The organism is Pseudomonas sp. LTGT-11-2Z, assembly GCF_003691445.1.
Taxonomy (GTDB): Bacteria; Pseudomonadota; Gammaproteobacteria; order Pseudomonadales; family Pseudomonadaceae; genus Aquipseudomonas; species Aquipseudomonas monteilii.
In genome coordinates this window covers 4057416-4113866 of record NZ_CP033104.1, presented here as the reverse complement: position 1 = coordinate 4113866, position 56451 = coordinate 4057416, and the positions used below count along the sequence as shown (strand labels likewise).

Genomic DNA, 56451 nt, shown 5'->3' with positions numbered 1-56451 from the left:
CTGTTGGACATCCACGGCAAGGTCGGCCTGATCACCCTCAGCCGCCCGCAGGCGCTCAATGCGCTGAACGCACAGATTGTCGGCGAAATCAACCAGGCCCTGGACCAGCTAGAGCGTGACCCGAACATCGGCTGCGTGGTGCTGACAGGTTCGGCCAAGGCCTTTGCCGCTGGCGCCGACATCAAGGAAATGGCCGAGCTGCAATACCCGCAGATCTACGTTGACGACCTGTTCAGCGATGCCGATCGCATTGCCAACCGCCGCAAGCCGATCATTGCTGCGGTGTCTGGCTTTGCCTTGGGCGGTGGCTGCGAGCTGGCGATGATGTGTGATTTTATCCTGGCCGCCGACAACGCCAAATTCGGCCAGCCGGAAATCAACCTCGGCGTGTTGCCAGGCATGGGTGGTACCCAGCGCCTGACCCGTGCGGTGGGCAAGGCCAAGGCCATGGAACTGTGCCTGACTGGCCGCCTGATGGGCGCCGAAGAGGCCGAGCGGGCTGGCCTGGTGGCGCGGATTGTGCCTCAGGCGGAGTTGGTGGAAGAGGCGCTGAAGGTGGCGGCGACCATTGCCAGCAAATCGATCCCGGTGAGCATGATGGTCAAGGAAAGCGTCAACCGCGCGTTTGAAGTTACCCTTAGCGAGGGCGTGCGCTTTGAACGTCGAGTGTTCCATGCGGCGTTTTCCACCGAAGACCAGAAAGAAGGCATGGCCGCGTTCATCGCCAAGCGCGAGGCGCAGTTCAAGGACCGTTGATGCTGGCAGGGGATTTTAGCCGGGCCTCCAGGTGCATACCTCGAGACGCCCGGCGCCAGCCCAGCCCGGACGTCCCCAATGCTACCTCCCTGGCACCGACCAGCGGATTGTAAGCACCTGAAGCAAATTCAGCCCCATTTGCAGTTGCTCCACGCGACGTGGCGCCTTAGACTGCCGCCCCCTGTAAAAGAGTGCCGGTTGGCGCTTGAAGAATTCCGCTGCCGATGCCAAGGCATCGGCGGCACATGAATCGCCCAAATGCACATTTTTTCATAGAGAAATCGATGACCAAGGAACAGTTGCTGGCCATGTCGGCCGATGACTACATGAACGCCGACCAGCTGGCCTTCTTCACTGAGCTGCTGCAGGCGATGAAAGTCGAAACCCATGAGCGCATCGAGCTCAGCCGCACCACCATCGAAGGCCTGGACACTCCGTCGGACCCTGCCGACGTGGCTTCGGTCGAAGAAGAGCGTAGCTGGCTGGTCAATGCCATCGACCGCGACCAGCGCCTGCTGCCACAGCTGGAAATGGCCCTGGACCGTATTGCCGACGAAAGCTTCGGCTGGTGCGATGACAGCGGTGAGCCGATTGGCCTGAAGCGCCTGCTGATCAGCCCGACCACCAAGTACTGCATCGAAGCCCAGGAGCGCCACGAGCAGCTCGACCGCCACCAGCGCCAGGTATAACCCCGCGCGCGGTGCCAAGCCCCACGGAGCAATCCCTGGGGCTTTTTGCGTTTCTCGCTGGCGCCGTTTTTTGTTGCCCCGTGCGCAACACTGCTGTACCGGCATGCGCTGTTTCCTCGCCACCAGCAGGCGTATCATGGCTATATCGTTAGGGTGCTAATTAAGTTCCGGAGGGAATGATGAATAGCCGAGTCGATGTAGCTGTGATGATTGGTTCGGGGGTGCCGGCCACCCTGCAAGCGCTGGGCAAACGCATCTGCTGGGTGGTGCTGGTCAATGGCGAGCGCCGTGGCACTGCATTTGCCACCCGTGAGGAGGCGTTGGAATGCCAGGCCGCCTGGCAGCAACAACTGAAGAAAGGGCTGGCAGCCTGAAAATGTTTATTGCCTCTCGACGTGTTTCGGTGTTTTCGGGCATATTTGTCCTACAGTAATGCGCTTTGGGATGCCAGGCCTTGTGTTCTTGCAGGCCCGCTTCCTTGGTTGCGCTTTCTGGCGAGTGATCTCAGGCATCACGCTTCCCACGCCGGGAATGAGCCAAACGCCTTCGGTTGAGGGCGAATCTGGCAAACCATAGTAAAGATTCCTGCACGCTGCATCGTCAGCGGGCACAGACATTTCGTATATCGCTTTATTACTCTTTTCGCCTATCGATAAGAAATGGCCGTGCCTCCCCGAGCTTGGGTGAGGGCGGGTTGTAACCGGTTGAGGATTACTTCATTGGCAGTCAGCACTCTTGATACCCATGCATTGTTCGCCCTGGGCGACTTGCGCGGTAAATTGGCCCAACTGTTCCAGGGCCGCTTCATCTATGTCACCGAACAGAATCCAGAAGGCCTGTACATGGCCGAAATCGACACCGAAAGTGCACTGGTGGTCGATGACAAACAACGCCTGGAGCTAAAAGTAGGCGATCATTTTCGCGCCGCCGTGTTGCCCAGCCGTGAAGGTGGCAAGCTGGAAATGCGCTTTCGCGAAATCAAGTTGAATGTGTATGGCGTGGGCGATTACGCCTTCGTTTCGGTGCCGGAAGGCGAGGGCATCGTGTTCCGTGAGGGCCAGGCCGTGATGCTGGTGTTTGCCGCACAGCAGCAAGTGCAGGAAGGCCTTGGCAAGTTGCTCAAGGCGGTGACTGGCAAGGTTGCCAAATGGCGCAAGGGTGAACTGACCACCTTCAAGGCCAGTGAGTGACCGGCGCTGACGATGCACCTGCCTCGCGAGCCGAATTTCATCGGCAGCATCAGGCGGATGCTGTGGCCGAGGCCGAACGTTTGCTGGCCAGGCGTGAAGAACTGCAAAGCACCTGGCTGAGCTGGGTGGCGGGTGAGCTCTACCGGCTCGGCCCACCGCCTTATGTCGCCATGGTCCGGCGGGAGCTGCAGCGCCTCAGCCAAAGGTGAGGCGCAACCTTCAGTTACCGCGGTCGCGACCGCTGCTAACCTCTTCGGGCACCGGCTCTTTCGACATGCGCTTACGGAACAGCGCCGCCCGCGCCAGCAAGAGCGTGGTTACCGGCACTGTGATCGACAGCAGGATCGGAATTAGCCAGGCGTGCAGCACAGGCGCGTCCTTGAGCCAGGAAAAGTAGATGATCGACGCCAGCGCCACGCACCAGGCGCCAATGGTCGAGGCCAGTGCCGGTGGGTGCATCCGCTGGAAGTAGTCTTTCAGGCGTACCAGGCCTATAGCACCCACCAGGGCGAACAGGCTGCCGGTCAGCAGTAGCACGGCAGTGACCACCTCCAGCCAGAAGGGCAGTACCAAGGTTTCGGTCATTCGATCACCTCTCCGCGCAGCAGGAACTTGGCCAAGGCAAACGAGCCGACGAAGCCGAACAGCGCAATCAGCAGGGCACCTTCGAAGTAGGTGTCACTGGCGTAACGGATCCCCAGCACCAGCATGGTCAGCATGGCCAGGATATACAGGTAGTCCAGCGCCAGCACACGGTCCTGGGCGGACGGGCCACGGAACAGCCGGATCAGCGCCAGGCCCATGGACAGGGCGAAGATGAACAGGCTGGCGAGGACAGCATTGGCGAGCAGGCCTGTCATTGGAAGATCTCCATCAGCGGGCGTTCGTAGGTGTCCTTGAAGTGCTGGATGAAGGCCGCTTCATCGTCCAGGTCGAACACATGCAGCAGCAAGACGCTGCGGTCCAGCGCCAGTTCGGACCAGACTGTGCCGGGCACCACCGTGGTGATCATCGAAAGTGCCGCCAGGCCGTGCGCGTCGCGCAATGCCAGCGGTATGTGCACGAACGCCGAGCGTGGTGGCTGCTTGCCGGCACGCAGTACGCCGCGAGCCACCAGCAGGTTGGAGACGATCACATCGATGCCGACCCGGCCGATCAGCCGGGCAATGACCAGCGGCCGACGCACATGGGCATGCTGCGGACGCAACGGTGCCATCAGCAGCGGGGCCAGTACACCCAGTGCGGCGCCCAGCAGCAGATTGCCGGGGCTGACCGAGAGGTTCAGCAACAGCCAGAGGCCGAACAGCGAAACCGATAGTAGCGGGGCGGGGAACAGTCGGTTCATGGCTGCACCTGTACGTCGAGCGAGGTCGGGCCAGGAATCGGCCGGGCGGCCATCACGGCTTCGATGTAGGCGTCCGGCGCCTGCAGGCTGGCGGCGGTGTCCTGGGTGTAGCGCAGCAACGGCTCGGCCTTGAGGCTGAGGACCATGCACAGGCCGAGCAGGATGACGATGGGCAGGCACTCATAGCGGCGTAGCACGGGTGACGGGCGCTCTTCGGGCTTCCAGAAGCGCTGTATGCCCACGCGGCCAAAGGCGATCAGCGACGCCATGCCGGACAGGATCAGCAGTGCCACCAGGCCCCAGCCTGCCGGGCTCAACGGTTGTTCGGCCGGCATGCCCAGGCCCTGCGGGTTGAACAGCGCGCTGATGAGGTTGAGCTTGCCGACAAAGCCCGACAGTGGCGGCATGCCGATGATGAGCAGCGCGCAGGCGATGAAGCTCAGGCCCAGGAAGGCCATGGTCCACGGGATGATCTGGCCGATCACCACCTTTTGCTCGTCGTCGAGGTTGATACCCTTGGGCGGGTGCAGCGACTCCAGCGGGGGCGGCATCACGTCTTCTTCTTCGTCCAGGGGCGCCTCATTGGCCGAGCGTGAGCGTTCGACCAGTTCGGCGAGCAGGAACAGCGCGCACAGGGCCAGGGTGGAGTTGACCAGGTAGAACAACGCCGCGCCGGTCAGCGCCGCCTGGGCAAAGCCAACCGCGCCGAGCAGGGTACCAGCCGAGACCAGGATACTGAGGGCTGCCATGCGCTCCAGGCGCTGTGCAGCCAGGATCGATACCGCAGCCACCGCCAGGGTGGCCAGGCCGCCGTATACCAGCCATTCGCCGCCGAAATGCGCCGAGGCCCCCGCCTGCCCGGAGAACAGCAGAGTCCACAGGCGCAGCACGGCATACAGGCCGACTTTGGTCATGATGGCGAACAACGCAGCCACGGGTGCGCTGGCCGAAGCGTAGGCTGGCACCAGCCAGAAGTTCAGCGGCCAGATACCGGCCTTGACCAGGAAGGCCATGGCCAGGATCGCCGCACCCGCATGCAACAGGCCACGGTCGGCCTCAGGCACCAGGGGAATCTTCAGGGCCAGGTCGGCCATGTTCAGGGTGCCGGTCACGCCATACAGCATGGCGGCGCCAATCAGGAACAGCGACGAGGCGAACAGGTTGATGGCGATGTAGTGCAGGCCGGCGCGCACCCGGGCGCGACCCGAGCCATGCAGCAGCAGGCCATACGACGCGGCCAGCAGCACCTCGAAGAACACGAACAGGTTGAACAGGTCGGCGGTGAGGAAGGCACCGTACAGGCCCATCAGCTGGATCTGGAACAGCGCATGGAAACTGGCCCCGGCACCGTCCCACCGGGCACGGGCAAACAGCAACGCACTGAAGCCGATGACCCCGGTCAGGGTCAGCAGCAGGGCCGACAAGTGGTCCACGACCAGCACGATGCCGAACGGTGCCGGCCAGTTGCCCGGCAGGTAAACGCCGATCGACGCTGCCTGCCCCTGGGTGCGCACCCATAGCAGCAGGCTGACGGCGATTGCCAGGCCGGCGAAGGTCGACAGCAGGTTCAGGCGGGCCTTGATCTGCCGGTGCTTTTCACCCAGCAGCAACATGACTGCGGCAGTGACCAGTGGCAGCAGGATGGGCGCAACGATCAATTGACTCATTCCATTCATTCGTCACGCTCCCGGCCATCCACGTGGTCGGTACCGGTCAGGCCGCGTGAGGCCAGCAACACCACCAGAAACAGCGCGGTCATGGCAAAGCTGATGACGATGGCGGTAAGCACCAGCGCCTGCGGCAGCGGGTCGGTGTAGTGCAGCAGGTCCTGTGTGACGCCGTCCTTGATGATTGGCTCTTTGCCGATGAAGAGGCTGCCCATGCTGAAAATGAACAGGTTGACCCCGTACGACAGCAGGCACAGGCCCATGATGACCTGATAGGTACGGGGGCGCAGGATCAGCCACACCCCCGAGGCGGCGAGCACGCCGATGGCGACTGCAATCACTTCTTCCATCAGGCGGCTCCTGCTTGGCTGGTTTTCGCCGGGTTGCCCGGGCGGTAAGCGCGCACCGACTGGTGCGCCAGGGCCGTGAGGATCAGCAGGGTCGAGCCGACCACCACGGTGTATACGCCGACATCGAAGAACAGCGCACTGGCCACATGCACATCACCCAGCAGTGGCAGGTGCAGGTGGGCAGTATGGGTAGTGAGGAACGGATAGCCCAGCAGCATGGCGCCGACCCCGGTCAGGGTCGCGCACAGCAGCCCGGTGCCCATCCAGCGCAGCGGGCGCAGGCTCATCTGCGCTTCGACCCACTGGGTACCGGCCACCATGTACTGCAGGATGAACGCCACCGACATCACCAGGCCGGCGACAAAGCCGCCGCCCGGTTGGTTGTGACCACGCATGAACAGGTACATCGAGACCAGCAGCGCGATTGGCAGCAGCAGGCGCACCAGCACTGCCGGCACCATCATGAAGCCCAGGGCGGTGTCGGTGGCATGCCGTGGGTTGATCAGGTCGGTGACCACATCGGGTGCCAGCTGGCGCTGCTGCGCCGGCAGTTGCATGCTCTCTTTGGGTGGGCGGAAGCGGCGCAGTAGGGCGAACACGGTCAGCGCTACGGCCACCAGCACGGTGATTTCACCGAGGGTATCGAAGCCGCGGAAGTCCACCAGCATCACGTTGACCACGTTGGTGCCGCCGCCCTGCGGCAGCGCACGGCTGAGGTAGAACGACGAGATGTCGTTGGGCGTTGGCCGGGTCAGCATGGCGTAGGACAGCACGGCCATGCCGCCACCCACCAGCACGGCCAGCAGCAGGTCGCGCAGGCGGCGCATGCGCGCACGCTCCAGGCTACCCGGTAGTGGCGACACGCCTTCGATACGCCGTGGCAGCCAGCGCAGACCCAGCAGGATCAGCACAGTCGTGACCACTTCCACCACCAGCTGGGTCAGGGCCAGGTCAGGCGCGGAGAACCAGACAAACGTGATACAGGTCATCAGGCCGCAGACACTGACCATGATCAGTGCCGCCAGGCGGTGGTACTTCGCCTGGTAGGCGGCGCCGATGGCGCAGGCAATGGCGATCAGCCACAGTGCGACGAACACGCCTGAACCCGGAATTTTCGGCCGGTCGCCCCAGCTCAGCCCGCCGTAGAGCATGGGCGTGAGGCCTGCGAGAAAGGCGGCGACCACCAGCATGAACAGCTGCGATTGCAGGCGGCGAGAGGTGAACAGGCGCTCGACCCGACGCGCCAGCACCATCAGGTGAACCTGCCCGTGCTCGAACAGGCGCTTGCCGTTGAAGCGTTCGATCACCGGCGGGTAGGGGAAGCGGCCCAGGCGCAGCTGCTTGCGCAGCAACAGGTACAGCACGATACCGCCGCTCATGGCCACCAGGCTCATGATCAGCGGTGCGTTCCAGCCATGCCAGATCGCCAGGCTGTACTCCGGCAGGGTGCCGCCTACCACCGGTAGCGCCGCAGCGGCCAGCAGCGGGCCGACCGACTGGGCAGGGAAGATCCCCACCACCAGGCAGGTGAGCACCAGCAGTTCGACCGGCGCACGCATCCAGCGTGGCGGCTCGTGCGGGGTGTGGGGCAGGTCCTGGGCGGTCGGCCCGAAGAACACATCGACGGTAAAGCGCAGGGCATAGGCCACGCTGAAGGTACCGGCCAGTGTGGCGATCACGGGCAGGGTGGCCTCGACCCACGCGGTGGAGCTGATGAATACGGTTTCGGCGAAGAACATTTCCTTGGACAGGAAGCCGTTCATCAGTGGCACGCCAGCCATCGAGGCGCTGGCCACCATGGCCAGGGTCGCGGTGTAGGGCACCAGGCGGATCAGGCCGCTGAGGCGACGGATGTCGCGCGTACCGCTTTCATGGTCGATGATGCCGGCTGCCATAAACAGCGAGGCCTTGAACGTGGCATGGTTGAGGATGTGGAATACCGCTGCAACGGCAGCCAGTGGGCTGTTCAGGCCCAGCAGCAGGGTAATCAGGCCCAGGTGGCTGATGGTCGAATAGGCCAGCAGGCCCTTGAGGTCGTTCTGGAACATGGCGGCGAACGCGCCGAGCAGCAGGGTGAGGGCACCGGCACCGCCGACGATCCAGAACCACTCTTCGCTGCCGGAAAGCACCGGCCACAGCCGCGCCAGCAGGAACACCCCGGCCTTGACCATGGTGGCAGAGTGCAAATAGGCCGATACCGGGGTGGGCGCTGCCATGGCGTGGGGCAGCCAGAATTGGAAGGGGAACTGTGCGCTCTTGCTCAGGGCACCGATGAGAATCAGGGGCAGCAGCACCGGGTACAGCGCATGCTGGCGGATGGTATCGCCGGCAGCCAGGACCTTGTCCAGGTCGTAGCTGCCGACCACATGGCCGAGCAGCAGGGCCCCGACCAGCAGGCACAAGCCGCCTGCACCGGTCACCATCAGCGCCATGTAGGCACCACGGCGGGCGTCGGCGCGGTGGTGCCAGTAACCGATCAGCAGGAAGGAGAACAGGCTGGTGAGTTCCCAGAAGAACACCAGCTGAATCAGGTTGCCGGAAATCACCAGGCCAAGCATGGCGCCCATGAAGGCCAGAAAGAAGGCGAAGAAACGCGGTACCGGGTCTTGCGGTGACATGTAGTAGCGCGCGTACAGCGACACCAGCGTGCCGATGCCCAGTACCAGCAGCGAGAACAGCCAGGCGAAGCCGTCCATGCGCAGTACCAGATTGAGCCCCAGACTGGGCAGCCACAGGAACTCTTCGCGAATCACACCGCCATGGGCAACCTGGGGGTACAGCAGTGCTACCTGGACGGTACCGACCAGGGCTACGAGCCCGGCAAGAATGGACTCGGCGTTACGTGCGTTGTGCGGCAGCACGGCTGCCAAGCAACTGCCCACGAACGGCAGAAGCAATAGCACTATCAATGACATAGCGGCCTATTCTGGAGAAGTTTGCAAAGATCATACGTGCCGAGGGGGTGATCACCAACACGCAAGCTGTCGCAGAATCCTACAAACAGGCTGTGACAAGCTGTTTTTTTATAACATTTGTTTACAAAGCATAGCTGCTGTTAGCGACTTCAAAGCTCTGCCTGGCGTTCGCCTTCATTCTGTACATCGCGTGCCTCGATGGCTTCGCGCGGGCGACGCACTTTGAGCTCGCTCACCACCACCGCGATGACGATCAGCAGGCCTCCGAGCAGTGCCACGCCCGGCAGGCGTTCGCCCGCCAGGCGCCCGACGATCCCGGCCCACACTGGCTCACCGGCGTAGATGAGCGTGGCCCGGGTAGGCGAAACCGACTTCTGTGCCCAGTTCATCGCCACCTGGATAACTGCGCTCATGGCGCCCAGGCCTACGGCGCTGCCCAGCAGCAGCCAGGAGAAGTCGGGGATACGCTCCTGGGTTGGCACGATCATCAGAAACGCCAGCAACGATGCGGTCGCCAGTTGCACCACGGTAACCCGGCGTACGTCGACCTGGCCGGCGTAGCGGCTGATCAAGATGATTTCGCCGGCGATGGCGACGGCGCTGACCAAGGTGACCACCTCGCCCTCGCTGAAATGCAGGCTGCCGCCTTCCGGCCCGGCCAACAGCATCAGGCCGATGAATGCCAGGCAAATGCCGATGCTGGGCATCAGGCCAGGCCGTCGGCCCAGCACCAGCCACTGCAACAGCGGCACGAACGGCACGTACAGCGCAGTGATGAACGCCGATTGGCTGCTGCTGATGGTTTGCAGGCCCATGGTTTGTAAGCCATAGCCGAGCATGATCGATACACCGATCAGCATGCCGGCCTTGAGCTCGGTGAAGGTCAGTCCGGGCAATGCCCGCGCCGAGACCACGCCCACGAACAGTGCGGCTGCAGCAAAGCGCAAACCGACGAAGAACATCGGGCCGCTGACGGTCATCACGTTGTGCACCAGCAGGAAGGTGCCGCCCCACAACATGGTGATGAAGACCAGCACCAGTTCAGCCTTGCTCAGGCGAAAGGTAACGTTGGGGGTCGGTTTGTTGCTGGCCTGGCTCATGGTCTTGCGCACTCGGAGGGGGCGGCGCACAATCGCCGCAAAGTGGGCAGTATACTGCGCAATCTCGACCAGTGAGCAATATAGTGCACAAAGATTCCGCGCACCGCGCATCGGTGCTTCAACATGTCAGCCTCAATGTGCGCAGCCTGCGCAACGCGGCTGGCATGAGCCAGGCGACGTTGGCCGAGCGCTCCGGGGTTAGCCGGCGCATGCTGGTGGCGATCGAGGCGGGGGAAAAGAACGTCAGCCTGACCACGCTGGACTTGATCGCCGAAGCCTTGGGGGTGGCATTCAGTACCTTGATCCAGGCGCCTGATCGGCGTGATCCCGGGCGCATCGAAGAGCTGGCCTGGGCGGGTGAACATCCGCAGAGCCGGGCAGTGTTGCTTGGCACCAGCCCGGCGCGGCGTGAGGTGGAGCTGTGGGAGTGGACCCTGGCGCCGGGTGAGTGCTATTCCAGCGAGGCCGATGCCGAAGGCTGGAGCGAGCAGATTTATGTGGCTGAAGGGCAGCTGACGTTGATCATCGAAGGGGGCGAGCATCGTCTGCTGGTGGGGCAGTTCCATGTGTTTCCCAGCAACTGCCGGTATGCATACCGTAATGATGGGGCGGTGGCGGTGCGGTTCGTGCGTAATGTGGTGATTTGAGCCTGCAAGCTTTGGGGCTGATGCATAGCCCCAAAGCTTTCGAGCCGATCAGCCTTCAAGCAACTCATCAGTCCTCACGACGTTGGCATAGGCAAATGCCAGCGCCGCCATCGCCGAATCATGAACCTGCGCCGCCGCTACCTGCCTGCCGTCGAACGTCAGCGGCAGGGTCGCACAGGCATCGTGCGCCACGGTCACCTCGTAACCCAGGTCGGCCGCAGCACGGGTGGCGGCATCGATGCACATATGGCTCATGCTGCCGACGATGGTCAGGGCCTCGACGCCATGCCGGTCCAGCGTGTGCTCAAGGTCGGTACCGAGGAAGGCGTTGACCTTGTGCTTGAGCACCACCGGTTCGCCTGCTGCCGGTTCGACCTTGGAATGGATCGCCGAACCCTGCGAGCCCGGTGCAAAGAAGGGGGCATCGGCGCTGTCGAACTCATGGCGCACATGCACCACCAGGTCGCCGCGCTGGCGTGCGGCTGCCAGCAACCGTGCAGCGTTGTCGGCCGCCTGGTCGGCGCCATCGAGGGTCCATTTGCCGCCCGGGAAGTAGTCGTTCTGGATGTCGATGATGATCAGCGCCTGCTTGCTCATGCTGCCTCCTGTGGCAGTAGTCGTTGGTAGGCGTTAGTTATAGGCTGTGTGCACGAACCTGAGGATTGGCGCGAACGACACTATGCGGGCAAAAACTGACATCCCCGCCAGCTTGGACATCGGCCTGCTGCTGTACCCCGGCGTGCAGCGCGCGGCCGTATATGGCCTGGCCGACCTGTTCCTGGTGGCCAACCGGGTTGCGGCCGAACTGGGGGCTGTCGAACTGCCGCACATTCGCGTCAGCTTCTGGCAGGCCGACGAGGCAGGGCAGTTGCTGCCAGCCCCGGATAGCTCCGCGACTGCTGCACCGGGCCTGAGTGTATTGATCATTCCACCCAGCCTGGAGTCGGCCCCGCAAGCCGAACTGCTTGACCGTCACCGCACGTCGCTGTGCCAGTTGCACGGGCGCGGTACGGTGCTGGCGTCGGTTTGCATAGGGGTGTTTTTCATTGCCGCCAGTGGGCTACTCGACGGGCGCCCGGCCTGCACCCACTGGAACTACGTGCATGCCCTTGCCCAGCGCTTCCCCAAGGTGCGGGTAGAGGCCCGGCAGCCGTTGCTGGACGACGGCGATATCGTGACCTCGGCAGGGTTAATGGCCTGGACTGACCTGGGCTTGCGCCTGCTGGAGCGATTTCTTGGGGCGACGGTGGCGCGAGAGACCGCTCGCTACCTGGCCGTTGAGCCGACTACAGCGCCCTTGCCTGGGGCTCTGTTCAGTCCGCGCCTGGACCACGGCGACGAGGCCGTGTTGAAGGTGCAACATTGGTTGCAGGGCAATGGCGGGCAGGAGGCTGACCTTGCGGCGATGGCTGCGTGCGCGGGGCTGGAAGCGCGCACCTTCCTGCGGCGCTTTCGTGCCGCCACCGGGCTGCGGCCGACCGAGTATTGCCAGCAGGTGAGGGTAGGGCGAGCCTGCCGTTTGCTGGAGTTCACCCGGCGCAACGTCGAACAGATTGCCTGGGGTGTCGGTTACCAGGACCCGGGTGCGTTTCGCAAGGTGTTTCAGCGCATTACCGGCCTGACCCCAAGTGACTATCGACGGCGTTTTGCGGTATCAGGCCAGGGTGCTCAAAAACCACTTGACCTTGACTTTGCTTGAGGTTTTACCCTGCCGGGAATCGCGCTGCATGCGTCCGTTACCAGGAGACCGCCGATGTCGGCAAACCCTCATGCCCTTTGGTTCACCCAGATGATCGAATACGAAGTGCCCAGCATGTGCCAACAAGCATTGGCTCAGGCCTTGGTGGCGCGAAGCGAAGACCTTGCTGCGCGCTGTGAGGGGCTGCAGGGTGTCAGTGTCCAGGCCAGTGACGATGGCAGCCGGGTGCTGCAGTACCTGCAATGGCAGTCACGCCAGGCCTGGTCGGCGGCGGCCGTGTACTTCGTTGAGGAGCCCTTCCTTGAGCTGCTGGGGCAGCATCAGGCGCGCGGGGTGAACTTTGCAGCCTACCAGACGCTGCGCAGTTTGGTGCGCGGCGCCGATGGCGGCCTGCATTGTCAGGTGGGCGAGCTTCAGGCATACCAAGGCGCGTAATGCGGGTAGCGGTCCAGTCGGGCACCGATGACCATTTCGCTGATCCAGGCTGCCAGGATCGAGCTGTAGGCTTTCTGGCTCTCTTCGCTGGACAGCGCGTGATCGGCCCCGTCGACGATGCGATGGGTGAGCGAATGGGCGCTGATGAATGCCGAGCGGTAGCTCATCAGCGTGCTGTGCGGTACATAGTCGTCTTGTTCGGACTCCACCAGCAAGACATCCCCGCTGAACTCGGCGCACGCTGCCAGTGCGCGGTTGTCAGCCGGGCCAAGCGATTGCTGCCGGTAGGCGTTCAGGCGTTGGCGGTCGAGGGTTTGCTTGGGGGTGTTCCACTCGTCGTCCCAATACATGGCGGGTACCCGCAGGGCCAGCCATTTGACGGGCCGTTCGCGGGTCAGTAGCGTTGCCAGGTAGCCGCCATAACTGCTGCCGATGAGGGCGATGGCGCTACTGTCCACGGCTGGATGGCTCAGCAGCCGGTCGTAGGCCACCATCAGGTCATGCAGGTTTTGTTCACGCGTGACTGTCAGGCGTTGGCTTTCGGTCTTTTCGTGCCCGCGAAGGTCGAAGGTCATGCACACGCAGCCCAGTCCGGTGATGTGCCGGGCCCGGGCCAGATCACGCTGCTGGCTTCCGCCCCAACCGTGCACGAAAAGGATGCCCGGCATCTTGCTGCCGGGGCTGACCAGGGTGCCAACAATGCTGTCGTTGTCGACTTGCAGTTCAACGGTTTCACTCTGAACGGCCATGTTCGCGAATCCGTGCAAATTTGCTGAATTGTCCGAGTTCACTGTCGTTTCCTTGGTAGAAGAGGGTGGCATCAGCGGGCAGGTCGGGCGTGCCGAACACTTCGTGGGTGGAGGCACGGACCTGCTGCAATGCCGGGTCATCGGCAAATGCCTGCAGGGCCAGCAGCTCGGCACTGCTGGCGCCGCCCAAGCGCCAGGATTGCTCGAGCACACCACTACGCAGGTGGCCCTGAGGGCTCAGGCCGCGAGCGATGTCGTAGTTGCGCCGTGAGGCGATGAAACCAGGGAAGTGCTGCTCGGCAGCCTGCTCGTAAGTGATAGCCTGGTTGATCGCCAGACGCAGGTGGTCTTCCAGGGGGAGTTGCAGCAGCGCCTGATAGTCGCCACGTACCACCACAAGGTCGGATCCGCCATACACCTCGATGCCCTGGTGGTCATGGGTCAGCTGTTGGGTACCGTGATAGCTGCATGTCAGCCCCGCGACGCGCACTTGGCCGACGCTGAAGGTTTTTACGTCATTGAGGTCTTCTTCGAGTACCAGCCCCCACACTGCCAGCGCCTGTTCGTCCATATCGGCCAGCAGGGGTTCCAGTGCGTCCGCAGTGCTGATGACCGCTTGTCCGCGGCCTGCGGTAGCCAGCACCGGCTTGACCCGTAGCGGGCCGTCGAGCAGCAGCAACTGTGCGGCAGTGCGCGCATCGGCTTTGCTGAACACGGTGTAGCCGCGCAGCAGGGCGTCACTCGCCTGTTGGGCGAAGGCGTCAGTCCAGCCCGGTGGGAGGCTGGCCTTGGCCGGCAACGGGTGGGAGATTGCCTTGGTCGCCATGTGGGGGTAGGACACCAGGCCGCCAAACAGGTCCTGTTCGCCAAGAATACCCAGGGCGGCATAGCGCCTGGGGTCGATCAGGGTCTCGGTGGGTACGAAGTAGTAGCCATCGTTGGCGTTGGCCTGCTGCCTGGGCACATGTGGACAACCCAGCAGGCGGGCGAGACCGTCGGCAAGCTTGAGGTGCACGGCATGCTCATGCTCGGGCGTATGTTCGCGGGTGTCGAGCAACACCACGCCGGTTTTCGAATGCCAGGCACTGGGCATGGTCATTTGCCTGTGGGCAGTGAGTGTACTGTGTGTGAAGCCGGCACTTTGCGGAAGTTCAGCGGGACTTGATCGGTGGTCCTGAGCGCGTTGTAGGAAGTGTCTGATTGGCGCAAGGCGTGGCGGGCAATCCATGCCGTGTCTTGGTCGTCGCGATTGCAGGGTTCTGGCGGCTGTTCCATTATCGGCACATTGGATCAACCGTGATGTAGCCGCAGGAGAGCGCATGAACGTCCAGACCACCCTTGAGCAAAGCGTGCCACAGCGCCTGGCACGCCTGCGCCAGGCCATGGCGGCAGAGGGCATCGATGCCTTGCTGGTACCTTCGGCCGACCCCCACCTTTCCGAATACCTGCCCGGTTACTGGCAGGGGCGTCAGTGGCTCTCGGGTTTCCACGGCTCGGTCGGCACATTGGTGGTCACCCCCGGGTTCGCCGGGCTGTGGGTCGACAGCCGCTACTGGGAGCAGGCCGAGCATGAACTGGCAGGCAGCGGCATTGAGCTGATGAAACTGTTGCCGGGCAAACCCGGGGCGTTGGAGTGGCTGGGCGATAATGTAGCGCCCGACGGTAGCGTCGCGGTGGATGGTGCGGTCCTGGCGTTGGCCTCGGCGCGCCAACTGGGTGAGCGGCTGAAGACTCGCGGCGCTCGGCTGGTCACCGACAAGGATCTGTTGGGGCAAGTCTGGGATGGGCGCCCGGCGCTGCCGGGTAACCCGGTGTACCAGCATTTACCGCCGCATGCGACGGTGAGCCGGGCGGAAAAACTCGCGCAGTTGCGTCAGGGCATGCTGGCCAAGGGCGCCGACTGGCATTTCATTGCCACCCTTGATGACATCGCATGGCTGTTCAACCTGCGCGGCAGTGATGTCTCCTACAACCCGGTGTTTCTGGCCTTTGCGTTGATCAATGAGAAGCAGGCCATTCTGTTCGTGGGGCAGGACAAGGTGGACGCGCATTTGCGCCAAGTGCTGGCAGTCGATGGCATCGAGGTGCGCGACTACAGCGAGGCCGGTAAGGCTTTAGGTGCCGTACCGGCCGGCAGCAGGTTGCTAGTGGACCCGGCACGGGTCACCTGTGGCCTGCTGGAAAACCGTTCGGCAGGGGTCGTGCTGATCGAGGGGATCAACCCCACCACCCTGAGCAAGTCATGCAAAGGTGATGAAGACCTGGTTCACATCCGTCAGGTCATGGAGCAGGACGGTGCTGCCTTGTGCGAATTCTTCGCCTGGTTCGAGGCCAGCCTGGGCAATGAGAAAATCACCGAGCTGACGATTGACGAGCAACTGAGCGCAGCGCGCGCCCGGCGCCCGGGTTTCGTATCGCTGAGTTTCTCGACCATTGCTGCCTTCAATGGCAACGGCGCCATGCCGCATTACCGCGCTACCGAGCAGTCGCACGCGGTCATCGAGGGCGACGGGCTTTTGCTAATCGATTCGGGCGGGCAGTACCTGGGCGGCACCACCGACATCACACGCATGGTGCCGGTGGGCAACCCCAGCCACCAGCAGAAACAGGATTGCACCCGGGTACTCAAGGGCATGATTGCCCTATCGCGTGCCACCTTTCCGCGTGGGGTGCTGTCGCCGTTGCTCGACGCCATTGCTCGTGCACCGATCTGGGCAGACCAGGTGGATTACGGCCACGGTACCGGGCATGGGGTAGGCTACTTCATGAATGTGCATGAAGGGCCGCAGGTAATTGCCTACCAGGCGGCACCTGCACCGCAGACGGCGATGCAGGCGGGCATGATCAGCTCGATCGAGCCAGGTACGTATCGCCCGGGGCAATGGGGTGTACGCATCGAGAACCTGGTGGTCAATCGTGAAGCCGGCAAGAGTGCATTTGGCGATTTCCTGAACTTCGAGACGTTGACATTGTGCCCGATCGACACCCGGTGCCTGCTAGCCGAACAGCTGTCAAAAGAAGAGGTGGAATGGTTGAACCGCTATCACGCCACAGTGCGTGAGCGCCTGGCGCCGTTGCTCAAGGGTGACGCCTTGGCCTGGCTAGAGACGCGTACCGCGTCGCTGTAACGGAAAATTAAAAGGGCAGCTTATGAGCTGCCCTTTTTTCTACTTGCAGATGACGATCATGCTGCGGCTGGTGTAACCCGCCGGGTTGATGCCAAACAAGTAGTCGCCGGCTTCTTCATCGCTGTCGCCCGAGCGTGCGATGACCCGATAGCCGCGCGTGCTGCAAGAGCTCGCGGCTTTGCTGTAGCAGTTGTCCCACGAAGAGGAAAGGCCGGAGCAGTTGATATGCAGGCCCTTCTTGCCCCTCTTGACCTCAGTCTTGGCCGTGGCGGCACATCCAGCAATAGCCAAGATGGCCAGGATGAGAAAAATACGTTTCATTCCTGTCCTTAAATGCAGGGCCGATCAGCTGTCGTCTGGCCCTGTCGTTATCGCTTCGGTTCTTCCTGAAATTTCCCCAGCGTCCCTGTTCGGTCCAGTAGATAGCGTAAAGATGATGATTCTGTGACAGCTTAATCAGCGAGACGGGTCGCTACAATCTTTAATCCTGTCTCAAATGAAAATATTTCTCATATCAGTCTGCTGCGACGGCTGGGGCGGGCTCCTTGCGCATGGACAGCGTGGTGCCGACAGAGGCCGTAATGATTGCCAGAATCGCCAGCCATTGGGTAACCGTCAGCACTTCGCCCAGGAAAAGCAGGCCGGACAACGCCCCGAACGCCGGTTCGATGCTCATCAGGGTGCCGAAGGTGCGAGCCGGAATGCGCGTGAGGGCAACCATCTCCAGGCTGTAGGGCAGTGCTGTGGACAGTATCGCCACGCCCAGCGCCATGGGGATGACCGCGGGCGTGAGCAGCGCACTGCCCGCGTGGACAATGCCGATGGGGGCGACGAACAGTGCAGCGACCACCACGCCGAGCGCGGCGCTCTGGATGCCGTGTTCGGCCCCGGCACGTTGCCCGAACAGAATATACAGGGCCCAGCACACGCCAGCACCCAGCGCGTAAGCAGCGCCGGCCGGGTCGAGTGCCTGGCCACTTTGCCCTGCAGGCAGCAACAACAGCAAGCCGGCGATGGCCAGGGCAATCCACAGGAAGTCGATTGGCCGGCGTGAAGAGAAGATCGCCACGGCGAGCGGCCCGGTGAACTCCAGTGCAACGGCAATGCCGATGGGCACCGTTTGCAGCGCCATATAAAAGAGGAAGTTCATGCCACCCAGGGCCATGCCATAGATGACCACGTTACGCAGGGTGTTGGCGGTCATGCGTACCCGCCACGGGCGCAATATAAGCAGCATGATGATGCTGGCGAATATCAGGCGCAGGGCGGTGGTGCCTTGTGCGCCGATAATGGGGAACATGCTTTTGGCCAGGGAGGCACCCGATTGAATCGATGCCATGGCGATAAGCAGCAGCCCAATCGGGAAGAGTGTGGCGGCCAGGCTGCGGGGCTGGGTGTTCATTTCTGTGCGGCGATCCTTGGGCGGGGGAGTGATGAGCAATATAGTGCGCAATTGATGGGGCGCGTGGTAGCCCTGAAGTGCCTTCGGCATAAATATTTCAAAACATTGAAATTAAGGGTTGACCTCCTTGAAGGCGGCCCTATAATGCGCACCACTCCAACGCGGTAGCGAAGCGAAGCTAGCCACCCTGTTGAGTCAAGTGTTTGAAGCTAAACGAGTTTCTCTCAAAAAACTTCAAAATAAACGCTTGACAGGCTCTGAGGAAAGCGTAGAATGCGCGCCTCGGTTGAGACGAAAAGCTCTTAACCAAACGCTCTTTAACAAATCGAATCAAGCAATTCGTGTGGGTGCTTGTGAGTACGGACTGATAGTCAAAAAGATTATCAGCATCACAAGTGGCCATGCGAGAAATCACATAGTCATTTGAGATTGCTGAGCCAAGTTTAGGGTTTCTTAAAAACCCAAGCAGTATTGAACTGAAGAGTTTGATCATGGCTCAGATTGAACGCTGGCGGCAGGCCTAACACATGCAAGTCGAGCGGATGACGGGAGCTTGCTCCTTGATTCAGCGGCGGACGGGTGAGTAATGCCTAGGAATCTGCCTGGTAGTGGGGGACAACGTTTCGAAAGGAACGCTAATACCGCATACGTCCTACGGGAGAAAGCAGGGGACCTTCGGGCCTTGCGCTATCAGATGAGCCTAGGTCGGATTAGCTAGTTGGTGGGGTAATGGCTCACCAAGGCGACGATCCGTAACTGGTCTGAGAGGATGATCAGTCACACTGGAACTGAGACACGGTCCAGACTCCTACGGGAGGCAGCAGTGGGGAATATTGGACAATGGGCGAAAGCCTGATCCAGCCATGCCGCGTGTGTGAAGAAGGTCTTCGGATTGTAAAGCACTTTAAGTTGGGAGGAAGGGCAGTAAGTTAATACCTTGCTGTTTTGACGTTACCGACAGAATAAGCACCGGCTAACTCTGTGCCAGCAGCCGCGGTAATACAGAGGGTGCAAGCGTTAATCGGAATTACTGGGCGTAAAGCGCGCGTAGGTGGTTCGTTAAGTTGGATGTGAAAGCCCCGGGCTCAACCTGGGAACTGCATCCAAAACTGGCGAGCTAGAGTACGGTAGAGGGTGGTGGAATTTCCTGTGTAGCGGTGAAATGCGTAGATATAGGAAGGAACACCAGTGGCGAAGGCGACCACCTGGACTGATACTGACACTGAGGTGCGAAAGCGTGGGGAGCAAACAGGATTAGATACCCTGGTAGTCCACGCCGTAAACGATGTCAACTAGCCGTTGGAATCCTTGAGATTTTAGTGGCGCAGCTAACGCATTAAGTTGACCGCCTGGGGAGTACGGCCGCAAGGTTAAAACTCAAATGAATTGACGGGGGCCCGCACAAGCGGTGGAGCATGTGGTTTAATTCGAAGCAACGCGAAGAACCTTACCAGGCCTTGACATGCAGAGAACTTTCCAGAGATGGATTGGTGCCTTCGGGAACTCTGACACAGGTGCTGCATGGCTGTCGTCAGCTCGTGTCGTGAGATGTTGGGTTAAGTCCCGTAACGAGCGCAACCCTTGTCCTTAGTTACCAGCACGTAATGGTGGGCACTCTAAGGAGACTGCCGGTGACAAACCGGAGGAAGGTGGGGATGACGTCAAGTCATCATGGCCCTTACGGCCTGGGCTACACACGTGCTACAATGGTCGGTACAGAGGGTTGCCAAGCCGCGAGGTGGAGCTAATCTCACAAAACCGATCGTAGTCCGGATCGCAGTCTGCAACTCGACTGCGTGAAGTCGGAATCGCTAGTAATCGCGAATCAGAATGTCGCGGTGAATACGTTCCCGGGCCTTGTACACACCGCCCGTCACACCATGGGAGTGGGTTGCACCAGAAGTAGCTAGTCTAACCTTCGGGAGGACGGTTACCACGGTGTGATTCATGACTGGGGTGAAGTCGTAACAAGGTAGCCGTAGGGGAACCTGCGGCTGGATCACCTCCTTAATCGACGACATCAGCCTGCTGATGAGCTCCCACACGAATTGCTTGATTCATTTGCTGATCAGAACTCAGAAATGAGCATTCAGTTTGAATGTTGATTTCTGACTTTTGTCAGACCGTTCTTTAAAAATTCGGATATGTGATAGATATAGACTGATGACCAGTTTCACTGCTGGAAATCAGGCTAAGGTAAAATTTGTGAGTTCTGCTCAGCAATGAGCGAAATGCGAATTTTCGGCGAATGTCGTCTTCACAGTATAACCAGATTGCTTGGGGTTATATGGTCAAGTGAAGAAGCGCATACGGTGGATGCCTTGGCAGTCAGAGGCGATGAAAGACGTGGTAGCCTGCGATAAGCTTTGGGGAGTCGGCAAACAGACTGTGATCCAGAGATCTCTGAATGGGGGAACCCACTCAGCATAAGCTGAGTATCTTGTACTGAATACATAGGTGCAAGAGGCGAACCAGGGGAACTGAAACATCTAAGTACCCTGAGGAAAAGAAATCAACCGAGATTCCCTTAGTAGTGGCGAGCGAACGGGGACCAGCCCTTAAGTTGATTTGAGATTAGTGGAACGCTCTGGAAAGTGCGGCCATAGTGGGTGATAGCCCCGTACACGAAAATCTCTTGTCAATGAAATCGAGTAGGACGGAGCACGAGAAACTTTGTCTGAATATGGGGGGACCATCCTCCAAGGCTAAATACTACTGACTGACCGATAGTGAACCAGTACCGTGAGGGAAAGGCGAAAAGAACCCCGGAGAGGGGAGTGAAATAGAACCTGAAACCGTATGCGTACAAGCAGTGGGAGCCTACTTTGTTAGGTGACTGCGTACCTTTTGTATAATGGGTCAGCGACTTATATTCAGTGGCGAGCTTAACCGAATAGGGGAGGCGTAGCGAAAGCGAGTCTTAATAGGGCGTTTAGTCGCTGGGTATAGACCCGAAACCGGGCGATCTATCCATGGGCAGGTTGAAGGTTAGGTAACACTGACTGGAGGACCGAACCGACTACCGTTGAAAAGTTAGCGGATGACCTGTGGATCGGAGTGAAAGGCTAATCAAGCTCGGAGATAGCTGGTTCTCCTCGAAAGCTATTTAGGTAGCGCCTCATGTATCACTGTAGGGGGTAGAGCACTGTTTCGGCTAGGGGGTCATCCCGACTTACCAAACCGATGCAAACTCCGAATACCTACAAGTGCCGAGCATGGGAGACACACGGCGGGTGCTAACGTCCGTCGTGAAAAGGGAAACAACCCAGACCGTCAGCTAAGGTCCCAAAGTCATGGTTAAGTGGGAAACGATGTGGGAAGGCTTAGACAGCTAGGAGGTTGGCTTAGAAGCAGCCACCCTTTAAAGAAAGCGTAATAGCTCACTAGTCGAGTCGGCCTGCGCGGAAGATGTAACGGGGCTCAAACCATGCACCGAAGCTACGGGTATCATCTTATGATGATGCGGTAGAGGAGCGTTCTGTAAGCCTGTGAAGGTGAGTTGAGAAGCTTGCTGGAGGTATCAGAAGTGCGAATGCTGACATGAGTAACGACAATGCGAGTGAAAAACTCGCACGCCGAAAGACCAAGGTTTCCTGCGCAACGTTAATCGACGCAGGGTTAGTCGGTCCCTAAGGCGAGGCTGAAAAGCGTAGTCGATGGAAAACAGGTTAATATTCCTGTACTTCCAGTTATTGCGATGGAGGGACGGAGAAGGTTAGGCCAGCCTGGCGTTGGTTGTCCAGGTTTAAGGTGGTAGGCTGAAATCTTAGGCAAATCCGGGATTTCAAGGCCGAGAGCTGATGACGAGTTGCCTTTAGGCGACGAAGTGGTTGATACCATGCTTCCAAGAAAAGCTCCTAAGCTTCAGATAACTGGGAACCGTACCCCAAACCGACACAGGTGGTTAGGTAGAGAATACCAAGGCGCTTGAGAGAACTCGGGTGAAGGAACTAGGCAAAATGGCACCGTAACTTCGGGAGAAGGTGCGCCGGCGAGGGTGAAGGACTTGCTCCGTAAGCTCATGCCGGTCGAAGATACCAGGCCGCTGCGACTGTTTATTAAAAACACAGCACTCTGCAAACACGAAAGTGGACGTATAGGGTGTGACGCCTGCCCGGTGCCGGAAGGTTAATTGATGGGGTTAGCGCAAGCGAAGCTCTTGATCGAAGCCCCGGTAAACGGCGGCCGTAACTATAACGGTCCTAAGGTAGCGAAATTCCTTGTCGGGTAAGTTCCGACCTGCACGAATGGCGTAACGATGGCGGCGCTGTCTCCACCCGAGACTCAGTGAAATTGAAATCGCTGTGAAGATGCAGTGTATCCGCGGCTAGACGGAAAGACCCCGTGAACCTTTACTATAGCTTTGCACTGGACTTTGAATTTGCTTGTGTAGGATAGGTGGGAGGCTTTGAAGTGGGGACGCCAGTTCTCATGGAGCCATCCTTGAAATACCACCCTGGCAACTTTGAGGTTCTAACTCAGGTCCGTTATCCGGATCGAGGACAGTGTATGGTGGGTAGTTTGACTGGGGCGGTCTCCTCCCAAAGAGTAACGGAGGAGTACGAAGGTGCGCTCAGACCGGTCGGAAATCGGTCGTAGAGTATAAAGGCAAAAGCGCGCTTGACTGCGAGACAAACACGTCGAGCAGGTACGAAAGTAGGTCTTAGTGATCCGGTGGTTCTGTATGGAAGGGCCATCGCTCAACGGATAAAAGGTACTCCGGGGATAACAGGCTGATACCGCCCAAGAGTTCATATCGACGGCGGTGTTTGGCACCTCGATGTCGGCTCATCACATCCTGGGGCTGAAGCCGGTCCCAAGGGTATGGCTGTTCGCCATTTAAAGTGGTACGCGAGCTGGGTTTAGAACGTCGTGAGACAGTTCGGTCCCTATCTGCCGTGGACGTTTGAGATTTGAGAGGGGCTGCTCCTAGTACGAGAGGACCGGAGTGGACGAACCTCTGGTGTTCCGGTTGTCACGCCAGTGGCATTGCCGGGTAGCTATGTTCGGAAGAGATAACCGCTGAAAGCATCTAAGCGGGAAACTTGCCTCAAGATGAGATCTCACTGGGATCTTGAATCCCCTAAAGGGCCGTCGAAGACTACGACGTTGATAGGTTGGGTGTGTAAGCGCTGTGAGGCGTTGAGCTAACCAATACTAATTGCCCGTGAGGCTTGACCATATAACACCCAAGCAATTTGCGCGTAAGCCGAATTGTGGTGGTGAAGACGAAAGACCCGAAAGTTCGCAACATCACAAATATCGCATATCCGAATTGGCCAAGAGTGTTCACGAACATTCTGGCAACAGAATTTCTTGACGACCATAGAGCATTGGAACCACCTGATCCCATCCCGAACTCAGTAGTGAAACGATGCATCGCCGATGGTAGTGTGGGGTTTCCCCATGTGAGAGTAGGTCATCGTCAAGATTCATTTCGCAAAACCCCTATCTGCGCATGCAGGTAGGGGTTTTGTCTTTGTGGCCTGAAAAAGCCAAGCCCACGCAAGTCTCGGCTTTACCCAGATCCCTGTAGGAGCGGCTTTAGCCGCGAACACCGGCAACGCCGGTGCCATCCACCACGTCGCCTGCTTCAAACAACCAAAGCAATCATGAAATGTGCGTCATCTATGCCTGACGAATCGCGGAGCAATGCTACGCTCGCGGAAATACTCAGCACGGATACCCACCATGGAAATGCACTGGCACCAGGCTTTGCAAGAGAGCCTGAGCTGGCTGGCAATCGCCTCGTTCATCACCCTAGTCTGCTTCGCGGCAGCCGCCACACTGGCCGTGCGCTGCACGCGATGGGGCAGTCAGTTCTGGCAGCTTGCCGGGCCCTATTTCAGTTTCAGGCGCAGTTGGCGGCCGCTGTTGGTGTTCGCGTTGCTGCTGGCGTTGACACTGTTCTCTGTACGGCTGAACGTGCTGTTCTCGTTCTGGTACAACGGCTTCTACAGCGCCTTGCAGGGCCTTGATCAAACCGCGTTCTGGTACTTGCTTGGCGTCTTTGCCGTACTGGCTACCATTCATGTGTTGCGCTCGCTGTTCACGTTCTATGTAACCCAGGCATTCAGCATTCATTGGCGGGTCTGGCTCACCGAGCGCCTGACCCACGACTGGATGAAAGGCGATGCCTACTACCGCGGCCAGTTCCTCGCCGAACCGGTGGACAACCCCGACCAGCGTATCGAACTGGATATCAACGCCTTCGTCACCAGCTCGGTGAGCCTGGCGTTGGGCGCGGTTAGTGCGCTGGTTTCGCTCGTGGCATTCACCGGCATTCTCTGGGGGCTGTCGGCGCCGCTGACGGTGGCCGGGGTGGAGATCCCCCGGGCGATGGTGTTTGCCGTTTACCTGTATGTCATCGTCGCCACCTGGGTCGCCTTCCGCCTCGGGCGCCCATTGATCCGCCTGAATTTCCTTAACGAAAAACTCACTGCGAACTTCCGCTATGCGCTGATGCGCTTGCGTGAAAACGCCGAGAACATCGCCTTCTACCAAGGTGCTCAGGTCGAGCGGGGCACCTTGCTGGGCCGCTTTGCTGCCTTGATCGTGAATGCCTGGGCGTTGGTGTTCCGAAACCTCAAGTTCAGTGGTTTCAACCTGGGCGTCAGCCAGGTTGCCGTGGTGTTCCCGTTCATTCTGCAGGCGCCGCGTTTCTTCAGCGGCGCGATCAAGCTGGGCGACGTCATGCAAACGTCCCAGGCATTTGGCCAGGTGCAGGATTCGTTATCGTTCTTCCGTGAGTCGTACGATGCGTTTGCCCAGTACCGGGCGACCCTCGACCGTCTGACCGGTTTTCTCGATGCCAATGAGCAGGCGAGCGCATTGCCACGCGTCCTGACCGAAGACCAGGCGCATGCCCTGCAGATCACCCGCCTGCAGGTGCTGCGTCCGGACGGGCACGCCCTTATTGCCGACCTGGACCTGAGCCTGCACGCGGGTCAGGCGCTCTTGATCAAAGGGCCATCGGGCAGTGGTAAAACCACGCTGCTACGCGCCCTGGCGGGCCTTTGGCCGTATGCCGAAGGTGAGGTCAGGCGGCCAATGGGCCATCAGGCACTGTTCCTGTCGCAGCGCCCGTACCTGCCTCTGGGTGACTTGCGTACTGTCATTGCCTACCCGGCAGCCTGCAAGCCTGAGGATGAGGTGCGGATGCAGCAGGCGTTGCGCCAGGTCAACCTGGCTCACCTGGCCGAGCGCCTGGACGTCAGTTGCGACTGGTCACACATTCTTTCGGTGGGTGAGCAGCAGCGTCTGGCATTCGCCCGGGTACTGTTCAACCGGCCGCAGGTGGTGTTCCTTGACGAGTCCACCTCGGCGATGGATGAGGGCCTCGAACATGCCTTGTATGCGTTGTTGCGCTCGGAAATGCCGGGGGCACTGCTGGTCAGTGTCGGCCACCGCAGCACGCTGGCAGCGTTCCATACCCATCGGCTGGAAGTAGATGGGCATGGCGGTTGGTCATTGCTGGAGCAGGAGGCTGCGCTGGCCTAGTTTGTATCCGGGTGCTGATCACCGTCCAGCATGGCGATCAGCCGGGCTCCTTCCAGGCTCAGCGCAGCAGTGTCAACCCCGCCAGGGTGGCACCAGCGAACCCCGCGCCGACCAGAAAGGTTGCCTGAAATCCTGCACCATCCCACAGCAACCCGGCTACCACGCTGGCGGCCAGCAGTGCCACGCCGGTCAGCAGGTTGAACAGGCCGAAGGCGGTACCACGCAGGTTGGCCGGGGCACTGTCGGCGATCATGGCCGCGAAGACACCTTGGCTGAAGCCCAGGTGCAGGCCCCAGGCCGCAACCCCCAAGGCCAGCCCGCCCCAGCCCGGTAGCAGGGCGAGCAGCAGGTCGGCAGCTATCAGCAAACCCAGCCCGGCCTTCAGCACGCCTCGGCGCCCCACCCGGTCCGACAGTACCCCGGCAGGGTAGGCCGACAGTGAGTAGGCCAGTGCCATCAAGACCAGCACCGCCGGTGCCCACAGCGGTGCCAGGCCCATGTCCTGGGCACGCAGCAGCAGGAACGCTTCGCTGAAGCGGGCGAGGGTAAAAAACGTTGCCAGGCCGATCAGTCGCCAATACGACGACCCGAGGTGCACCATCTCGTGCAGTGCCAATGGTGTGCGTACCGGCCGTGCGGCAGGTGGCGTTTCAGGTTCGCGAACGAAGGCGATGAGAATGTACACCGCTACAAATGCCGGGATCACCGCTACCCAGAACACGGTTTGGAAATGGCTCGTGGTCAGCCACATCAGCAAGATTGCCAACAACGGCCCGAGGAAGGCGCCCACGGTATCGAGCGCCTGGCGCAGGCCGAACGCAGCGCCCCGCAGCTCGGCGGGGGTGACATCGGCCACCAGCGCATCGCGCGGCGCCCCGCGAATACCTTTGCCGACCCGGTCCACGAAACGTGCTGCGGTCAGCCACTCCAGCCCGGAGGCAATGGGGAACACCGGCTTGGTCAGAGCAGCCAGGCCATAGCCGAGCACCGTCAGCAGCTTGCGCTTGCCCAGCCGGTCGCTGAGGGCGCCGGAAAACACCTTGGTGATCGATGCGGTCGCTTCGGCAATGCCTTCGATAACGCCCACCGCTACTACCGACGTGCCGAGCACGGTAACCATGTACAGCGGCAGCAGCGCGTGGATCATCTCCGATGAGATATCCATGAACATCGACACGAAGCCCAGCGCCCAGACGCTGCGAGGGATCTTCGACAGGCTTCTGGTGGTGTGTGCAGAGTGGCTGTCTTCATTACTGCGCATCTGGGTTCTCGACGGAGTTGCTACGTTCGAAACTGTAGGAGCCTCCGTGCAGGATGCAAACCGATGGGTGGTTAACTGCTCTATCCCGGGTTTCAGCAAAGTTCCGTTACAAACATGTAAACTTCGTAAATAAGATTTACTCGCATTTGCATCTCTCTATATTTACCTCCCATGTTGGCCACCAAACTGTGTTTGTGGGGCCGGTGGGCGAGGGCCCCCGGTTTCCGACAGGGATGTGCCTTTTCGCTCATGAATCGCAGGAGATGTACCCATGCAGTGCAGAACTTCACCCAATAGCCTGGCCCTGGCGTTCGTCGCGCTGGCGTCGCCGGCCATGATGGCCACCACGGCTGAAGCCGAGGAGCAGCGTGCGGGTGAGGTGCTGGAAGTACCGGTCGCCGACAACGCGCTGGTGATCCAGGACACCCTGATCACCGCCGAGCGAGAGGCGCGCCAGGCCTTGGGCTCGTCGATCATCACTGCCGAAGATATCAAGCGCCACCCGCCGACCAATGACCTGTCCGACATCATCCGCCGCGAGCCCGGCGTCAACCTGACCGGCAACAGCGCCAGCGGCGCGCGGGGCAACAACCGCCAGATCGATCTGCGCGGTATGGGCCCGGAGAACACCTTGATCCTCATCGACGGCAAACCGTCCAGCGCACGCAACGCCGTGCGTTATGGCTGGAACGGCGACCGCGATACCCGAGGTGAAACCAACTGGGTGCCGGCCGAAGCGGTCGAGCGCATCGAGATTCTGCGCGGCCCGGCTGCCGCACGCTACGGTTCCGGCGCCATGGGCGGGGTGGTCAACATCATCACCAAGCGCCCCACCGACGAACTCAAGGGCAGTGTCAGCCTGTATACACAACTGCCAGAAGACAGCGCCGAAGGCGCCAGCCGCCGCGCCAACTTCAACCTGGGCGGCGGCCTTACCGACAACCTCGGGTTCCGCCTGTATGGCGGCTTGGCCAAGACCGACGCCGACGACTTCGACATCAACGCCAGCCACGCCAACAGCGCATTGGTTGCCGGACGCGAAGGTGTGCGTAACAAAGACATCAATGGCTTGCTGAGCTGGAAGCTCAACGACGAGCACCGCCTTGAAGCCAGCGCAGGCTACAGCCGTCAGGGCAACATCTACGCGGGCGACACCATGAACAGCAACGGCGGCAGCGATGTCGCGTTGATTTCCGCCCTGTATGGCCACGAAACCAACATCATGCAACGCAGCACGTACGACCTGACCCACTTGGGCGACTTTACCTGGGGCACCAGCAAGACCACCCTGGCGTACGAGTACGTGCGTAACTGGCGCCTAAACGAGGGCCTGGCCGGTGGCCCGGAAGGGGCGATCAACGACAGCGGCGCGGCGATGTCGCGGCTGCGCAACACCCGTTTGAGCAGTGAGGTCAACCTGCCGTTCGCCATGGGCAGCACTGAACATGTGCTGACCTTGGGCGGTGAGTACTTGTACGAGTCGCTCAACGACCAGGGTTCGTTCCGCCCGCAAAGCTTCGATCCCAGCGGTTCGGGCAGTGATGCGATCAGCGGCTTCGATCGCAGCGATACGAAGATGACGGCCAGAAGCTATGCGTTGTTCGTCGAGGACAATATCGTCCTGGGTGATACGACCGTGACGCCCGGCCTGCGCTTTGACCATCACGAGATGTTTGGCGACAACTTCAGTCCAAGCCTGAACCTGTCGCACAAACTGACCGAGGCACTGTCGGTCAAGGGTGGCATTGCGCGTGCCTACAAGGTACCGAACCTGTACCAGTCCAACCCCAATTACCTGCTTTACAGCCGTGGCCAGGGCTGCAGCGTGCAGCAGACCAACTCCGGCGGCTGCTACCTGCAAGGTAATGCCGACCTCAAGCCAGAGATCAGCGTCAACAAGGAAGTCGGCCTGCTGTACGACCGTGGTACCTGGCGTACCAGCGCGACCTACTTCCGCAACGACTACAAGAACAAGATCATCGGCGGGACCGATGTGCTCTACGCCATTAACAGCGGTCGCCGCGTGACCCAGTGGGAGAACGCGGGCGAAGCGCGGGTGGAAGGTATCGAAGGCAACTTCTTCATCGAATTGACACCGACCCTGGACTGGAACACCAACCTGACCTGGATGCTCGACAACGACAACCGCGAAACCGGCGAGCCGCTGTCGGTGATCCCGGAGTACACCGTCAACACCACCCTCGACTGGCGCGCCACCGAGCAGCTGTCGTTCCAGGTAGCGGGCACCTACTTTGGCAAGCAGAAGTCACCGACCTACAACTACCGCACCCAGCAAGACTACGACAAGACCGCGCAGCAGGACGTCGAGGCGTATGGCCTGGTGGACGTGAGTGCCGGGTACAAGTTCAACGCCAACTACGACGTGCGGGTAGGCGTGAACAACGTGTTCGACAAGCAGATCCTGCGTGGCGGCAACGCCAGCAGCTCGGGGGCCAACACCTATAACCAGCCGGGCAGGGCGGTGTTTGCTGCGCTGAATATCAACTTCTGATCCAAGGTGCCGCTGTGCGGCCCATTCGCGGGTGAACCCGCTCCACACAGGTACCGCGTTGCCCTCACGGCTGGCGCGATCCCTGTGGGAGCGGGTTCACCCGCGAGTGGGCGGACACATTTTTCAAGGAAGCCAAATGCCTAAATTCTGCGCCTGGCTACAGATCTTCTCTCGCAGCACCGCCGCACTGCTCGGCGGCTACGCCCTGAGCTACGCCGCCACTGCCTGCCTGGCCCGCATCCTGCCGCTGTCTGCCACCGACGCGATCATCGTCGCGACCCTGCCCGCGTTCATTTTCTATACCGCCACCATCCTCTGGGCCTTCGCCAGCCGTGATGCCTTGCGCGCCTGGGCGCCGCTGGCACTGGCCGTGCCCCTGGCCTTGGTCGGTTTCTGGCCGCAGATACTGGAGCGCCTGGCATGAAAAACACCTTCACCCAGTCGATGGCCTGGCTGCACACCTGGGCCGGGCTGATTTTCGGCTGGCTGTTGTTCGCCATCTTCGTTACCGGCACGCTGGCAGTGTTCGACAAGGAGCTCAACCACTGGATGCAGCCGGAAATCCCGGCCACTCAGGTGTCCCAGGCTGTCGCCGCCCAGCGTGCCATCGCCTACCTGCAGGCCTATGAGCCGAAGGCCGGCAACTGGGGCATCAGCTTGCCGAGCGAGCGCTCGCCAGGCCTGCGCGTGTCCACCGGCGAGCGGCGCCACGGTGGCGGCGTACAGCTCGACCCGCGCACCGGCGAAGCCATGGAGGTGCGTGACAGCGTTGGCGGTAACTTTTTCTTCCGCTTCCACTTCACCCTCGACCTGCCGCGCAACTGGGGCATCTTCGTGGTCGGCGCGCTGGCGCTGGTGATGCTGGCTGCATTGGTGACCGGCATTGTCATCCACAAGAAGATCTTCAAGGAGTTCTTCACCTTCCGGCCGAACAAGGGCCAGCGCTCGTGGCTGGATTTTCACAACGCCAGCGCGGTGCTGTTGCTGCCGTTCCACCTGATGATCACCTATACCGGCCTGGTGATCTTCATGCTCATTTATATCCCTGCCGGGGTGGATGCACTTTTCGCCGGTGACACCCGCGCCTACTTCCAGGCACAGGGTAATGCCCGCCTGGAGCAGCCCCGTGGCCTGGCCAGGCAGCCGGCCACCCTGGTCGATGTGGCGCCGTTGCTGGCCCAGGCCGAGGCGCGGCTGGGGCCTATTGGCGGCTTGAACATTCGCAACCCCAACACTGCAGCGGCGCGTATCGAAATCCGCCCCGAACTGGGCAACCGCATCGCCCTCGCCAGGGGGCAGGCCATGGTTTTCGACGGCGTCAGCGGGGCGTTACTCAGCGACGTGTCTGAATGGCGTGCGGCGCCGCTGACCCAACGGGTCATGGTCGGCCTGCACTTCGCCCAGTTCGGCGGCTACCCGATGCGCTGGCTGTACTTCATGTGCGGATTGATCAGTTGCCTGATGATCGCCAGCGGCCTGGTGCTGTTCTGCGTGAAGCGTGGGCGTAAATACGCCAGCGCCACCGCCGAAACATCGGCACGGCGTTGGTACCGGCTGGCCGAAGTGTGCAACGTGGGCTTTATCAGCGGCCTGCTGCTGGCATGCGTCGGGCTACTGTGGGCCAGCCGTTTGCTACCGGTGGATTTGACGCAGCGGGAAAGCTGGGAAGTACGCGCGTTCTTCGGTGTATGGCTGCTGGCGCTGTGGCATGCCGGCGTCAGGCCGGCGCGGCGCGCCTGGATCGAACAACTGCTGCTGGCGGCATTGCTGTGCATCGGTCTGGGTGCATTTGGCGGCCTCGAAGACACGATGCGCCTCGGCGTAGCGGGCTGTGCGCTGGTGCTGGGGGTGTTGCTTGGTCTGGTGGCCTGGCGGGTGTGGCAAGTACAGCCAGCGCAACGGAAGACCAGGGTAGGTCGGCAACAGGAGGTCAAGGCATGATGATGTGGATCATAGGTGGCGTGTTGTTCGCCTACGCCGGCATGCTTGGGCTGTGCCAAGGGCTGGAGCGGCATTACAAGCAGGTGTGGAATCGGGCGTGCCCACGCGTATTGCGTATCGGCCTGCGCAGCGCCGGTTGGTTGGCGTTGCTGGCCAGCCTGGTGCTGTGCGCCCAGGCCTGGGGTTGGGCCATGGGGCCGGTGGCCTGGTTCGGCGTGCTGTCGCTGGCGGGGTTGCTGCTGGTGATGCTGCTGCCGTACTGGCCGCGGATGGCGATGGGGTTGGTGGCTGCGGTGCCGGTGTGGGGGCTGGTTTCGCTGATAGCTTGACCGGGCCTGATCGCGGTAAAGGCTGCTACGACATAGTTGCAGCCAAAAGCTTCGCAGCGTGTTAAACCATGGGCCCAGCCTGCTGCGAGAGAGCCCCGGTGAAAGCCGTCCGCCTGACCCTGATCTGCCATGCCCTGACCCCGGCCCAGAAGGCCGGGCGTCTGCACCGAACAGATGACGGCATCTTGCCGTTAACGCAACAACCCGACGCCATGCTGCCCGGCATGCAGCTGCTGGCTGCGCCAGAACGGCGAGCCTGCGAGACCGCTACGTGGTTGTCGGGGCAGGTGCAGGTCGAACCGGGCTTGGCCGATTGCGACCTGGGTCACTGGCAGGGGCTGGCGTTGAAGCAATTGCAGGCTGAGCAGCCTGAGGCTTTGGCGCAATGGTTACAGGACCCGGCCAGTGCGCCGCACGGGGGGGAGTCGTTCGCCGCCCTGTGCCAGCGCCTGGCCGCCTGGCTGGCAGCGTTCGACAGGCCGGGCGATTGGCTGGCGGTGACCCACCCCATGGTCATGCGCGCTGTGTTGGTTCAGGTGTTGGGGTGCCCGATGAAGGCCAGCCAGCGTATCGACGTGCTCCCCCTGTCACGCCTGGATCTGAGCTTTACCGGGCAGTGGCGACTGCGCCTGGAATGAGGCTCAGAACGCCAGCTTGTAGCCGATCAGCAGCAGCATCGCCGCCAGGCACGGGCGCAGCACCCGGTCGGAGATGCGCCCGGTGAGGTGGCTGCCCAGGTAGATGCCTGGCAGCGAGCCCAGCAGCAGGTAGCCCAGTAGCGACCAGTCCATGTTGCCCATGCCCGCGTGGCCCAGGCCTGCTACCAGGGTAAGGGGTACGGCGTGGGCGATTTCGGTACCGACCAGGCGGCGGGTGACCAGGAACGGGTACAGCAGGAACAACGCCACAGTGCCCAGGGCGCCAGCACCGATGGAGGTGAGTGTGACCATTACCCCCAGCACAACGCCGGTGAGTACGGTGAGGATGTTCAGGCTGCGATCGCTGAGGTGGTAGTGGTCACCGGCATGACGGCTGGCAAAGGCCTGCAGGCGCGATTTGAACAGGATGGCCAGCGCGGTCAGGATCAGCACCACCGCCAGGCCTTGCTTGATGATGGCATTGAGCGCCGAGGTGTCGGTGTGCAGGGTGCTGAGGAACCACAGGGTCAGCGCAGCGGCGGGCACGCTGCCCAGGCTGAGCAGGCCGGTGATTTTCCAGTCGATGTTCTTCTGGCGCGCATGCACCCAGACGCCACTGGCCTTGGTGATGGCCGCATAGAGCAGGTCGGTACCGACGGCCGTAGCCGGGTTGATGCCAAACCACAACAGGATCGGGGTCATCAGCGAGCCGCCACCGACGCCGGTCATGCCGACGATGAAACCCACGACCAGGCCAGCAATGGTGAAACCAAAAGAACCTACATCCATACGCTACTCGACTGCCCAACTTTGCCCGTTATCGGATGCAGCCAGCATATAGATTTTTTAATAGCCAAATAGACTTGTTCGTTATTAGGTTATAACCGAGGCGGATTAACGATCCGTCATCACCACCATCACATGCGCATCGCCGCCGTCTTCGCTTTCGGACAGGTAGATATGCCCCACCTGGCTGTCGAAGTACGCCGTTTCCTGTGGCCCGATGCTCACCGCTTCGCCGGTTTCGAACTCGATGCGCACGCGCCCGCTTAGCACCAGGGCGAACTCTTGCCCGGGGTGGCGGATAAAGTCGTCGAACTGGCCGCGTTCACGGGCGATGATGCGGGCATAAGCCGGCGTCATGCGTCGCTCGGGGAAGTCGCCGGCGATCGGGTGGTAGTCATAGGTGCCGGTCGAGTAGCCCGCTGCCGCCGGTAATGAATCGACCACCACGGTCACGGGCACCGGGGCGTTGACCGTGGCACCGGAGCGGAACAACTGGGCAATATCGACATTCAGCGCCCGCGCAGCGGCGGCGAGCTTTTCATAACTGACTGACACCTGTGCCAGCTCCATCTTCGACAAGGTGGACAGCGGTACGCCACTGGCTTCGGACAATTGCTTGAGGGTCATCTGGCGCGCCTTGCGCACCTGGCGCAGGCGCTGGCCGACTACGGCGCGGTCAAGCAGGGGTAGGGCAGCGGGCATTCAGCGTTCTCGGCATACGGCGGTGGTCGGGCATCTTACCTTGGACACTTGCGCATTTCTAAATTCTCATATATTAGAATTCTCATAAATGATAATTTGCTTGTCAGGAGCGTGCATGACCCCGATCTACGACACCCTGATCATCGGCGCCGGCATTGCCGGTGCCTCGCTGGGCTATCGCCTGGCTGGCCAGCAGCGGGTGCTGCTGATCGAGCGCGAAGCACAGCCTGGCTACCATTCCACCGGGCGTTCGGCGGCCATGTTCATGGAGGCCTACGGCACTGCGCAGATCCAGGCGCTGACCCGCGCCAGCCGGGCCTTTTATGAAGCCCCGCCGGAAGGCTTCTGCGAGCACCCGCTGCTGGAGCCGCGCGGCTGCCTGTATGTGGCCAGCGTGGAACAGCGCGAGCTGCTTGAGCAGACCCACGCGCAGAACCTGGCCAATGGCACCGAGGTCAGCCTGCTTGACCGTGATGCCGCGCTGGCACTGGTACCCAGTCTGCGCGGCGAAACCCTGGCTGGCGCAGTGCTGGAGCCGGGCGCGATGGACCTTGATGTGCATGCCTTGCACCAAGGCTTCCTGCGCGGTTATCGCGCTGCCGGGGGTGAACTGCGCTGCAACGCCGAGCTGATCCAGGCCGTGTACCTGGACAACCTGTGGCAGGTGGAATTGGCTGGTGGCAGCCGTCTGCAGGCACGTCAGCTGGTCAATGCCGCGGGTGCCTGGGCGGACTGTGTGGCCGAGCAATGCGGTGTGGGGCGCATCGGCCTGCAACCGTGCCGGCGCAGTGCATTCACCTTTCCGGGCCCTGCCGACCAGGACTTCGCCCGTTGGCCAGCGGTAATTGGTGTCGATGAAAGCTTCTACTTCAAACCCGACGCCGGGCAATTGCTCGGTTCGCCTGCCAACGCCGACCCGGTCGAGCCGCAAGATGCTGCGCCGGAAGAGCTCGATGTGGCGTTGGGCATTTACAACATCGAAAGCATGACCACCTTGAAGATCCGCCGCCCCAGTCACACCTGGGCCGGGCTGCGTTCGTTCGTTGCAGACGGCGACCTGGTGGTGGGTTTCGATGCATACGCCCCTGCGTTCTTCTGGCTGGCGGCGCAAGGTGGCTATGGCATCCAGTCGGCAGCGGGGGCTTCGCGCCTGGCCGCCGACCTGCTGCTTGGCCAACCCCTGTGCTCTAGCCTTGTCAGCCAGGGTGTGGCGCCCGAGCGTCTGTCCCCGGCCCGTTTCCAGCAACCTTGAAAGGAGCATCCCATGAGCAATGACATCCAGCGTTTTCCCAGCAGCCTGCCGTTCCCGTTTTCCCGTGCAGTGAAGGCCGGTGGTTTTCTGTTTCTCTCTGGCCAGGTGCCGATGAGCGCCAGCGGTGAAGTGGTGCGTGGTGACATCCAGGCCCAGACCCGCGCCGCCTGCGAGCGCATTGCCGAAAGCCTGGCGGCTTGCGGCGCACGTTTCGACCAGGTGGTAAAGGCCACGGTATGGCTGTCGGACATGAGCCACTTCGCCGGTTTCAACGAGGTGTACAAGGAGTTCTTCGGTGCCGCGTTGCCGGTGCGCTCGACAGTGGCCTCGGCGTTGGCGCTGGGAGTGGACGTGGAGATTGAAGTGCAGGCGTTTGTCGGCGATCTGTAACTGAGCAGAGGCCGCTCCCGCAAAAGCGATGCGGTGGCAGCAAAACAACAACAATAAATCCAGAGGTTCACATGCAAGAGCAGCTGAAGATTGCCGGCGCATTTGTCGGCGTGATCGTGGGGGCGGGCTTCGCTTCGGGGCGGGAACTGTTGTTGTTCTTTGTCGATTTCGGTGTGTGGGGGTTGGTGGGGGCACTGGTCAGTGCAGCCCTGTTTACCGTCCTTGGCATGGCCCTGGCCGGGTTGGGCAACCGCCAGCAGGCCACCTCGCACAAGGACGTGATACAGGCCATCTGCGGTCGCTACCTGGGCCTGTTTGTCGACTGGCTGATCACCTTTTTCATGTTTGCCGTCACGGTGGTCATGCTGGCCGGTGGGGGCGCGTTGCTGGAGCAACAGTTCGGCATTCCGGCACTGACCGGCAGCGTGTTGGTGACGTTGGTGGTGGTGGCGATTGTGTGCCTGGACGTGCGCAAGGTGATCCTGGCCATCGGTGCCATCACACCGCTGTTGATCCTGGTGGCTTCGGCGATTGCACTGTACGCCGTGTTTACCCGTGAACAGAGCTTCGCCGCGCTCGACCAGCTGGCCAGCCAGCAGCAGGCCGGTACCCGGCACTGGCTGTTGGGCGCGTTTCTGTATGTGTCGTACAACATCGTTGCCGGTGCGCCGATTCTGGCCATTCTGGGGGGCTCGGCCAAGGGCGAGAAAACTGCAGTGTGGGGTGGCCTGCTGGGGGGGGCGGCGTTGGGCGGCCTGATGCTGGTGATGAGTGCCGGGCTGTTGTCGCGCCTGGACAGCGTGGCCGACTTGCCCATGCCGATGCTGTCGATTGCCAACGAAGTGTCACCGCTGCTGGGGGTGGTGATGTGCCTGATCATCTTCGGCATGATCGTCAACACGGCAGTGGGTACGTTGTTTTCGTTTCTTTCGCGGCTGCTGCCGGCGGGCACCGCAACGTTCCGCTGGGGTTCGGTGATAACCGGGGTGGTGGCTTTTGGCTGCAGCCTGGTGGGGTTCATCAGCCTGGTGGGGGAGGTGTACCCGTTGTTTGGCTACCTGGGTTTCGTGCTGATGGCGGCGGTGTTGCTGGCCTGGGTGCGGCGGGACAGGGCCACGAAAGCGGCTGTGGCATAAAAAAAGGGGCGCACAGCGCCCCTCTTCGGGTCCATCAGATTCTGAAGCTGCCCACCAGCTGCTTCAAGCGCCCGGCCTGCTGGGCCAGCTGGTCGCAATGACGCAGGGTTTCGTTCAGGTTTTCCACGCCCTGCTGGTTCAGGGCGTTGATCTGGGTGATGTCCAGGTTGAGGCTCTCGACCACGGCGGTCTGCTCTTCGGTCGCGGTCGCCACGGACTGGTTCATGCCATCGATTTCGCCAATGCGCTGGGTCACGCTGGCCAGGCGTTCACCGGCCTGGTTGGCTACCTGCACGGTCTGCTCGCTGGACACCTGGCTGGTGTTCATGGTGTGCACCGCTTCGCGCGAGCCTACCTGCAGGCTGGTGATCATGCGGTGGATCTCTTCCGCCGACTCCTGGGTACGGTGTGCCAGGTTGCGCACTTCGTCGGCCACTACGGCAAAGCCACGGCCGGCTTCACCGGCACGGGCCGCCTCGATCGCGGCGTTCAGTGCCAGCAGGTTGGTCTGCTGCGAAATACCCTTGATCACGTCGAGAATCTTGCCGATTTCGTCGGTGCTGGCGTTGAGTGTTTCGATCTGCGCGCACGACTCGCTGATGCGCTGCGACAAGGCGGTCATGGCACTGATCGCCTCTTCTACCACTTCACGTCCGCCGTGTGCCTGCTCGCTGGCGCCGCTGGCATGCTGCGAAGCATCGGCGGCGTTGCGGGCGATTTCCTGGGTGGCGGCGCCCAGTTCGTTGATGGCCGCCGCCACGCTGTTGGTGCGCATGCTCTGTTCTTCCGAGCCGGTGATCGACGCGTTGGAAGCGCTGACCACTTTTTCCGACAGGTCGTGCACCAGGCGGGTGGCTGAGGACACTTCGCTGATCGAGGCATGGATGCGCTCGACGAAGCGGTTGAACGAGGTGGCCAGTTCGCCGAACTCGTCCTTGTTCTGCACGGTCAGGCGGCGGGTAAGGTCGCCTTCACCCTCGGCGATGTCGCGCATGGCGCGGCCCATGGTGGTCAGCGGGCTCATCAGCACCGGGATCAGCAGGCCAAGCAGGCCGGCGATGGCGGCCACGGCAATCAGCATGGCGATGATCGCCGAGGTGCGGAACTGGCTGAGTGCTGCGTAAGCCTTGTCCTTGTCAATCGACAGGCCGATGTACCACTGCGCCGACGGCAGGCCGGTTACCGGGGCGAAGGAAATGATGCGGTCCTGGCCGTTGAGGGTGACATCCTGCATGCCGGCGGCAATCCGCAGGTTGCTGCCGGGGTAGATGTCCTTGAGGTTCTTCATCACCTGGTCTTTGTCGGGGCTGACAATCACCTGGCCATTGGCGTCTGCCAGGAAGGCGTGGCCGATGCCGCCGAAGTCGACCGAGTTGATGATCTCGACCAAGGTGTCGAGGGTCACGTCACCGCCGACCACACCGATCAGCTCGCCGTTGCTTTTGCTCTTCACCGGGGTGGCGATGGTGACCATCAGGCCGCCGACCGCGCCTTGGTAGGGGGCGGTCAGCACGGTCTGCCCGGCGCTGGCGGCGGCGCCATACCAAGGGCGCTGGCGCGGGTCGTAACCGGCAGGCATCTGGGCGTCCGGGCGCTGGGTGAACGCACCGTTGGCCTGGCCCAGGTACGTGAACAGGAAATTACGCGTGTAGGACGGCTGCTCGATCAGCCCGGCCAGGGTCTCGCCGGCACCTTGCTGGCCGATGTCCTGGGCCAGGTTTTCCAGCACCAGGATGCGCCCGCTCATCCAGTTCTGCACGCTGCTGGCGGTCAGTGCACCGGATTGCTGCACCGACGCTTCGATGTTCTGGCGGATGGTGTTGCGTTGCAGGTAGTCGTTGTAGAGCGTGAACAGGGCAAATGCCAGGACCACGACGCCGCAGGCGCTGAGCAGGATCTTGTGGCGAAATTTCAGGTTCATGTTTCGAGACCTTGAGCCAATGAAGGGAGGGCGCAGCGCGCTCATGACGCACTGCGGGGCCTGTCGACCGGGATATCGGCTAAAGGGGTAAAAGATTGAAGTACTTACAGAAAATTCTTACGGCCGTTTCGACAGACGGTAATCAACGGTTACTCAACTGCTGGATCAACAGCCGTGCGGCTTGCTGCAGCGGTTGTTGCTTGCGCCACAAGATGTGTACCGGCAACTGCAACTCGTTGCGTGTATTGCGAAAACCCAGGCGCACCAGGCGTCCGCTGGCGAGCAGCGGCGCAACCCGCGACAACGGCAGGTCGCCCCAGCCCAGGCCTGCTTCCACCATTTGCAACGCCAGGTCGAAGCTGTCGGTTGACCAGTGCGCTGCACCGATCAGCGGGCGCGGGTCGGCCATTGGCAGGTCGCGGCTGCGCACCAGAATCTGACGCACCTGGGTCAGGTCTTCGAGGTAATGGATGCGCCCCTCGCGCAAGGCCGGGTGGGCCGGCGACAGAGTGGCCACCAGCGACTCCATGCCGATGTGCTGGAAGCCTCGGCGGGCGTCGACCTGCAGGCCTGCAAAGGCCACGCAGAGGTCGGCGCGGCCACTGTCCAGCAGGTGCAGGGCTTCTTCCTGCGGGGCGCTGAGCAGGGCGATATCCAGCAGCGGGTGGCGTTCGCCAAGGTGTGCGATAGCCGCCAACAGTGGCCGGTGGTCGATGTCTGGTACCACGGCCAGGGTCAGGCTGCTTTCCAGCCCTTGGGACAGCTCCAGTGCGTGTACCTGCAGCAATCCCAATTGTTCGCCAATCAGTCTGGCGTGTGGTTCCAGGGCCAGGGCTTGGGCAGTTGGGCGAACCTCACGCGAACCCCGTTCGAACAAGCTGTAGCCCAGTTCCGCTTCAAGGTTGCCGATAGCCATGCTCACGGCTGAAGGCACGCGCCTGAGGGCGCGCGCGGCGGCAGAAAACGAACCGCAGTCGAGCACGGCTAGAAAAAGCTGGATGTTGTCGCTGGAAAAGTTCATGGCAGCCTCCTGTCAGTTGATCTGACAGCTGCTGACTTTTGCTGTCAAGCATGGTGAAGCATGATCGCGCCCCATCGCTTTTTGTCATTGGAGGTAACCCCGAGTGCAGGGATTGAAACGCAAACTGGTCTACGTGACTTTTTATGAGCTGATCGGGTTGTGCATGTCGACCCTCGGGCTGGCTTACCTGTCGGACACCCAGGCGTCGCATACCGGGCCGCTGGCGGTGATGATCACCACCATCGCCATGCTCTGGAACCTGGTTTACAACACCTTGTTCGAAGGGTGGGAGAGCCGCCAGGCCAAGCGTGGGCGCAGCGTGGCGCGGCGGGTGGCGCATGCCATCGGCTTTCAGCTGACGCTGGTGGTTTACCTGATTCCGCTGATTGCCTGGTGGCTCGACATGACACTGGTGGAGGCGTTGCTGGTGGACATGGCGTTCATCGTGCTGGTCCCTTGCTACACCTTTGCCTACAACTGGGCGTTTGATCGGGTGTTCGGGCTGCCAAGTTCCGCGATGGCCGCTGCCTGACAGGTTGCCTGTACCGGCCTCTGCGCAGGTACAGGCAACCCCTAAGGCGGCAGGCGAATGATCAAAGGCTCTTGCTGCTGCTTTACCTGCTGCTCCGCAGGTTGTTCAACCGGTCGCGGCACACTGGCCAGCAAACTGTCCTCAACCTGCCCCGACAAGTAATACACTCCCGCCATGGCCCCGCTTTGGCGGTTTTCCATCAACTCTTGCCATTCCTGGTTCAGCGCGACGTTGAGGATCACCCGCAACTGTTCGACCATCTGCGGGTGTTCGCGGTCATGGGTCATCATGCCGTAGCCGGCCGCGGCAATCGAAATCATCGCCCCCGCCACCTTGCCCACCGCCGACGCTACGGCACTGGCGATGCCGCGCGGCGCCAGGGTAGCGCCGAGCTTTTCGCTGGCCTGGGTGGCCACCGAGTTCAACCCGACATCGGTTCGCCCGGGGCCTTTGCTGGCCTGCTCATGCAAGTGCTGGCGCATGGCTTGCCAGGCCGGTTGCTGGTCCAGCGACTTGGCCCGAAGCAACTGGTACAGGCTGGCATTACGCGCATCCGGCGGCCCCAGGTGGATGGCGGGGATGCGGTTGAGGCGCTGGCTGACCTGCTCGGGCGGCGCGTTGTAGCGGCTGATGATGGCGGGTAGCTGCTGGCCGAGCAGCTGCAGGTACAGCTCGCAGGCGCGGTCGCGAATGCCCTCGGGATTGATCTGCTCGGCCACCGGCTCGATCACCCGCTCGTGGTATTGCTCCTGCAGGTACAGGGCCAGGCGCTTTTCCGCAGGTTCACGGCCTTCGCCGCTGTCGAGCTTGTACCAGGCCACTTTGAGGGTGAGCCACTGCTGGGTCCAGTAACCGGTGAACCAAGGGATGAAGTCGCTTTCGGTGCGCTGTTGTACCTGTTCCTTCCATACCCGCATGGAGCGCCGGGCATAGTCGTTGGCCGAGCCGGCTGCGCCGACCGAAGCGTCGATCAGCTCCTGGTCGATGCGTTGCCAGGCGGCGGGCGTGAGCACCGCAGGCGTAGGCGGGGCAGGTGGGCGCTTGCCCGCGCAGCCGGCCAGGGCCAACAGCAGGCACAGCAACAGAAGGATTCGAGCACTCACGCAACCGCCTCCCTGATAGAGGCTGGGGTGGTTTTTGCAGTATAGGGTGGCGTGCGAAGTACTGCCGTGCACCTTATCGCTTAGGCGACGCAATCCCTGTAGGACCGCGTCAGCATGAGCGATCAATTCAGGTCGAGTTTTGCTTCCAGGCGGTCCAGGTGCTTGTGCATCAAGCCCAACGCCGCCTCGGCATCGCCTTGCTCCACGGCATCGATGATGGCCGCGTGTTCTTCCCATGCACAGTGGTCGCAACACGGTGATTCGTAGCGGGCGATGATCAGTGAGGTCATCGGCACCAGCCCATTGAGGAACCGTGCCAGCGGCGCATTGGCCGCCACCTGCGCCAGTTTCAGGTGAAACTCACCGCCCAGGCGGATCGCCGCGCAGCGCTCACCGCTTTCGTGGTGCTGGCGCTCGCGCTCTACCAGTTGCCGCAGCTGGCGCACCTGCGCCGGCCGTGCGCGCTGGGTGGCCAGGGTAATCAGCGTGGTTTCGGCCAGGCGCCGGGCGCTGAGCACCTGACGTGCCTGATCCGGGTCGGGCGCGGCCAGGTGCGCGGTGTGGCTGGGGCGCTGCACCACCACTTGCTGGTCGGACAGGCGCCCAAGCACACGACGAATCACGGTGCGACTGACACCAAAGGCATGCCCCAACGCCTGCTCGGGCAGCAGCGCGCCCGGGGGCAGGCGCTGTTCGAGAATGGCGTCGAACAGCCGGGGGTAGATCTGCTCGGCCGACAGGCGGGTTTCGCCGGCCGCAAGCAGGGCGGGCAGGTGAGGGGCGGCGTTCATGGTCGCTCTCCTGGGGTCATGGATGCGGGTGTTCGTCCGGGATGTTCAGCGAAATGCCCATGCGCTGGCCTTCGGCGAGGATGTGCTGGCGCATCTGGGCACTGGCCTGGGCGCTGTTGCGTTCACGTATGGCACGTACCACTGCTTCGTTCTCCTTTAGCCGCGCCGCCAGGTGCTCGGGCGAGTTGCGCAGCATGTCGGCGCTCTGTTTCAGGGCATTGCCGGTCTGCTGCACCACGCTCTGGAAGATCGGGTTGGTGGTGAGCGCGAACAGCGCTTCATGGAAGGCGATGTAGGCCTTCACGCCGGCTTCGCTGTCATCGGCCTCCAGCGCTTCGCGCATGTCCATCAGGGTCAGGCGTAACTGGCCGATGTCCTGGCTGTTGGCCGATTGCGCCACAAGGCCAACGATGAAGGGCTCAAGGGTGTAGCGCAGTTCCAGTACGTCGGCCAGGCTGGCCGCAGCGCTGGTGTCGATGCCGGGTTCCTGGAGGGTGGCATCGGCGTCCAGAACCAGTACGCCCTTGCCTGGCAACGAGCGGACCAGGCCCAGGGTCTCCAGCACGGTCACCGCTTCGCGCAGGCTAGGGCGGCTGATGCCCAGTTGTTCGGCCAGCTCGCGCTGGCCCGGCAGCATGTCGCCGGTGCGCCATTGGCCCCGGGCCAAGGCCTGGCGCAGTTTTTCCACCACTGAGTTGACGACGGTTGATGAGCTGATCACGGTTCGCTCCTGCAAGGGCCGGCGTGATCGCCGGCCGCTCTGGTTCAGAATTCCTGTTGATGGTGCGTGTTGGGCTGTTTGCGCGGCGTGGGGGCAAAGCCGGGCTTGCCGTCGAGCACGTTCTGCGCGCGCTCCAGGTCAATGTCCTTTTCCCAGCGGGCGATGGCCACGGTGGCCACGCAGTTGCCAATGAGGTTGGTCAATGCCCGCCCGATGCCCATGAACCAGTCCACTGCCAGCACCAGCACCAGGCCAACCACCGGAATCGCGGGTACGGCGGTCAAGGTGGCGGCCAGGATGACCAGCGCCGAGCCTGGGATGCCGTGAGCGCCCTTGGAAGTCACCAGCGACACCAGCAGGATGGTAAGCAGGTCGGTCATTTCCAGCGGCGTGCCGGTGGCGTTGGCGATGAACACGATGGCCAGGGTCAGGTAGATGGAGAAGCCGTCGAGGTTGAACGAGTAGCCCGTCGGGATCACCAGGCCGACGGTGGAGCTGCCAATGCCCAGGTGCTCCAGCTTGCGCATGATCTGCGGCAGCACGGCGTCGGAAGAGGCGGTGCCCAGCACGATGGTCAGCTCTTCACGCAGGTACTTGATGAGCGGCAACAGCTTCAGGCCCGACAGGCGCATGACCGTCCCCAGCACGATCAGCACGAAGCCGGCACAGGTCAGGTAGAACAGTGCGACCAGCCCGCCCAGGTGCTGCAGCGATTCCAGGCCGTATTTGCTGGTTGTGAAGGCGATGGCGCCGAACACACCGATAGGCGCCAGACGCACGATCATGCCCATGATGCGGAAGATCACATGGCTCAGTTCGTTGATCAGCCGCGAAATGCCGGCGGCCGAGTCACCCACCAGGTTCAGCGCGCTGCCGAACAGTACCGAGAACAACAGCACCTGAAGAATATTGTTGTCGGCGAAGGCACCGATCACCGAGGTAGGGATCAGGTCCATGAAGAACGCCGTGGCGCCGTGAATGTGCTGGCCGCGCTCGGCCAGGCCGTTGGCATCGGCGGTGGACAGCTGGTCCAGGTGAATGTTGGCACCGCTACCAATGCCACTGCTGAAGGCGAACACCAGGCCGATCACCAGCGCCAGGGTGGTCAGCACTTCGAAGTAGATCACTGACTTCAGGCCGATGCGCCCGACCTTTTTCAGGTCGCCCGCGCCCGAGATACCGCTGACCACCACGCAGAATACGATCAGGCCGATGAGCATCTTGATCAGCTTGATGAAGCCGTCGCCAAGGGGTTTGAGTTGCAGGGAAAGGTCGGGAAAGCTGAGACCGCAGGCGATGCCGAGGGCAAGGCCGAGCACGACTTGCAGGAAGATCGAACGCGAGCACCATTTAAGCATGGGATTGATCTCTGATCGGTGTCCTTGCTTCGGTAGCCGCACGGGGCGAAAGAGCGCAGGACTTAATTATTGTGGTCTTACCGGTTTGTTCAGCGCAGGGCCATAAAAGCGCGAAAAATCCGACTTTGCAAGGGTTTTCGGCCTTACCGGTCTGACCAGTTATGGGGCAATCTGACCTGCCAGGCTCTACTTCGGTGCATGCCGTGAAGTGGGTAGGCGCGAATCAGTTCAGGGCTTGGCCAGTGCCTGCTCCACTGCTGCAATCAGCTTGCCAAGATCCTTGGGCGGTGCGTTGTGAATGACGCCGAACAGGTACGCACGCTGCTCCTCTTCGTCGTCCGGCTCGGCGAAGAAGTCCTTGGGTTTGACGCCCAGCACCTGAGCAAACGCCATGAGTGCATCGATGCTCGGGGTATAGGTGCTGGTTTCGAAGCGGCTGATGGTCTTGGGATCGAAGCCGGTCCGTTCGGCCAGTTGTGCCTGGGTCAGGCCCGCCAGCTTGCGGTAGCGGCGCAGTGCGGTACCCAAAGCGGATCTCGTCATCACTTAATTCCCATTTAGAATCAAGAACTTAACGATATCTATCAGCATGGCGCAACGCCATGATTGATCACCTTTGTTTTATTTATGTGATGAATTTCGTAGAATTCACGGCTTGACCGGTCAGTCATCGTCAACATCCCTGTGGGGTTCGCCTCGTGCCCAACGGCGGGAAGCGCATGTGCCATTTGGAGCGGATCGCTACGGATCGGTTCCGATGGTTGTCGATGAGCTGAGTACCGGCACGTCAGTGAATGGAGTCTCATCGTGCGCCTCAACTTGCCGGTTACCCCGGTCGAGCAACGTTTTCCCCCTGATCAGCGGCTGATTTCTGCTACCGATACCGCCAGCCTGATCACCTACTGCAACCCCGAATTCGCCGCTATCAGCGGCTACAGCGAGGCCGAACTGATCGGCAGCCCGCACAACCTGGTGCGCCACCCGGACATGCCGCCGGCGGTGTACGCGTTGATGTGGCGCTACCTGAAAGCTGGCAAGAGCTGGATGGGCATCGTCAAGAACCGCTGCCGTAACGGCGACTACTACTGGGTCAACGCTTACGTCACGCCTATCCTCGAAGGCGGGCGTGTGGTCGGCTACGAGTCGGTGCGGGTGTGTCCCACGCGTGAGCAGGTGGCCCGTGCCGAAGCCCTGTATGCGCGGCTGCGCAACGGTCAGGCGGCATTGTCGGTGCCGCGTCGGCTGAACGTGCTGGCGCAGGCGCTGGCCTTGCCACTGGCGGGCGGGCTGCTGGCACTGGGCGCCAACCAGCTATGGCCTGGCCTGGTGGGGCAGGCGCTGACCCTGGGGCTGTTCCTGGCCTACGGCCTGTGGGCACGCGATGCCCTTGGCCGGCAGTTGCAGCAGGTTGTGCAAGGCGCCGACGGTGCCTTCGCCGATCCGGTTGCAGCCTTGACCTACAGCGACTTGCCGGGTGCCGCAGGGCAACTGCAACTGATGTTGATCAGCGAAGAGGCACGCCTGAAAACCGCATTGACGCGGTTAAGCGACCTGGCCGGGCAAATGTCCGTGGCCGCCCACGATGCCGGGCAGCTGTCGCGCGGCACTGAGGCCGCGCTGCTGGAGCAACGCGCCGAAACCGACCTGAGCGCCACGGCAATGAACCAGATGGCCGCCTCCATCGGTGAAGTGGCCAACCATGTCCAGTTGACCGCCGCCGAGGCACACACCGCGCACCTGCTGGCCGAGCAGGGTAGCCAGGTGGCAGATGCCAGCGGTGCAGCCATTCGTACCTTGGCCAGCACCGTGACGCAGATCAACCAGGCGGTCAGCCAGCTGGCCGGTCAGACCGGTGCCATCGCGGAGGCTACCGGAATGATCCGCGGCATTGCCGAGCAAACCAACCTGCTGGCCCTCAACGCTGCCATCGAGGCGGCGCGTGCGGGCGAGCAAGGGCGCGGCTTTGCCGTGGTCGCCGATGAGGTGCGGGCGCTGGCCGACAAGACCCGCCAGTCGACCCTGCACATCCAGGCCATCATCGATGCGCTGCGCAGTGGCGCCGAAGAAGCCGTGGCGATCGCCAGCCAGGGCATCGAAGGTGCCGAGCTGGGCGTTGCCCAGGTGCAGGAAGCGCGACAGGCGCTGCATGGCATTCGCGATGCGGTGCAGCGCATCAGCGACATGAGCCAGCAGATGGCGACCGCTTCGCAGCAGCAGTCGGCAGTGGCCGAAGACGTTTCGCGGCAGATCAACGGCGTAGCCGGTATTGCCCAGCACAGTGCCCACAGCGCCAACGCCGCTGCCTCGCGCGGCGCCGAACTGGAACAAGTGTGCGCCGGATTGCGCGCTCTGGTGGAGCGCTTCAACCGCTAAGGCAGGATGCTTTATGGATGATATCTATCGCGCGGCCGTGGACGCGGCCGCGATCTTTTCGGAAACCGACCTGCGTGGGAACATCACCTACGTCAACCAGCAGTTCTGCAGCATCTCGGGCTACAGCCGCGAGGAGTTGCTGGGAGCCAACCACCGCATCCTCAACTCCGGCCTGCACGAGCCGGCGTTCTTCGTTGGCATGTGGCGGGCCCTGGCCGCCGGGCGGGTGTGGAAGGGCGAGATCTGCAACCGGTCCAAGGACGGTTCGCTGTACTGGGTCGACAGCACCATGGTGCCCTTGGTCGACCCGCTGACCGGCCTGGTGCGCAAGTACGTGTCGATCCGCTTTGACGTCACCGAGAAGCGCCAACTGCTGCACACCTTGCAATGGCGGGTGGGGCACGATGTGCTCACTGGCCTGCCCAATCGCGCCTACCTTTCCGACCTGTTGAACCAGGCCCTGGCCTACTCGCGGCGTGAAGACATCCCGCTGGCGGTGTGCATGCTCGACCTGGATGGCTTCAAGGCGGTCAACGACGGTTACGGGCACTCTGTGGGCGACCTGCTGCTGGTGGAAGTGGCCCAGCGCCTGAAGCGCATCCTGCGCGGGGGGGATGCCGTTGCCCGGTTGTCGGGCGACGAGTTCGTGCTGATCCTGCGCGACGTCGATGATGAGCGAAAGCTGCATGCAGCCCTGCGGCGGGTATTGCGGGCATTGGCGGCCCCCTGTGTGGTTCGGGGGCACACGCTGTCGCTCAGCGCCAGTATCGGCGTGACCCTGTACCCGCAGGATGACGAAGATGCCGATACCCTGGTGCGCCATGCCGACCAGGCCATGTATGTGGCCAAGCAGCGCGGGCGCAACCGGTATCACATGTTTGACGTGTCGCAGGAGCAGGAGCTCAAGGCCACTCACCAGACAGTGGCGCGGGTGCGACGGGCCCTTAACAACCGAGAGCTTTGCCTTTACTTCCAGCCCAAGGTCAACCTGCGCAGCGGCCAGGTGCTGGGCTTCGAGGGCTTGCTGCGCTGGCATCGGCCAGGCCGTGGCGTGGTGCCGCCCGGCGATTTCCTGCCTTGGGTAGAGCAGACCGACCTGATCGTTGAAATCGGCGAGTGGGTGCTCGACCAGGCCTTGACCCAGTTGCAGGCCTGGCAGCAGAAAGGGCAGCCCTGGTCGCTGAGTGTGAACATCGCCGCGCGGCATTTACAGCGCAGTGACTTTGCCGAGCGCCTGCAGCAGCTGTTGGCAGCGTACCCGGCGGTGGACCCGGCCAGGCTGGACCTGGAAATCGTCGAATCCGTCGCCATCGACAACCTGCAGCACGTCAGCCGTTGCCTGGACGCCTGCCGCGCACTGGGCGTGCGCTTCTCGCTGGACGATTTCGGTACCGGCTATTCGTCGTTGAGTTACCTGAAACGCTTGCCGACCCAGACGATCAAGATCGATCAGTCGTTCGTGCGTGACATCCTCCATGATCAGGACGACCTGGCGCTGACAGCGGCGGTGATCGGCCTGGCCCGGGCCTTTGGCCGGGAGGTGATCGCCGAGGGGCTGGAGAGCGTCGAGCACGGCCGGGTGCTGATGGGGCTGGGCTGCGAGCTGGCGCAGGGGTACTGCATTGCCCGGCCTATGCCGGCCAGTGAAGTGCAAGCCTGGGCACAGGCTTACCGGCAACCGGTGCAGTGGCGTAATCCTTGAGCGGCCGTGCAGGTCAATAGATTCATCGCTCACGCAGCCGCTTGTAGAGGGTGGTCCGGCTGATCCCCAGGCCGCGCGCCACTGCTGACAGGTTGCCATTGGCTTGTTCAACCAGCGTCTGCAGGTCTACCGCTTCGGTCGCCACCAGCACAGGCACCTGCAACTCGGCCAGAAACCCTGCAGGCAGGTGCTCGACGCCGACGGGCCCGCTGCCCGCCAAGGCCAGTGCCACCTGCACCACACTGACCAGTTCGCGCACATTGCCAGGCCAGGGGTGCTGATCGAGCAACTCCATAATGGCCGGGGGCAGCCGCGCCGGTTGCCCAGGCTCGCGGTAGCGGGCATGCACCTGGTCGATCAACTGCCGCCGGTCCGCACGCTCGCGCAGCGGCGGCAGCACCACCGTTAGCCCGGCAATGCGGTAATACAAATCCTGACGAAAGCGCCCGGCACGCACCTCTTCGGCCAGGTCGCGGTTGCTCGCCGACACCACGCGGATATCCACCGCTACCGGTTCGCCGCTGCCCAGCGGCTGGATGCTGCGCGATTGCAACACGCGCAGTAGCCGGGCCTGGGTAGGCAGCGGCATGTCGCCGATCTCATCGAGAAACAGGATGCCGTGGTCGGCCTTGCGGATCAGCCCCGGGTTGCCTTTGTGGTGGGCGCCGGTGAACGCGCCTTTGTCGTAGCCGAACAGCTCCGACTCCACCAGTTCGGCCGGGATCGCCGCGCAGTTGACGGCGACCAGGGGCTTGTCGGCGCGGCTGCTGGCACGGTGAAGGGTTTCCACGAACACTTCCTTGCCTACACCGGTTTCACCCTGCACCAACACTGGAATGTCCTTTTCCAGCAGCAGGCCGGCCTGCACTCGCGCTTTTTCCAGGCGCGGCTCGCCGTTGCCAGGTTCAGGACGGTGGGGCGTTTCGCGTGGCGGTTGCCACTGACAATGAAAGCGGTTGCGCCCGGTGGCCTGGAGGGCGAAGGGCTGTTGCCGGGGATGGCTGAGTAACTGCTGCAGGGGCAACTGGAACAGCTGCTCGATGTTCTGCCGCAACGGGTTACCACCGAGCAGGCTGTCGGCCCGGTGGTTGGCGGCCAGCACCTGCCCATGCTCATCGAACACCAGCAGGCCGGCCCAGGGGCTGTCGAGGTTGTCGGAGGCGCTGTTGAAGATCAGTTGTGCGTGCTGGTCGGCATGTTCGGCAAGGATCAGTCGGTTTTCCAGGCTCTGGCCCATCATGCGCACCAGGCCCAGTGTCTGGCTGGGCGGCAGATAGCCGTCGCTAGCCACGTCGAACACCCCGACCAGTTGCCGTGCGGCGTCGAACAGGGGGGCGGCGGCGCTGGACATGTAGCGGTTCTGGCGCAGGAAGTGCTCGTCCTGGCCGACGTGAATGGCCTGGGCACAAATCAGCGCGGTGCCCAAGGCATTTGTGCCAACGCCGCGCTCGTGCCAGTGGGCGCCGGCGCTGAAACCATGCTGCTGGCGCGGCTCGATGAAACGCCGCGAACCCCAGCTGTCGAGCAGGCAGCCGCTGGCATCGGCCAGCATCACCAGGTAGCTGGCGTTGCCTAGCAGGTGTGCATATTGCGGCAGCACTTCCTCGCGGGTCAGGCGCAGCAGGGCTTGGCGTTTCTCCAGCAGTTCGCTGAGTTCGGCGCGGGTCAGGCAGTCGAAGTCCGGTGCATGCTGCGGTTGCAAACCGTGATCGCGGCAGCGGGCCCAGGATGCCTGGATGAGTTGGGCATGGGTCGGAGCGGATGCGGCCATGGGCCTGTCCTGTGTGGTTGTTGTTATGGGCGGACCGCTGTTCAGTGTTGTTCACGGGTGTTCATTGTCAAACTGGCAGGTGTTCAGTTGTTCAGTGATTGTGTTCACTTGCGAACCCCCGATTTGTGTGGTCTGTCGCTCAGGCCCCAAGCCAGAGCATCGGGGAGCAACTGGCACGGAACTGGCTGTGCCCGGCAGACAACAACGACAAGAAGGCCATGCCATGTCCCTGGTGCTGGAGCAGGTCAGCCGCAGCGTCGACAACCAGCCGTGGATCGTCGATGCCTCGCTGCGTTTCGAGCCTGGTTCGTTCAACGTGCTGCTGGGCCGCACCCTGGCCGGCAAGACCAGCCTGATGCGCCTGATGGCCGGGCTCGATCGCCCGGACCGGGGCCGGGTACTGATGGATGGCCAGGACGTGACGGGTGTGCCGGTGCGCCAGCGTAACGTGTCGATGGTGTACCAGCAGTTCATCAATTACCCGACCTTGAGCGTGTACGAAAACATCGCCTCGCCGCTGCGCCAGGCGCGCATGGCCGAGGCGGACATCCGTAGGCGTGTGCAGGAAACTGCCGAGATGTTGCGCATCGAAACCTACCTGCAGCGCCTGCCGCTGGAGCTGTCCGGCGGCCAGCAGCAACGCACGGCGATGGCCCGGGCGCTGGTCAAGGATGCCTCGTTGATCCTCTTTGACGAGCCGTTGGTCAACCTCGACTACAAGTTGCGCGAAGGCCTGCGCCAGGAGCTTCGCGAGCTGTTCGCGGCGCGCCACTGCATTGCGGTATACGCCACCACCGAGCCCAACGAGGCGCTGGCGCTGGGCGGCACCACCACCCTTGTGCATGAGGGTCGCATCGTGCAAAGCGGCCCCACCGCCGAGGTGTATCAGCGCCCGGGCAGTGTGCTGGCGGCCGAACTGTTCTCCGAGCCGCCGATCAACCTGGTGCCTGGCCGTATCAGTGGCAACGAGGTGAGCCTGGCCCAGGCCGTGCATTTTGCCCGCAATGCCGACTTGCAGGCGCTTGCCGAAGGCGACTACCGCTTTGGCGTGCGCCCCAGCCATATCACCCTGGTGCCCGCCCACGATGATGACCTGGAACTGGCGGTGCTGGTGGAGCTGGCCGAGATCAGCGGTTCCGAAACGTTCCTGCATGTGCGTAACGAGCATTGGCGCATGATCCTGCACCTGCCCGGGGTGCATGAATACCAGGTGGACACGCCGATCCGCGTGTTCATCCCCACCCACAAGCTGTTCGTCTTCGACAGCGCCGGGGCGTTGGTGCAGGCCCCGGGGCTGCGCCAGGCAAGGAGAGGGTGATGGCCGAAATCCGCCTGCGCCAACTGGCGCACAGTTACAGTCGCCAGCCCGCCAGCGAGACGGACTATGCCCTGCACGCGCTGGAGCATGTATGGGAGCAGGGTGGCGCCTACGCGTTGCTTGGGCCGTCGGGCTGCGGCAAGTCGACCTTGCTCAATATCATTTCCGGGCTGCTGACGCCGTCCCACGGCGAGGTGCTGTTCGACGGCAAACCGGTCAACCAGCTGTCGCCGCAAGCGCGCAACATTGCCCAGGTGTTTCAGTTCCCGGTGGTGTACGACACCATGACGGTGTTCGACAACCTGGCCTTCCCCTTGCGCAACCAGGGGCTGGATGAAGCCCGGGTGCGTGCCCGGGTGGAAGAAATTGCCGAGGTGCTCGACCTGTCTGCCGTGTTGCGCAAGAAGGCGCGCAACCTCAGTGCCGACGAAAAGCAGAAAGTCTCCATGGGCCGCGGCCTGGTGCGCGATGACGTTTCGGCGATCCTGTTCGACGAGCCGCTGACGGTGATCGACCCGCACCTGAAGTGGAAGCTGCGGCGCAAGCTGAAGCAGATTCACGAGCAGTTCAACATCACCATGATCTACGTCACCCACGACCAGCTGGAGGCATCGACCTTCGCTGACAAGATCGCAGTGATGCACGGTGGCCGCATCGTTCAGTTCGGCACCCCGCGTGAGCTGTTCGAGCGGCCCCGGCATACCTTTGTCGGCTACTTCATCGGCAGCCCGGGCATGAACCTGATCGAGGTGCGTGCCGAAGCCGACGGGGTGGCGTTTGGTGATGTCCACCTGGCGCTGCCCGATGGCCTGCGCGAACGGCTGGCGGCAACGGCAGGCGGGCGCTTGCAAGTGGGCATCCGACCAGAATTCGTGCAGCTGTGGGACAGCCCGTTCGATGGCGCCATCCCCGCACGCGTGCTGGATATCGAAGACCTGGGCACCTACCGCATCGTCACCGTCGAAGTAGGCGGTGTCGCGCTGAAGGCGCGCCTGGGCGAGGACCGCCCGTTGCCTGTGGATCAGGCCTGGGTCAGCTTGCCGGCGCAGTGGTTGATGCTGTACGTCGACGATGTGCTGCTGGAGGCCGGGCCATGAACAAAGTGCCGAACAACAAGGCCTGGTGGCTGGTGCTGCCGGTGTTCCTGCTGGTGGCGTTCAGCGCGGTGGTGCCGATGATGACCGTGGTCAACTACTCGGTGCAGGATATTTTCGACCAGTCCAACCGCTACTTCGTCGGTGCCGACTGGTACCGCCAGGTGCTGCGCGACCCGGCGTTGCATGATGCGCTACTGCGCCAGTTCATCTATTCCGCCTGCGTACTGCTGATCGAGATCCCGCTGGGCATCGGCATTGCCCTGACCATGCCGACCAAGGGGCGCATGGCGTCGGTGTGCCTGATCGTCATGGCCATCCCGCTGCTGATCCCGTGGAACGTGGTGGGCACCATCTGGCAGATCTTCGGCCGTGCCGACATCGGCCTGCTTGGCGCTACCCTGGCCAAGCTCGGGGTCAGCTACAACTACGCGGGCGATCCGTTCGACGCCTGGCTTACGGTGCTGGTGATGGACGTATGGCACTGGACGTCACTGGTGGCACTGCTGTGCTATTCGGGCCTGCGCGCCATCCCCGACGTGTACTACCAGGCCGCGCGCATCGACCGTGCTTCGGGCTGGGCGGTGTTCCGCCACATCCAGCTGCCCAAGCTGAAGAATGTGCTACTCATCGCGGTGATGCTGCGCTTCATGGACAGCTTCATGATCTACACCGAGCCGTTCGTGCTGACCGGTGGCGGGCCGGGTAACGCCACCACTTTCCTCAGCCAGACCCTCACGCGCATGGCCGTGGGGCAGTTCGACCTGGGCCCGGCGGCGGCGTTCTCGCTGGTGTACTTCCTGATCATCCTGCTGGTGTCGTGGCTGTTCTACACAGCCATGACCCATGCCGACAAGGACTAGCCCATGAGCACGCGCAAAACGCTGGCCCTGCTGCTGTATTTCTTCTTCCTGCTGGTGCCGATCTACTGGTTGCTGAACATGTCGTTCAAGAGCAACACCGAGATCCTTGGCGGCCTGACCCTGTGGCCGCAGGCATTCACCCTCGACAACTACCGGGTGATCTTCACCGATGCCAGCTGGTACAGCGGTTACATCAACTCGCTGTACTACGTGTGCCTGAACACGCTGATTTCGTTGCTGGTGGCGCTGCCGGCGGCCTATGCCTTTTCGCGCTACCGCTTCCTCGGCGACCGGCACCTGTTCTTCTGGCTGCTGACCAACCGCATGGCGCCCCCGGCGGTGTTCCTGCTGCCGTTCTTCCAGCTGTACTCGTCGATCGGCCTGTTCGACACCCATATAGCCGTGGCCCTGGCCCATTGCCTGTTCAACGTGCCGCTGGCGGTGTGGATCCTGGAGGGCTTCATGTCGGGCGTGCCAAAGGAAATCGACGAAACGGCCTACATCGACGGCTACAGCTTCCCGCGCTTCTTCATGAAGATCTTCATTCCGCTGATTGGCTCTGGTATCGGCGTGACGGCGTTTTTCTGCTTCATGTTTTCCTGGGTCGAGCTGCTGCTGGCGCGCACCCTGACCTCAGTGAATGCCAAGCCGATTGCTGCCGTGATGACCCGCACCGTGTCGGCCTCGGGTATCGACTGGGGGGTGCTGGCGGCGGCGGGGGTACTGACCATTTTGCCGGGCATGCTGGTGATCTGGTTCGTGCGCAACCATGTGGCCAAGGGCTTTGCCCTGGGCCGGGTGTGAGGAGGGCAACGCATGGAGTGGATGGCCTGGACCTTGCCGACGGCGCTGTTCTTTGCTGCCGTTGGTGTGCTGCTGCTGGGCATGACACTGCTTGAGCTGCGCCGCCCTTGCGTGGAGCGGCGCGGCTTCTTGCCGTTGGTCACCAGCCGGGGTGACCGCTTGTTCATCGGCCTGCTGGCCAGCGCCTACCTGCATTTGCTGGTGGTCGGTGTCAGCGATTGGCCGTTGTGGGTGGCCTCGCTGCTGTCGCTGGCGTGGCTGGTGGTGGTGCTGCGCTGGGGCTGAGCGAGCGGCCCTGTGGATTAACAGAAACGGGAGATCACAATGTTCGATAACAAGCATAAAACGCGACATTTGACCCTGGCCGCGTTGCTGGTGCTGGCCAGCGTGCATGGCACAGCCTGGGCCGACCAATACGAGGACGCCGCGAAGAAATGGCTTGGCAGCGAGTTCAAGCCATCGACGCTAACGCCGGAACAGCAGATGGCCGAGATGAAGTGGTTCATCAAGGCCGCCGAGCCGTTCCGTGGCATGAAGATCAACGTGGTGTCGGAAACCATCACCACCCATGAATACGAGTCCAAAGTGCTGGCCAAGGCCTTCAGCGAAATCACCGGCATCCAGCTGACCCACGACCTGCTCCAGGAAGGCGACGTGGTGGAGAAACTGCAGACACAGATGCAGTCGGACAAGAACATCTACGACGGTTGGGTCAACGACTCCGACCTGATCGGTACGCACTTTCGCTACGGCAAGGTGGAATCGATCACCGACCTGATGGCCAACGAAGGCAAGGACTACACCTCGCCGACCCTGGACCTGAAGGACTTCATCGGCATTTCCTTCACCACCGCGCCAGACGGCAAGGTCTACCAGCTGCCTGACCAGCAGTTCGCCAACCTGTACTGGTTCCGCGCCGACTGGTTCGAGCGCCCTGAGCTGAAAGCCAAATTCAAGGAAAAGTACGGCTACGAGCTGGGTGTGCCGGTTAACTGGTCGGCCTATGAAGACATTGCCAAGTTCTTTACCGAAGACGTCAAGGAAATCGACGGCAAGCGCGTCTATGGCCATATGGACTACGGCAAGAAAGACCCGTCGCTGGGCTGGCGCTTCACGGATGCCTGGTTCTCCATGGCTGGTGGTGGCGACAAAGGGCTGCCCAACGGCCTGCCGGTGGATGAATGGGGCATTCGCGTGGAGGACTGCCACCCGGTGGGCTCCAGTGTCACCCGTGGCGGAGACACCAACGGCCCGGCCGCTGTATATGCCACCCAGAAGTACGTGGACTGGATGCGTGCCTATGCGCCCAAGGAAGCGCAGGGCATGACCTTCTCCGAGGCGGGGCCGGTGCCGGCGCAGGGCAACATCGCCCAGCAGATCTTCTGGTACACCGCGTTTACCGCCGACATGACCAAGCCCGGATTGCCGGTGGTGAATGCCGATGGCACGCCGAAGTGGCGCATGGCGCCCTCGCCGAAGGGACCTTATTGGGAGGAGGGGATGAAGCTGGGCTATCAGGACACGGGATCGTGGACGTTCTTCAAGTCCACCCCCGAGAAGCAACGCCTGGCAGCGTGGTTGTATGCCCAGTTCGTCACCTCCAAGACCGTCTCGCTGAAGAAGACCATCGTCGGCCTGACGCCGATTCGCGAGTCGGACATCAACTCCCAGGCCATGACCGACCTGGCACCCAAGCTGGGTGGGCTGGTGGAATTCTACCGCAGCCCGGCACGGGTGCAGTGGACACCCACCGGTACCAACGTACCGGATTATCCACGGTTGGCGCAGTTGTGGTGGAGCCATATCGCCGAGGTGGCCAGCGGCGAGAAGACCCCGCAGGAAGCGCTGGATGGCCTGGCGCGGGATCAGGACCGCATGATGGAACGCTTGCAACGGTCCAATGCCCAGGCCACCTGTGCGCCCAAGCTAAACCCGGAGAAGGATGCCCAGTACTGGTTCGACCAGCCGGGTGCTCCGAAACCCAAGCTGGCCAACGAAAAACCCAAGGGCGAGACGGTCAGCTACAACGAGCTGCTTAAATCGTGGGAAGCGGCCAGGAAGTGATCGCCTAAGCTCAGTGATTAACCACAGGCAAAAAAAACGGCACCTGCCAGAGGTGCCGTTTTCATTTTGCGCCGTGTTACTTGTGCAGCTCTTCTGCCGCATACAGCGTGTTTTCCAGCAGGCAGGCACGGGTCATCGGCCCGACGCCACCCGGCACCGGCGTGATCCAGCCAGCGCGCGGCAGGGCGGTCTCGTAGACCACGTCGCCAACCAGCTTGCCGTCTTCCTGGCGGTTGATGCCCACGTCGATGACGATAGCGCCTTCCTTGACCCACTCACCCTTGACCAGGCCCGGCTTGCCGGCGGCCACGACCACCAGGTCGGCGCGCCCGACATGGCCAGCCAGGTCTTTGGTGAAGCGGTGGCAGACGGTGACGGTGCAGCCGGCCAGCAGCAGTTCCATGGCCATCGGGCGACCCACGATGTTAGAAGCGCCAACGATCACCGCATCCATGCCGTACAGGTCCTGGCCGGTGCTTTCCAGCAGGGCCATGAT

The 56451-nt window shown here is 62.0% G+C and carries 49 protein-coding genes, 3 rRNA genes and 4 pseudogenes (2 of these 56 running past the window's edge); 31 read left to right on the top strand and 25 right to left on the bottom strand.

The genetic code is table 11. From position 1 onward, the window contains the following. From D8767_RS19295 to D8767_RS19275, 5 genes are all read left to right on the top strand, one after another. Positions 1-756 carry the 3' portion of an enoyl-CoA hydratase gene (locus tag D8767_RS19295; RefSeq protein ID WP_016714982.1) on the top strand. Its footprint begins 18 nt before the window's first position, so 756 of the gene's 774 nt are visible here — the last part of the coding sequence; its start codon lies beyond the left edge, outside the window; the stop codon is at positions 754-756. Positions 757-1040: 284 nt separating this feature from the next. Further along, positions 1041-1445, top strand: a complete 405-nt coding sequence (locus tag D8767_RS19290) for a TraR/DksA family transcriptional regulator (RefSeq protein WP_003250099.1) — start codon at positions 1041-1043, stop codon at positions 1443-1445. 179 nt (positions 1446-1624) lie between these two features. Beyond that, positions 1625-1819 carry a hypothetical protein gene (locus tag D8767_RS19285; protein WP_012271507.1) on the top strand — a complete coding sequence of 65 codons (195 nt, stop codon included), beginning with the start codon at positions 1625-1627 and terminating at the stop codon, positions 1817-1819. A 345-nt stretch (positions 1820-2164) separates the two neighbouring features. Further along, positions 2165-2635 carry a hypothetical protein gene (locus D8767_RS19280; RefSeq protein WP_025754423.1) on the top strand — a complete coding sequence of 157 codons (471 nt, stop codon included), beginning with the start codon at positions 2165-2167 and terminating at the stop codon, positions 2633-2635. Beyond that, positions 2632-2844 carry a hypothetical protein gene (locus tag D8767_RS19275; RefSeq protein ID WP_016714984.1) on the top strand — a complete coding sequence of 71 codons (213 nt, stop codon included), beginning with the start codon at positions 2632-2634 and terminating at the stop codon, positions 2842-2844. Before D8767_RS19280 ends, D8767_RS19275 begins: the two co-directional genes overlap by 4 nt. Before the next feature lie 10 nt (positions 2845-2854). On the opposite strand, the gene D8767_RS19270 is transcribed toward D8767_RS19275, so the two are convergent. The 7 genes from D8767_RS19270 to D8767_RS19240 form a co-directional block, all read right to left on the bottom strand. Beyond that, on the bottom strand, positions 2855-3220 hold the full coding sequence (locus tag D8767_RS19270; protein WP_016714985.1) for a Na+/H+ antiporter subunit G: 366 nt from the start codon (positions 3218-3220) through the stop codon (positions 2855-2857). Continuing rightward, positions 3217-3495 carry a K+/H+ antiporter subunit F gene (locus tag D8767_RS19265; RefSeq protein ID WP_016714986.1) on the bottom strand — a complete coding sequence of 93 codons (279 nt, stop codon included), beginning with the start codon at positions 3493-3495 and terminating at the stop codon, positions 3217-3219. The genes D8767_RS19270 and D8767_RS19265 overlap by 4 nt, the downstream gene beginning before the upstream one ends. Beyond that, positions 3492-3980 (bottom strand): Na+/H+ antiporter subunit E, encoded by a 489-nt coding sequence (locus tag D8767_RS19260; protein ID WP_016714987.1) that lies wholly within the window; start codon positions 3978-3980, stop codon positions 3492-3494. The genes D8767_RS19265 and D8767_RS19260 overlap by 4 nt, the downstream gene beginning before the upstream one ends. Beyond that, positions 3977-5656: a monovalent cation/H+ antiporter subunit D gene (locus D8767_RS19255; protein ID WP_016714988.1), complete on the bottom strand. Its 1680-nt coding sequence runs from the start codon at positions 5654-5656 to the stop codon at positions 3977-3979. Before D8767_RS19255 ends, D8767_RS19260 begins: the two co-directional genes overlap by 4 nt. Then, entirely contained in the window at positions 5653-5997 is a 345-nt protein-coding gene (locus tag D8767_RS19250; protein ID WP_003250128.1) for a Na+/H+ antiporter subunit C, read from the bottom strand. Before D8767_RS19250 ends, D8767_RS19255 begins: the two co-directional genes overlap by 4 nt. After that, on the bottom strand, positions 5997-8912 hold the full coding sequence (locus D8767_RS19245; RefSeq protein WP_016714989.1) for a monovalent cation/H+ antiporter subunit A: 2916 nt from the start codon (positions 8910-8912) through the stop codon (positions 5997-5999). Before D8767_RS19245 ends, D8767_RS19250 begins: the two co-directional genes overlap by 1 nt. A 149-nt stretch (positions 8913-9061) precedes the next feature. After that, a complete protein-coding gene (locus D8767_RS19240; RefSeq protein ID WP_016714990.1) occupies positions 9062-10012 on the bottom strand; it encodes a DMT family transporter in 951 nt (316 codons plus the stop codon). Between the two features lie 83 nt (positions 10013-10095). On the opposite strand from D8767_RS19240, the gene D8767_RS19235 reads away from it, so the two are divergent. Beyond that, positions 10096-10659, top strand: coding sequence for a helix-turn-helix domain-containing protein (locus tag D8767_RS19235; protein WP_016714991.1), 564 nt, complete (start codon positions 10096-10098; stop codon positions 10657-10659). Positions 10660-10707: 48 nt separating this feature from the next. On the opposite strand, the gene D8767_RS19230 is transcribed toward D8767_RS19235, so the two are convergent. Beyond that, positions 10708-11256, bottom strand: coding sequence for a cysteine hydrolase family protein (locus tag D8767_RS19230; RefSeq protein WP_016714992.1), 549 nt, complete (start codon positions 11254-11256; stop codon positions 10708-10710). 82 nt (positions 11257-11338) lie between these two features. Here D8767_RS19230 and D8767_RS19225 point away from each other — a divergent pair, with 82 nt between their 5' ends. Both D8767_RS19225 and D8767_RS19220 read left to right on the top strand, forming a co-directional pair. Further along, positions 11339-12358, top strand: coding sequence for a GlxA family transcriptional regulator (locus D8767_RS19225; protein ID WP_016714993.1), 1020 nt, complete (start codon positions 11339-11341; stop codon positions 12356-12358). A gap of 54 nt (positions 12359-12412) precedes the next feature. Next, positions 12413-12793: an antibiotic biosynthesis monooxygenase gene (locus D8767_RS19220; RefSeq protein ID WP_016714994.1), complete on the top strand. Its 381-nt coding sequence runs from the start codon at positions 12413-12415 to the stop codon at positions 12791-12793. Here D8767_RS19220 and D8767_RS19215 read toward each other — a convergent pair. Further along, positions 12772-13542 carry a S9 family peptidase gene (locus D8767_RS19215; protein ID WP_028699787.1) on the bottom strand — a complete coding sequence of 257 codons (771 nt, stop codon included), beginning with the start codon at positions 13540-13542 and terminating at the stop codon, positions 12772-12774. The two genes, D8767_RS19220 and D8767_RS19215, sit on opposite strands and share 22 nt — an antisense overlap. Then, the gene (locus tag D8767_RS19210) at positions 13526-14641 is read right to left on the bottom strand and encodes a DUF3182 family protein (RefSeq protein ID WP_016714996.1); all 1116 of its coding nucleotides are present in this window, start codon (positions 14639-14641) and stop codon (positions 13526-13528) included. The genes D8767_RS19215 and D8767_RS19210 overlap by 17 nt, the downstream gene beginning before the upstream one ends. Positions 14642-14861: 220 nt before the next feature. Here D8767_RS19210 and D8767_RS19205 point away from each other — a divergent pair, with 220 nt between their 5' ends. Next, the gene (locus tag D8767_RS19205; protein WP_016714997.1) at positions 14862-16670 is read left to right on the top strand and encodes an aminopeptidase P family protein; all 1809 of its coding nucleotides are present in this window, start codon (positions 14862-14864) and stop codon (positions 16668-16670) included. A 39-nt stretch (positions 16671-16709) separates the two neighbouring features. On the opposite strand, the gene D8767_RS19200 is transcribed toward D8767_RS19205, so the two are convergent. After that, entirely contained in the window at positions 16710-16991 is a 282-nt protein-coding gene (locus tag D8767_RS19200) for a hypothetical protein (protein ID WP_016714998.1), read from the bottom strand. A gap of 193 nt (positions 16992-17184) precedes the next feature. Next, a complete protein-coding gene (rhtA, locus tag D8767_RS19195) occupies positions 17185-18072 on the bottom strand; it encodes a threonine/homoserine exporter RhtA (RefSeq protein WP_016714999.1) in 888 nt (295 codons plus the stop codon). 473 nt (positions 18073-18545) lie between these two features. Here rhtA and D8767_RS19190 point away from each other — a divergent pair. The 4 genes from D8767_RS19190 (at position 18546) to D8767_RS19175 (ending at position 25572) form a co-directional block, all read left to right on the top strand. Further along, positions 18546-20082 (top strand): 16S ribosomal RNA (locus D8767_RS19190). A 279-nt stretch (positions 20083-20361) separates the two neighbouring features. Continuing rightward, positions 20362-23254 (top strand): 23S ribosomal RNA (locus D8767_RS19185). Between the two features lie 133 nt (positions 23255-23387). Then, positions 23388-23503, top strand: a 5S ribosomal RNA gene (gene rrf / locus D8767_RS19180). Together the 16S, 23S and 5S rRNA genes form the textbook arrangement of a ribosomal RNA operon. Before the next feature lie 260 nt (positions 23504-23763). Beyond that, positions 23764-25572 carry an ABC transporter ATP-binding protein/permease gene (locus D8767_RS19175; RefSeq protein WP_063977428.1) on the top strand — a complete coding sequence of 603 codons (1809 nt, stop codon included), beginning with the start codon at positions 23764-23766 and terminating at the stop codon, positions 25570-25572. A gap of 58 nt (positions 25573-25630) precedes the next feature. On the opposite strand, the gene D8767_RS19170 is transcribed toward D8767_RS19175, so the two are convergent. Further along, positions 25631-26833: an MFS transporter gene (locus D8767_RS19170; RefSeq protein WP_016714798.1), complete on the bottom strand. Its 1203-nt coding sequence runs from the start codon at positions 26831-26833 to the stop codon at positions 25631-25633. Between the two features lie 271 nt (positions 26834-27104). On the opposite strand from D8767_RS19170, the gene D8767_RS19165 reads away from it, so the two are divergent. The 5 genes from D8767_RS19165 (at position 27105) to D8767_RS19145 (ending at position 32253) form a co-directional block, all read left to right on the top strand. After that, a complete protein-coding gene (locus D8767_RS19165; protein ID WP_016714797.1) occupies positions 27105-29345 on the top strand; it encodes a TonB-dependent siderophore receptor in 2241 nt (746 codons plus the stop codon). Positions 29346-29481: 136 nt separating this feature from the next. Further along, positions 29482-29769, top strand: coding sequence for a hypothetical protein (locus D8767_RS19160; RefSeq protein WP_016714796.1), 288 nt, complete (start codon positions 29482-29484; stop codon positions 29767-29769). Further along, positions 29766-31286 carry a PepSY domain-containing protein gene (locus D8767_RS19155; RefSeq protein WP_016714795.1) on the top strand — a complete coding sequence of 507 codons (1521 nt, stop codon included), beginning with the start codon at positions 29766-29768 and terminating at the stop codon, positions 31284-31286. The genes D8767_RS19160 and D8767_RS19155 overlap by 4 nt, the downstream gene beginning before the upstream one ends. After that, entirely contained in the window at positions 31283-31615 is a 333-nt protein-coding gene (locus tag D8767_RS19150) for a DUF3325 domain-containing protein (RefSeq protein WP_016714794.1), read from the top strand. Before D8767_RS19155 ends, D8767_RS19150 begins: the two co-directional genes overlap by 4 nt. Before the next feature lie 98 nt (positions 31616-31713). Beyond that, the gene (locus tag D8767_RS19145) at positions 31714-32253 is read left to right on the top strand and encodes a histidine phosphatase family protein (protein WP_016714793.1); all 540 of its coding nucleotides are present in this window, start codon (positions 31714-31716) and stop codon (positions 32251-32253) included. Between the two features lie 3 nt (positions 32254-32256). Here the strand turns inward: D8767_RS19145 and D8767_RS19140 are convergent, their stop codons facing one another. Beyond that, on the bottom strand, positions 32257-33042 hold the full coding sequence (locus D8767_RS19140) for a sulfite exporter TauE/SafE family protein (protein ID WP_012271535.1): 786 nt from the start codon (positions 33040-33042) through the stop codon (positions 32257-32259). Between the two features lie 105 nt (positions 33043-33147). Continuing rightward, on the bottom strand, positions 33148-33741 hold the full coding sequence (locus tag D8767_RS19135) for a helix-turn-helix domain-containing protein (RefSeq protein ID WP_016714792.1): 594 nt from the start codon (positions 33739-33741) through the stop codon (positions 33148-33150). Between the two features lie 115 nt (positions 33742-33856). Here D8767_RS19135 and D8767_RS19130 point away from each other — a divergent pair, with 115 nt between their 5' ends. The 3 genes from D8767_RS19130 (at position 33857) to D8767_RS19120 (ending at position 36519) form a co-directional block, all read left to right on the top strand. Next, entirely contained in the window at positions 33857-34993 is a 1137-nt protein-coding gene (locus D8767_RS19130) for an FAD-binding oxidoreductase (protein WP_016714791.1), read from the top strand. Between the two features lie 12 nt (positions 34994-35005). Next, positions 35006-35383, top strand: a complete 378-nt coding sequence (locus D8767_RS19125; protein WP_012271538.1) for a RidA family protein — start codon at positions 35006-35008, stop codon at positions 35381-35383. Between the two features lie 71 nt (positions 35384-35454). Further along, on the top strand, positions 35455-36519 hold the full coding sequence (locus tag D8767_RS19120; RefSeq protein ID WP_016714790.1) for a membrane protein: 1065 nt from the start codon (positions 35455-35457) through the stop codon (positions 36517-36519). Positions 36520-36553: 34 nt separating this feature from the next. Here D8767_RS19120 and mcpA (D8767_RS29730) read toward each other — a convergent pair. The 3 genes and pseudogenes from mcpA (D8767_RS29730) to D8767_RS19110 form a co-directional block, all read right to left on the bottom strand. Continuing rightward, positions 36554-37150: pseudogene (gene mcpA, locus D8767_RS29730) on the bottom strand (methyl-accepting chemotaxis protein McpA); the annotation flags it as partial. 258 nt (positions 37151-37408) lie between these two features. Further along, positions 37409-38440: pseudogene (mcpA, locus tag D8767_RS29725) on the bottom strand (methyl-accepting chemotaxis protein McpA); the annotation flags it as partial. Positions 38441-38582: 142 nt separating this feature from the next. Further along, the gene (locus D8767_RS19110; RefSeq protein ID WP_016714788.1) at positions 38583-39461 is read right to left on the bottom strand and encodes a LysR family transcriptional regulator; all 879 of its coding nucleotides are present in this window, start codon (positions 39459-39461) and stop codon (positions 38583-38585) included. 103 nt (positions 39462-39564) lie between these two features. Between D8767_RS19110 and D8767_RS19105 the strand changes: the two genes are divergently transcribed. Further along, the gene (locus D8767_RS19105) at positions 39565-39993 is read left to right on the top strand and encodes a PACE efflux transporter (RefSeq protein WP_016714787.1); all 429 of its coding nucleotides are present in this window, start codon (positions 39565-39567) and stop codon (positions 39991-39993) included. Positions 39994-40034: 41 nt separating this feature from the next. Here the strand turns inward: D8767_RS19105 and D8767_RS19100 are convergent, their stop codons facing one another. The 5 genes from D8767_RS19100 to D8767_RS19080 form a co-directional block, all read right to left on the bottom strand. Next, positions 40035-41096, bottom strand: coding sequence for a hypothetical protein (locus D8767_RS19100; protein ID WP_016714786.1), 1062 nt, complete (start codon positions 41094-41096; stop codon positions 40035-40037). Positions 41097-41218: 122 nt separating this feature from the next. Next, on the bottom strand, positions 41219-41887 hold the full coding sequence (locus D8767_RS19095; RefSeq protein WP_016714785.1) for a GntR family transcriptional regulator: 669 nt from the start codon (positions 41885-41887) through the stop codon (positions 41219-41221). Between the two features lie 16 nt (positions 41888-41903). Continuing rightward, a complete protein-coding gene (locus D8767_RS19090) occupies positions 41904-42608 on the bottom strand; it encodes a FadR/GntR family transcriptional regulator (RefSeq protein ID WP_016714784.1) in 705 nt (234 codons plus the stop codon). Between the two features lie 44 nt (positions 42609-42652). Further along, complete coding sequence (locus D8767_RS19085; RefSeq protein ID WP_016714783.1) at positions 42653-43966, bottom strand: C4-dicarboxylate transporter DctA; 1314 nt, start codon at positions 43964-43966, stop codon at positions 42653-42655. A gap of 228 nt (positions 43967-44194) precedes the next feature. After that, positions 44195-44509, bottom strand: coding sequence for a helix-turn-helix domain-containing protein (locus D8767_RS19080; protein WP_028699651.1), 315 nt, complete (start codon positions 44507-44509; stop codon positions 44195-44197). 264 nt (positions 44510-44773) lie between these two features. Between D8767_RS19080 and D8767_RS29720 the strand changes: the two are divergent. From D8767_RS29720 to D8767_RS19070, 3 genes and pseudogenes are all read left to right on the top strand, one after another. Next, positions 44774-45055: pseudogene (locus tag D8767_RS29720) on the top strand (PAS domain-containing protein); the annotation flags it as partial. Positions 45056-45844: 789 nt separating this feature from the next. After that, positions 45845-46339 (top strand): annotated as a pseudogene (locus D8767_RS29715) (methyl-accepting chemotaxis protein); the annotation flags it as partial. Positions 46340-46352: 13 nt separating this feature from the next. Continuing rightward, the gene (locus D8767_RS19070) at positions 46353-48041 is read left to right on the top strand and encodes a bifunctional diguanylate cyclase/phosphodiesterase (RefSeq protein WP_016714780.1); all 1689 of its coding nucleotides are present in this window, start codon (positions 46353-46355) and stop codon (positions 48039-48041) included. 22 nt (positions 48042-48063) lie between these two features. Here D8767_RS19070 and D8767_RS19065 read toward each other — a convergent pair whose 3' ends face one another. Further along, positions 48064-49812, bottom strand: a complete 1749-nt coding sequence (locus D8767_RS19065; protein ID WP_016714779.1) for a sigma-54-dependent Fis family transcriptional regulator — start codon at positions 49810-49812, stop codon at positions 48064-48066. Between the two features lie 223 nt (positions 49813-50035). Between D8767_RS19065 and D8767_RS19060 the strand changes: the two genes are divergently transcribed. The 6 genes from D8767_RS19060 to D8767_RS19035 are packed head-to-tail and all read left to right on the top strand — an operon-like array spanning position 50036 to position 55955. Continuing rightward, positions 50036-51130, top strand: coding sequence for an ABC transporter ATP-binding protein (locus tag D8767_RS19060; protein ID WP_016714778.1), 1095 nt, complete (start codon positions 50036-50038; stop codon positions 51128-51130). Beyond that, positions 51130-52227 carry an ABC transporter ATP-binding protein gene (locus D8767_RS19055; protein ID WP_016714777.1) on the top strand — a complete coding sequence of 366 codons (1098 nt, stop codon included), beginning with the start codon at positions 51130-51132 and terminating at the stop codon, positions 52225-52227. The genes D8767_RS19060 and D8767_RS19055 overlap by 1 nt, the downstream gene beginning before the upstream one ends. Beyond that, entirely contained in the window at positions 52224-53087 is an 864-nt protein-coding gene (locus D8767_RS19050; RefSeq protein ID WP_016714776.1) for a carbohydrate ABC transporter permease, read from the top strand. Before D8767_RS19055 ends, D8767_RS19050 begins: the two co-directional genes overlap by 4 nt. 3 nt (positions 53088-53090) lie before the next feature. Then, on the top strand, positions 53091-53891 hold the full coding sequence (locus D8767_RS19045) for a carbohydrate ABC transporter permease (protein ID WP_016714775.1): 801 nt from the start codon (positions 53091-53093) through the stop codon (positions 53889-53891). A gap of 12 nt (positions 53892-53903) precedes the next feature. Next, positions 53904-54176: a DUF2160 domain-containing protein gene (locus tag D8767_RS19040; RefSeq protein ID WP_016714774.1), complete on the top strand. Its 273-nt coding sequence runs from the start codon at positions 53904-53906 to the stop codon at positions 54174-54176. A 39-nt stretch (positions 54177-54215) separates the two neighbouring features. Then, on the top strand, positions 54216-55955 hold the full coding sequence (locus D8767_RS19035; RefSeq protein WP_016714773.1) for an ABC transporter substrate-binding protein: 1740 nt from the start codon (positions 54216-54218) through the stop codon (positions 55953-55955). A gap of 76 nt (positions 55956-56031) precedes the next feature. Here the strand turns inward: D8767_RS19035 and folD are convergent, their stop codons facing one another. Continuing rightward, positions 56032-56451: the 3' portion of a bifunctional methylenetetrahydrofolate dehydrogenase/methenyltetrahydrofolate cyclohydrolase FolD gene (gene folD, locus D8767_RS19030; protein WP_016714772.1), read on the bottom strand. 435 nt of this gene lie beyond the right edge of the window; 420 of the gene's 855 nt are visible here — the last part of the coding sequence; its start codon lies off the right edge, out of view — the gene reads right to left on this strand; its stop codon occupies positions 56032-56034.

Excerpts from the sequence above, each read along its gene's own strand:
- D8767_RS19065 (WP_016714779.1), bottom strand. The coding sequence starts at position 49,812 with ATGGCCGCATCCGCTCCGACCCATGCCCAACTCATCCAGGCATCCTGG.
- D8767_RS19140 (WP_012271535.1), bottom strand. The coding sequence starts at position 33,042 with ATGGATGTAGGTTCTTTTGGTTTCACCATTGCTGGCCTGGTCGTGGGT.
- D8767_RS19285 (WP_012271507.1), top strand. The coding sequence starts at position 1,625 with ATGAATAGCCGAGTCGATGTAGCTGTGATGATTGGTTCGGGGGTGCCG.
- D8767_RS19210 (WP_016714996.1), bottom strand. The coding sequence starts at position 14,641 with ATGACCATGCCCAGTGCCTGGCATTCGAAAACCGGCGTGGTGTTGCTC.
- D8767_RS19135 (WP_016714792.1), bottom strand. The coding sequence starts at position 33,741 with ATGCCCGCTGCCCTACCCCTGCTTGACCGCGCCGTAGTCGGCCAGCGC.
- D8767_RS19220 (WP_016714994.1), top strand. The coding sequence starts at position 12,413 with ATGTCGGCAAACCCTCATGCCCTTTGGTTCACCCAGATGATCGAATAC.
- D8767_RS19050 (WP_016714776.1), top strand. The coding sequence starts at position 52,224 with ATGAACAAAGTGCCGAACAACAAGGCCTGGTGGCTGGTGCTGCCGGTG.
- D8767_RS19200 (WP_016714998.1), bottom strand. The coding sequence starts at position 16,991 with ATGAAACGTATTTTTCTCATCCTGGCCATCTTGGCTATTGCTGGATGT.
- D8767_RS19260 (WP_016714987.1), bottom strand. The coding sequence starts at position 3,980 with ATGAACCGACTGTTCCCCGCCCCGCTACTATCGGTTTCGCTGTTCGGC.
- D8767_RS19250 (WP_003250128.1), bottom strand. The coding sequence starts at position 5,997 with ATGGAAGAAGTGATTGCAGTCGCCATCGGCGTGCTCGCCGCCTCGGGG.
- D8767_RS19255 (WP_016714988.1), bottom strand. The coding sequence starts at position 5,656 with ATGAATGGAATGAGTCAATTGATCGTTGCGCCCATCCTGCTGCCACTG.
- D8767_RS19125 (WP_012271538.1), top strand. The coding sequence starts at position 35,006 with ATGAGCAATGACATCCAGCGTTTTCCCAGCAGCCTGCCGTTCCCGTTT.
- D8767_RS19215 (WP_028699787.1), bottom strand. The coding sequence starts at position 13,542 with ATGGCCGTTCAGAGTGAAACCGTTGAACTGCAAGTCGACAACGACAGC.
- rhtA (WP_016714999.1), bottom strand. The coding sequence starts at position 18,072 with ATGAACACCCAGCCCCGCAGCCTGGCCGCCACACTCTTCCCGATTGGG.
- D8767_RS19230 (WP_016714992.1), bottom strand. The coding sequence starts at position 11,256 with ATGAGCAAGCAGGCGCTGATCATCATCGACATCCAGAACGACTACTTC.
- D8767_RS19225 (WP_016714993.1), top strand. The coding sequence starts at position 11,339 with ATGCGGGCAAAAACTGACATCCCCGCCAGCTTGGACATCGGCCTGCTG.
- D8767_RS19265 (WP_016714986.1), bottom strand. The coding sequence starts at position 3,495 with ATGACAGGCCTGCTCGCCAATGCTGTCCTCGCCAGCCTGTTCATCTTC.
- D8767_RS19055 (WP_016714777.1), top strand. The coding sequence starts at position 51,130 with ATGGCCGAAATCCGCCTGCGCCAACTGGCGCACAGTTACAGTCGCCAG.
- D8767_RS19070 (WP_016714780.1), top strand. The coding sequence starts at position 46,353 with ATGGATGATATCTATCGCGCGGCCGTGGACGCGGCCGCGATCTTTTCG.
- D8767_RS19150 (WP_016714794.1), top strand. The coding sequence starts at position 31,283 with ATGATGATGTGGATCATAGGTGGCGTGTTGTTCGCCTACGCCGGCATG.
- D8767_RS19120 (WP_016714790.1), top strand. The coding sequence starts at position 35,455 with ATGCAAGAGCAGCTGAAGATTGCCGGCGCATTTGTCGGCGTGATCGTG.
- D8767_RS19155 (WP_016714795.1), top strand. The coding sequence starts at position 29,766 with ATGAAAAACACCTTCACCCAGTCGATGGCCTGGCTGCACACCTGGGCC.
- D8767_RS19060 (WP_016714778.1), top strand. The coding sequence starts at position 50,036 with ATGTCCCTGGTGCTGGAGCAGGTCAGCCGCAGCGTCGACAACCAGCCG.
- D8767_RS19175 (WP_063977428.1), top strand. The coding sequence starts at position 23,764 with ATGGAAATGCACTGGCACCAGGCTTTGCAAGAGAGCCTGAGCTGGCTG.
- D8767_RS19165 (WP_016714797.1), top strand. The coding sequence starts at position 27,105 with ATGCAGTGCAGAACTTCACCCAATAGCCTGGCCCTGGCGTTCGTCGCG.
- D8767_RS19095 (WP_016714785.1), bottom strand. The coding sequence starts at position 41,887 with ATGAACGCCGCCCCTCACCTGCCCGCCCTGCTTGCGGCCGGCGAAACC.
- D8767_RS19040 (WP_016714774.1), top strand. The coding sequence starts at position 53,904 with ATGGAGTGGATGGCCTGGACCTTGCCGACGGCGCTGTTCTTTGCTGCC.
- D8767_RS19290 (WP_003250099.1), top strand. The coding sequence starts at position 1,041 with ATGACCAAGGAACAGTTGCTGGCCATGTCGGCCGATGACTACATGAAC.
- D8767_RS19035 (WP_016714773.1), top strand. The coding sequence starts at position 54,216 with ATGTTCGATAACAAGCATAAAACGCGACATTTGACCCTGGCCGCGTTG.
- D8767_RS19245 (WP_016714989.1), bottom strand. The coding sequence starts at position 8,912 with ATGTCATTGATAGTGCTATTGCTTCTGCCGTTCGTGGGCAGTTGCTTG.
- D8767_RS19085 (WP_016714783.1), bottom strand. The coding sequence starts at position 43,966 with ATGCTTAAATGGTGCTCGCGTTCGATCTTCCTGCAAGTCGTGCTCGGC.
- D8767_RS19110 (WP_016714788.1), bottom strand. The coding sequence starts at position 39,461 with ATGAACTTTTCCAGCGACAACATCCAGCTTTTTCTAGCCGTGCTCGAC.
- D8767_RS19080 (WP_028699651.1), bottom strand. The coding sequence starts at position 44,509 with ATGACGAGATCCGCTTTGGGTACCGCACTGCGCCGCTACCGCAAGCTG.
- D8767_RS19240 (WP_016714990.1), bottom strand. The coding sequence starts at position 10,012 with ATGAGCCAGGCCAGCAACAAACCGACCCCCAACGTTACCTTTCGCCTG.
- D8767_RS19270 (WP_016714985.1), bottom strand. The coding sequence starts at position 3,220 with ATGACCGAAACCTTGGTACTGCCCTTCTGGCTGGAGGTGGTCACTGCC.
- D8767_RS19170 (WP_016714798.1), bottom strand. The coding sequence starts at position 26,833 with ATGCGCAGTAATGAAGACAGCCACTCTGCACACACCACCAGAAGCCTG.
- D8767_RS19045 (WP_016714775.1), top strand. The coding sequence starts at position 53,091 with ATGAGCACGCGCAAAACGCTGGCCCTGCTGCTGTATTTCTTCTTCCTG.
- D8767_RS19160 (WP_016714796.1), top strand. The coding sequence starts at position 29,482 with ATGCCTAAATTCTGCGCCTGGCTACAGATCTTCTCTCGCAGCACCGCC.
- D8767_RS19130 (WP_016714791.1), top strand. The coding sequence starts at position 33,857 with ATGACCCCGATCTACGACACCCTGATCATCGGCGCCGGCATTGCCGGT.
- D8767_RS19205 (WP_016714997.1), top strand. The coding sequence starts at position 14,862 with ATGAACGTCCAGACCACCCTTGAGCAAAGCGTGCCACAGCGCCTGGCA.